Annotated in this window: 58 protein-coding genes (1 of these 58 running past the window's edge); 49 read left to right on the top strand and 9 right to left on the bottom strand. The window is 34.4% G+C overall.

From position 1 onward, the window contains the following. From Q1K37_RS05180 to Q1K37_RS05160, 5 genes are all read left to right on the top strand, one after another. Positions 1–751 carry the 3' portion of an ABC transporter ATP-binding protein gene (locus Q1K37_RS05180; protein WP_300410142.1) on the top strand. Its footprint begins 125 nt before the window's first position, so 751 of the gene's 876 nt are visible here — the last part of the coding sequence; the start codon falls outside the window, past its left edge; its stop codon occupies positions 749–751. Next, on the top strand, positions 738–1,526 hold the full coding sequence (locus tag Q1K37_RS05175) for a hypothetical protein (protein ID WP_300410139.1): 789 nt from the start codon (positions 738–740) through the stop codon (positions 1,524–1,526). Before Q1K37_RS05180 ends, Q1K37_RS05175 begins: the two co-directional genes overlap by 14 nt. An 88-nt stretch (positions 1,527–1,614) precedes the next feature. Continuing rightward, positions 1,615–4,158: a YfhO family protein gene (locus tag Q1K37_RS05170; protein ID WP_300410137.1), complete on the top strand. Its 2,544-nt coding sequence runs from the start codon at positions 1,615–1,617 to the stop codon at positions 4,156–4,158. A 40-nt stretch (positions 4,159–4,198) separates the two neighbouring features. Continuing rightward, positions 4,199–5,263: a GNAT family N-acetyltransferase gene (locus Q1K37_RS05165; RefSeq protein ID WP_300410134.1), complete on the top strand. Its 1,065-nt coding sequence runs from the start codon at positions 4,199–4,201 to the stop codon at positions 5,261–5,263. Between the two features lie 3 nt (positions 5,264–5,266). After that, positions 5,267–6,118 (top strand): PIG-L family deacetylase, encoded by an 852-nt coding sequence (locus tag Q1K37_RS05160; protein WP_300410131.1) that lies wholly within the window; start codon positions 5,267–5,269, stop codon positions 6,116–6,118. Positions 6,119–6,162: 44 nt separating this feature from the next. Here the strand turns inward: Q1K37_RS05160 and Q1K37_RS05155 are convergent, their stop codons facing one another. Next, complete coding sequence (locus tag Q1K37_RS05155) at positions 6,163–7,803, bottom strand: heparinase II/III family protein (RefSeq protein ID WP_300410128.1); 1,641 nt, start codon at positions 7,801–7,803, stop codon at positions 6,163–6,165. 276 nt (positions 7,804–8,079) lie between these two features. On the opposite strand from Q1K37_RS05155, the gene Q1K37_RS05150 reads away from it, so the two are divergent. The 21 genes from Q1K37_RS05150 (at position 8,080) to Q1K37_RS05050 (ending at position 31,031) form a co-directional block, all read left to right on the top strand. After that, positions 8,080–8,634 (top strand): hypothetical protein, encoded by a 555-nt coding sequence (locus Q1K37_RS05150; RefSeq protein WP_300410125.1) that lies wholly within the window; start codon positions 8,080–8,082, stop codon positions 8,632–8,634. Between the two features lie 606 nt (positions 8,635–9,240). After that, positions 9,241–10,074, top strand: coding sequence for a purine-nucleoside phosphorylase (locus tag Q1K37_RS05145; protein ID WP_300410122.1), 834 nt, complete (start codon positions 9,241–9,243; stop codon positions 10,072–10,074). 2 nt (positions 10,075–10,076) lie between these two features. After that, positions 10,077–11,003, top strand: coding sequence for an alcohol dehydrogenase catalytic domain-containing protein (locus Q1K37_RS05140; RefSeq protein WP_300410121.1), 927 nt, complete (start codon positions 10,077–10,079; stop codon positions 11,001–11,003). Between the two features lie 8 nt (positions 11,004–11,011). Then, a complete protein-coding gene (gene mtnA / locus Q1K37_RS05135) occupies positions 11,012–12,058 on the top strand; it encodes an S-methyl-5-thioribose-1-phosphate isomerase (protein ID WP_300410119.1) in 1,047 nt (348 codons plus the stop codon). A 13-nt stretch (positions 12,059–12,071) separates the two neighbouring features. Continuing rightward, positions 12,072–13,217 (top strand): BMP family ABC transporter substrate-binding protein, encoded by a 1,146-nt coding sequence (locus Q1K37_RS05130; RefSeq protein ID WP_300410116.1) that lies wholly within the window; start codon positions 12,072–12,074, stop codon positions 13,215–13,217. Between the two features lie 52 nt (positions 13,218–13,269). Continuing rightward, positions 13,270–14,811 (top strand): ABC transporter ATP-binding protein, encoded by a 1,542-nt coding sequence (locus tag Q1K37_RS05125; protein WP_300410113.1) that lies wholly within the window; start codon positions 13,270–13,272, stop codon positions 14,809–14,811. Next, the gene (locus tag Q1K37_RS05120) at positions 14,795–15,940 is read left to right on the top strand and encodes an ABC transporter permease (RefSeq protein WP_300410111.1); all 1,146 of its coding nucleotides are present in this window, start codon (positions 14,795–14,797) and stop codon (positions 15,938–15,940) included. The genes Q1K37_RS05125 and Q1K37_RS05120 overlap by 17 nt, the downstream gene beginning before the upstream one ends. Continuing rightward, a complete protein-coding gene (locus Q1K37_RS05115) occupies positions 15,933–16,895 on the top strand; it encodes an ABC transporter permease (RefSeq protein ID WP_300410109.1) in 963 nt (320 codons plus the stop codon). The genes Q1K37_RS05120 and Q1K37_RS05115 overlap by 8 nt, the downstream gene beginning before the upstream one ends. A 2-nt stretch (positions 16,896–16,897) precedes the next feature. Then, positions 16,898–18,172 (top strand): amidohydrolase, encoded by a 1,275-nt coding sequence (locus Q1K37_RS05110; RefSeq protein ID WP_300410106.1) that lies wholly within the window; start codon positions 16,898–16,900, stop codon positions 18,170–18,172. A gap of 829 nt (positions 18,173–19,001) precedes the next feature. Continuing rightward, the gene (locus Q1K37_RS05105) at positions 19,002–19,574 is read left to right on the top strand and encodes a TetR-like C-terminal domain-containing protein (protein ID WP_300410103.1); all 573 of its coding nucleotides are present in this window, start codon (positions 19,002–19,004) and stop codon (positions 19,572–19,574) included. A 183-nt stretch (positions 19,575–19,757) separates the two neighbouring features. Beyond that, positions 19,758–21,554, top strand: coding sequence for an oleate hydratase (locus tag Q1K37_RS05100; protein WP_300410101.1), 1,797 nt, complete (start codon positions 19,758–19,760; stop codon positions 21,552–21,554). Positions 21,555–21,676: 122 nt separating this feature from the next. After that, entirely contained in the window at positions 21,677–22,999 is a 1,323-nt protein-coding gene (locus tag Q1K37_RS05095) for a folylpolyglutamate synthase/dihydrofolate synthase family protein (protein ID WP_300410099.1), read from the top strand. 148 nt (positions 23,000–23,147) lie between these two features. Beyond that, a complete protein-coding gene (sufC, locus tag Q1K37_RS05090; protein WP_300410096.1) occupies positions 23,148–23,894 on the top strand; it encodes a Fe-S cluster assembly ATPase SufC in 747 nt (248 codons plus the stop codon). Continuing rightward, positions 23,894–25,303 (top strand): Fe-S cluster assembly protein SufB, encoded by a 1,410-nt coding sequence (gene sufB / locus Q1K37_RS05085; protein ID WP_300410094.1) that lies wholly within the window; start codon positions 23,894–23,896, stop codon positions 25,301–25,303. The genes sufC and sufB overlap by 1 nt, the downstream gene beginning before the upstream one ends. 9 nt (positions 25,304–25,312) lie before the next feature. Continuing rightward, entirely contained in the window at positions 25,313–26,371 is a 1,059-nt protein-coding gene (locus Q1K37_RS05080) for a SufD family Fe-S cluster assembly protein (RefSeq protein ID WP_300410092.1), read from the top strand. Next, positions 26,371–27,594: a SufS family cysteine desulfurase gene (locus Q1K37_RS05075; protein ID WP_300410089.1), complete on the top strand. Its 1,224-nt coding sequence runs from the start codon at positions 26,371–26,373 to the stop codon at positions 27,592–27,594. Before Q1K37_RS05080 ends, Q1K37_RS05075 begins: the two co-directional genes overlap by 1 nt. Then, entirely contained in the window at positions 27,584–28,036 is a 453-nt protein-coding gene (gene sufU / locus Q1K37_RS05070) for a Fe-S cluster assembly sulfur transfer protein SufU (protein WP_300410087.1), read from the top strand. Before Q1K37_RS05075 ends, sufU begins: the two co-directional genes overlap by 11 nt. 154 nt (positions 28,037–28,190) lie before the next feature. Continuing rightward, on the top strand, positions 28,191–28,979 hold the full coding sequence (locus Q1K37_RS05065) for a hypothetical protein (protein WP_300410085.1): 789 nt from the start codon (positions 28,191–28,193) through the stop codon (positions 28,977–28,979). A gap of 75 nt (positions 28,980–29,054) precedes the next feature. Beyond that, positions 29,055–29,681 (top strand): hypothetical protein, encoded by a 627-nt coding sequence (locus Q1K37_RS05060; protein WP_300410082.1) that lies wholly within the window; start codon positions 29,055–29,057, stop codon positions 29,679–29,681. 100 nt (positions 29,682–29,781) lie between these two features. Continuing rightward, positions 29,782–30,339, top strand: coding sequence for a thioredoxin family protein (locus Q1K37_RS05055; protein ID WP_300410080.1), 558 nt, complete (start codon positions 29,782–29,784; stop codon positions 30,337–30,339). Next, a complete protein-coding gene (locus Q1K37_RS05050; RefSeq protein WP_300410078.1) occupies positions 30,339–31,031 on the top strand; it encodes a cytochrome c biogenesis CcdA family protein in 693 nt (230 codons plus the stop codon). The genes Q1K37_RS05055 and Q1K37_RS05050 overlap by 1 nt, the downstream gene beginning before the upstream one ends. Before the next feature lie 51 nt (positions 31,032–31,082). Here the strand turns inward: Q1K37_RS05050 and Q1K37_RS05045 are convergent, their stop codons facing one another. From Q1K37_RS05045 to Q1K37_RS05035, 3 genes are all read right to left on the bottom strand, one after another. Then, complete coding sequence (locus Q1K37_RS05045) at positions 31,083–31,520, bottom strand: Hsp20/alpha crystallin family protein (RefSeq protein WP_300410075.1); 438 nt, start codon at positions 31,518–31,520, stop codon at positions 31,083–31,085. A 160-nt stretch (positions 31,521–31,680) separates the two neighbouring features. Beyond that, positions 31,681–32,181: a hypothetical protein gene (locus Q1K37_RS05040; RefSeq protein ID WP_300410072.1), complete on the bottom strand. Its 501-nt coding sequence runs from the start codon at positions 32,179–32,181 to the stop codon at positions 31,681–31,683. After that, positions 32,174–32,569, bottom strand: a complete 396-nt coding sequence (locus Q1K37_RS05035; RefSeq protein ID WP_300410069.1) for a DUF4430 domain-containing protein — start codon at positions 32,567–32,569, stop codon at positions 32,174–32,176. Before Q1K37_RS05035 ends, Q1K37_RS05040 begins: the two co-directional genes overlap by 8 nt. Positions 32,570–32,755: 186 nt before the next feature. On the opposite strand from Q1K37_RS05035, the gene brnQ reads away from it, so the two are divergent. From brnQ to Q1K37_RS05005, 6 genes are all read left to right on the top strand, one after another. Next, the gene (gene brnQ, locus Q1K37_RS05030) at positions 32,756–34,477 is read left to right on the top strand and encodes a branched-chain amino acid transport system II carrier protein (RefSeq protein ID WP_300410065.1); all 1,722 of its coding nucleotides are present in this window, start codon (positions 32,756–32,758) and stop codon (positions 34,475–34,477) included. Positions 34,478–34,577: 100 nt separating this feature from the next. Further along, positions 34,578–35,036, top strand: a complete 459-nt coding sequence (locus Q1K37_RS05025) for an NUDIX domain-containing protein (RefSeq protein ID WP_300410063.1) — start codon at positions 34,578–34,580, stop codon at positions 35,034–35,036. A gap of 12 nt (positions 35,037–35,048) precedes the next feature. Then, positions 35,049–35,792, top strand: coding sequence for an NAD-dependent protein deacylase (locus Q1K37_RS05020; RefSeq protein ID WP_300410061.1), 744 nt, complete (start codon positions 35,049–35,051; stop codon positions 35,790–35,792). A 105-nt stretch (positions 35,793–35,897) separates the two neighbouring features. Further along, positions 35,898–36,902, top strand: coding sequence for an ATP-binding cassette domain-containing protein (locus tag Q1K37_RS05015; RefSeq protein ID WP_300410059.1), 1,005 nt, complete (start codon positions 35,898–35,900; stop codon positions 36,900–36,902). Next, the gene (locus Q1K37_RS05010; RefSeq protein ID WP_300410056.1) at positions 36,902–37,558 is read left to right on the top strand and encodes a methionine ABC transporter permease; all 657 of its coding nucleotides are present in this window, start codon (positions 36,902–36,904) and stop codon (positions 37,556–37,558) included. The genes Q1K37_RS05015 and Q1K37_RS05010 overlap by 1 nt, the downstream gene beginning before the upstream one ends. Positions 37,559–37,570: 12 nt before the next feature. Beyond that, positions 37,571–38,392, top strand: a complete 822-nt coding sequence (locus Q1K37_RS05005; protein ID WP_300410054.1) for a MetQ/NlpA family ABC transporter substrate-binding protein — start codon at positions 37,571–37,573, stop codon at positions 38,390–38,392. Positions 38,393–38,440: 48 nt separating this feature from the next. On the opposite strand, the gene Q1K37_RS05000 is transcribed toward Q1K37_RS05005, so the two are convergent. Then, complete coding sequence (locus Q1K37_RS05000; protein ID WP_300410052.1) at positions 38,441–39,829, bottom strand: PLP-dependent aminotransferase family protein; 1,389 nt, start codon at positions 39,827–39,829, stop codon at positions 38,441–38,443. Positions 39,830–39,935: 106 nt separating this feature from the next. Between Q1K37_RS05000 and Q1K37_RS04995 the strand changes: the two genes are divergently transcribed. From Q1K37_RS04995 to Q1K37_RS04970, 6 genes are all read left to right on the top strand, one after another. After that, positions 39,936–40,442: an ECF transporter S component gene (locus tag Q1K37_RS04995; protein WP_300410049.1), complete on the top strand. Its 507-nt coding sequence runs from the start codon at positions 39,936–39,938 to the stop codon at positions 40,440–40,442. Positions 40,443–40,817: 375 nt separating this feature from the next. Further along, positions 40,818–42,755: a methionine--tRNA ligase gene (gene metG, locus Q1K37_RS04990; RefSeq protein ID WP_300410047.1), complete on the top strand. Its 1,938-nt coding sequence runs from the start codon at positions 40,818–40,820 to the stop codon at positions 42,753–42,755. Further along, on the top strand, positions 42,755–43,543 hold the full coding sequence (locus Q1K37_RS04985; protein ID WP_300410044.1) for a TatD family hydrolase: 789 nt from the start codon (positions 42,755–42,757) through the stop codon (positions 43,541–43,543). Before metG ends, Q1K37_RS04985 begins: the two co-directional genes overlap by 1 nt. After that, positions 43,536–44,072: a ribonuclease M5 gene (gene rnmV, locus Q1K37_RS04980; protein WP_300410041.1), complete on the top strand. Its 537-nt coding sequence runs from the start codon at positions 43,536–43,538 to the stop codon at positions 44,070–44,072. Before Q1K37_RS04985 ends, rnmV begins: the two co-directional genes overlap by 8 nt. Continuing rightward, positions 44,062–44,925, top strand: a complete 864-nt coding sequence (gene rsmA / locus Q1K37_RS04975; protein ID WP_300410038.1) for a 16S rRNA (adenine(1518)-N(6)/adenine(1519)-N(6))-dimethyltransferase RsmA — start codon at positions 44,062–44,064, stop codon at positions 44,923–44,925. The genes rnmV and rsmA overlap by 11 nt, the downstream gene beginning before the upstream one ends. Before the next feature lie 44 nt (positions 44,926–44,969). Beyond that, positions 44,970–45,203 carry a glutaredoxin family protein gene (locus Q1K37_RS04970; RefSeq protein WP_300410036.1) on the top strand — a complete coding sequence of 78 codons (234 nt, stop codon included), beginning with the start codon at positions 44,970–44,972 and terminating at the stop codon, positions 45,201–45,203. Between the two features lie 138 nt (positions 45,204–45,341). Here Q1K37_RS04970 and Q1K37_RS04965 read toward each other — a convergent pair whose 3' ends face one another. Beyond that, positions 45,342–45,524, bottom strand: coding sequence for a DUF1858 domain-containing protein (locus Q1K37_RS04965; protein WP_300410032.1), 183 nt, complete (start codon positions 45,522–45,524; stop codon positions 45,342–45,344). Positions 45,525–45,630: 106 nt separating this feature from the next. On the opposite strand from Q1K37_RS04965, the gene Q1K37_RS04960 reads away from it, so the two are divergent. From Q1K37_RS04960 to Q1K37_RS04930, 7 genes are all read left to right on the top strand, one after another. Continuing rightward, a complete protein-coding gene (locus tag Q1K37_RS04960; RefSeq protein ID WP_300410029.1) occupies positions 45,631–45,906 on the top strand; it encodes an iron-sulfur cluster biosynthesis family protein in 276 nt (91 codons plus the stop codon). Between the two features lie 156 nt (positions 45,907–46,062). Next, positions 46,063–46,290, top strand: coding sequence for a Veg family protein (locus tag Q1K37_RS04955; protein ID WP_300410179.1), 228 nt, complete (start codon positions 46,063–46,065; stop codon positions 46,288–46,290). A 64-nt stretch (positions 46,291–46,354) separates the two neighbouring features. After that, positions 46,355–47,203, top strand: a complete 849-nt coding sequence (ispE, locus tag Q1K37_RS04950) for a 4-(cytidine 5'-diphospho)-2-C-methyl-D-erythritol kinase (protein ID WP_300410026.1) — start codon at positions 46,355–46,357, stop codon at positions 47,201–47,203. Further along, positions 47,193–47,987, top strand: coding sequence for a glutamate racemase (gene murI / locus Q1K37_RS04945; RefSeq protein ID WP_300410024.1), 795 nt, complete (start codon positions 47,193–47,195; stop codon positions 47,985–47,987). Before ispE ends, murI begins: the two co-directional genes overlap by 11 nt. An 11-nt stretch (positions 47,988–47,998) precedes the next feature. After that, the gene (locus Q1K37_RS04940; protein ID WP_300410021.1) at positions 47,999–48,988 is read left to right on the top strand and encodes a zinc ABC transporter substrate-binding protein; all 990 of its coding nucleotides are present in this window, start codon (positions 47,999–48,001) and stop codon (positions 48,986–48,988) included. Further along, entirely contained in the window at positions 48,988–49,644 is a 657-nt protein-coding gene (locus tag Q1K37_RS04935; RefSeq protein WP_300410018.1) for an ATP-binding cassette domain-containing protein, read from the top strand. The genes Q1K37_RS04940 and Q1K37_RS04935 overlap by 1 nt, the downstream gene beginning before the upstream one ends. Then, the gene (locus Q1K37_RS04930) at positions 49,641–50,438 is read left to right on the top strand and encodes a metal ABC transporter permease (protein WP_300410016.1); all 798 of its coding nucleotides are present in this window, start codon (positions 49,641–49,643) and stop codon (positions 50,436–50,438) included. Before Q1K37_RS04935 ends, Q1K37_RS04930 begins: the two co-directional genes overlap by 4 nt. Positions 50,439–50,527: 89 nt before the next feature. Here the strand turns inward: Q1K37_RS04930 and Q1K37_RS04925 are convergent, their stop codons facing one another. Beyond that, positions 50,528–51,712 (bottom strand): coenzyme F420-0:L-glutamate ligase, encoded by a 1,185-nt coding sequence (locus tag Q1K37_RS04925; RefSeq protein ID WP_300410013.1) that lies wholly within the window; start codon positions 51,710–51,712, stop codon positions 50,528–50,530. 11 nt (positions 51,713–51,723) lie between these two features. Beyond that, a complete protein-coding gene (locus Q1K37_RS04920; RefSeq protein ID WP_300410010.1) occupies positions 51,724–52,290 on the bottom strand; it encodes a 5-formyltetrahydrofolate cyclo-ligase in 567 nt (188 codons plus the stop codon). Between the two features lie 170 nt (positions 52,291–52,460). Between Q1K37_RS04920 and ftsE the strand changes: the two genes are divergently transcribed. The 3 genes from ftsE to Q1K37_RS04905 are packed head-to-tail and all read left to right on the top strand — an operon-like array spanning position 52,461 to position 55,370. Next, a complete protein-coding gene (gene ftsE, locus Q1K37_RS04915; protein WP_300410008.1) occupies positions 52,461–53,144 on the top strand; it encodes a cell division ATP-binding protein FtsE in 684 nt (227 codons plus the stop codon). Next, positions 53,131–54,030 carry a permease-like cell division protein FtsX gene (ftsX, locus tag Q1K37_RS04910; protein ID WP_300410006.1) on the top strand — a complete coding sequence of 300 codons (900 nt, stop codon included), beginning with the start codon at positions 53,131–53,133 and terminating at the stop codon, positions 54,028–54,030. Before ftsE ends, ftsX begins: the two co-directional genes overlap by 14 nt. Positions 54,031–54,041: 11 nt before the next feature. Then, the gene (locus tag Q1K37_RS04905) at positions 54,042–55,370 is read left to right on the top strand and encodes a M23 family metallopeptidase (protein ID WP_300410003.1); all 1,329 of its coding nucleotides are present in this window, start codon (positions 54,042–54,044) and stop codon (positions 55,368–55,370) included. A 78-nt stretch (positions 55,371–55,448) separates the two neighbouring features. Here the strand turns inward: Q1K37_RS04905 and Q1K37_RS04900 are convergent, their stop codons facing one another. Continuing rightward, positions 55,449–55,958: an ECF transporter S component gene (locus Q1K37_RS04900; protein WP_300410000.1), complete on the bottom strand. Its 510-nt coding sequence runs from the start codon at positions 55,956–55,958 to the stop codon at positions 55,449–55,451. A gap of 95 nt (positions 55,959–56,053) precedes the next feature. On the opposite strand from Q1K37_RS04900, the gene murJ reads away from it, so the two are divergent. Then, complete coding sequence (gene murJ / locus Q1K37_RS04895; protein ID WP_300409997.1) at positions 56,054–57,601, top strand: murein biosynthesis integral membrane protein MurJ; 1,548 nt, start codon at positions 56,054–56,056, stop codon at positions 57,599–57,601. Positions 57,602–57,671 lie beyond the last annotated feature (70 nt).

The raw sequence follows: 57,671 nt of genomic DNA, 5'->3' as shown, positions 1-57,671 counted from the left end.
AACCTTGATAAATGCAATTATGGAACTGGTACCCTATGAGGGAAGCATTAAAAAAAGCCTTCCTAAGGAAGAGATTGCCGTTCATATGCAAAACAACTACTATCCAGACAATATTGCCATTAGATCTGTTATGGAGGCTGTGATAGGTACTAAACTTGAAAAAAGTGAAAAGATAATGGAGTTGATAAAGTTCTTTAACTTTGAATCGGCTTTAAAGAAGAACTTTAAAGAATTGTCTGGAGGACAAAAACAGAGACTGACGGTGATCTTGGTCTTGTCGCAGGAAAGTCCTATTACGATTTTTGACGAAGTTACGTCTGGACTGGACTTTCAAACTAGAACCGGTTTAATGGACCTTTTAGAAAAGTGGTATAGTGACAGGGAGGACACTTTAATCCTAGTTTCTCATTACTATGATGAACTGGAAAGGTTAGTGGATGACGTTTTGATCTTAGAAAGGGGAAAGTTGATAGACTATGGCAATAAGCTTAGTCTTTTTAATAAGTACTGTGGCAAGAGGGTAATTTCCTTTGATGAAAAAGACTATGTAGAAGACTTGATGAAGGATTTTAAGAAGATTGCAGGTCCGGAGGGAAAAGTTGTAATATCCATTAATGAAAACGAGGAAGAGGAAAGACTTCAAAGGATAATGATCGCTGAAAACATCGACTTTGAACGCTCTTCAAAGGATATGGAAACCATGTATATAAATGCTTTGAGAAAGGAAGGAATTAGATATGAAGCGAAATAACTTTAAGTACCTTGTAATAATGGAATTAAAGATAATGTTAAAAAATGTGCTGTTTTTAATCTTTGGTCTATTTCTTCCACTATTCTTGCTTTTAATAGTTGGAAAAAATGGGTTAAAGGGTGTACCTTCAGAGATGCTTCCAGAAATTAATACCAGTTTGTTCATTGGGTTTGCAATAGTAATTCCCTTTTCTGCCATGCATATAGGATATGCTGCTATCTACGCCGAGTCACTGGAAAAGGACATTCCTTTGAGGATGGAACTCTTTGGAAATAGTCCAAAGAAATTATTCTTAGCAAAGCTTGTGGCAAATCTAATATATATAACCGTTGCGATAGTTATATATTCAACGGTGGCTCTACTAAATCTAGAAATTGTAGCGCCTTCCTTAAAGGGACTTATAGGGTCGTTAATACTATTCTATATCCTATCTGCATTATTTTTATTGCTAGCCCATGGGATAGCCTATGCTACTAGAAAGTTTGGAACAACCTATGCCTTTACCATGACATTCTATTTCTTCTGTATGGTGGTTTCAGGTTTTATGGGGATTCCAAAGGAATCACTTCCAAAAATTCTCAATAAGATTGGCGAGCTCTTCCTTCCTATGTATCATATTCAAGATGAAAATTTTGTGAACTTTTTTATAGGAAAGTCTTCAAACTTAGCACCTCTTATCCAATCTACAATAACTTTTGGAGCCTTGGTCCTATTGATATTCATAGGGGCACATAAGTTTAGAGAGAGAGTTGGACAATTTAAAAAAATAGGATAAATTACTAGCGTTCCCTTTTTTTGGGGACGCTTTTTAATATTTTAGCAACCTTCAGCATTTTAAAGTATAATACTACTTAGGAGGGGCTATGAAAGAATTTTATGAAAGATTAAAGAATAAAAGATATTTTTATTTTACACTGGCTTTTTTAGTGCCATTCTTGACTTTTATATTCATATATATCTTTAGTGATTACTATCCCATAGGAAGAAAACAGATACTTATAGTAGATGCATATCATCAATACTATCAGTTTTTTTTAATTCTTAGAGATAAATTATTAAACGGGGGAGGCTTTTTTTATACCTTTGTCCTAGGGCTTGGTTCTGACTTCTTAGGACTATCGGCCTATTATCTTCTCTCACCGATCAATATATTTTTAATTGCCATTCCAAAGAGTATGGTCATAGTCTTTTATGAATTGGCGATTGCTTTAAAGATTGGCCTAATGGGACTTACCTTTAGTATCTACCTATACTGGATCTATCAAAAAAAGGACTACTCACTGGTTGCTTTTTCTTTGATATATTCCCTAAGTGGTTTTGTTGCAGGATACTATTGGAATATTATGTGGCTAGATGTACTAATACTTTTTCCTTTAGTAATCTTAGGGGTTAAAAATATAGTTGTAGGAGACTCCTATAGGCTGTACTTTTTTAGCCTTTTAGGATGCTTTTTACTAAATTACTATATATCTGTCTTTGTTAGTCTAGCAGTAGTATTATTTTATTTTGGTTTTAACTTTATATTGGGCAAGGACTTAAAAAGTTTAGTATTAAAGGGGTTAAAGACCCTTTACTATTCTATTTGCTGTGCTTTAATTGGTGCTTTTATACTACTTCCAACTGCCATAGGTCTAAGTAGAGTATATAAATCAGCCAGCCCTTTTTCAGGAGAGGTAAAACTAATTAAGAATTTCCATGACTTAATGGCAAATTCACTGGCCTTTAACTACTCCACAGTAAGGGATGGTCTTCCCAATATTTACAGTGGGCTTATTATTATATTCTTTATATTTATCTATCTTTTCACCAAGGGTATTTTAAGAAGAGAAAAGTTTGCAACATCATTTTTCATAATCTTCTTGTATCTAAGCACCAATGTAAATGTTCTTGACTATATATGGCATGGCTTTAGATACTCCAATATGCTACCCTCAAGGTTTACGTTTATACTTGCATTTGTTGTGGGAGTAGTATGTTACAAAACCTTTAAAAACTTAGAATATGATAATATAAAATTGGTCCTACCCTTTGGAATATTGGCTCTTTTAATAATTTATTTCTTAGGAACAAAGAGACAGTGGCAGATAAATGTGGCAAATATACTTCTAATGACAGGATATATAACCCTAAGCTATTTTGTCATTAGGAAAAAAAAGATTGCAAAAGTGTTACTCTGTGGACTTTTAAGCCTTGAACTAATTATAAATATATGTGTCGGAGTGTTCTCTGGCGGGACTACGGATTACTACGACTTTATCAAGTACCAAGAGGAGATAGATGCGCTAAAGTCGGGGATTAAGGACAAGGACTTCTATAGGTCCGAAGTGATGGACAGGTTTACCTTTAATGACCCAGCTCTTTATTCCTACAATGGACTTTCCATGTTTTCATCTACACTAGACAAGAGGATATCAATATTTTTAGAAAATATGGGGCATAGTTCGAGTCCCTTGGGAAATAGGATTTACTATAATTACACGACTCCTATTTTAAACTCCTTTTTAAATATTAAATATCTGTATCAAAAGGAGACGGATGTAGAGGTTTTTGGATTTGATAGGATTAGACAGGTAGGAGCTGTAACCCTATTGGAAAATAGGTTTTCTCTTCCTCTAGCCTTTGAACCTAGAGGCGATATAAATAGGGTTAATTATAAATATGATAATATTGAAAATCAAGAAGAATTATTGACGCTTCTCTCTGGAAGAGAAGATAAGATCTTCACTCCTGTAGAAAGGATTGGACAACAGGGAAAAGATCTGGAAATAACCGAGAGTTTAGAGGATAAAGTTTTTTACACCATACCAGATGAAGATGAAAAAACTTTAATTTTAGAATATGAAGCGCCAGAGGATGGTTACTATTATTTTGATTCAGATAGTATTGAAGACAATAAGTTCACTGTGGACATTTATGGTGAGTTGACGGAATTTGATATTAGAAACAAAAATATAACCGGCGGTATCTTCATGGAAAAGGGAACTTATTTTAAAATCAAATTAAATATCATTAAGGACGACGATGGCCAGTTTGGGTTTAGAGTGTTTAAACTTAATGAAGAGGCCTTTATCAGAAGTTATGAAGAGATATTGAAAAATCTTGGTGAAAATATAAAGATAGAAAAAGAAATTGTCACTTTTGATATAAATACGGACAATGGCAAGATTTTGACCTCAATACCATATAATGAAGGCTGGAGAGCTTTTGTTAATGGAGAAGAGGTTGAGACGGAAGAATTCTATGAGGCGTTTTTGATGATCGAAGGGGAAAAGGGAAAAAATCATGTAAAGTTAAAGTATAGTCCATCAGGTTTTAACCTTGGCATGGGCCTTAGTATTTCAACTATAATAATGCTTATGATTTTAAAAAAGAAAACTTTAGCAAAACTCATAGGATTTAGTCGTTAATCATAGGTTAAAAGTGAAGAGATAATTAGAAAGGATATCAATGGAAGTTAGGGAAATTAAGACTTTTAAAGATTTTGAAAATTCTTTTAAGGATATAGAAAGGCTTTGGGAAAACTGTAATGAAAAGAGGATTTTTTATTCACCTATTTTTTTAAGACAGTATTTAAAGTCCTATAGAGATGAAAATTTACATTATCTATTAATGTACCATAATAACAGACCTTCGTTACTTGCTCCCCTTGAAGTTATAGAACGAAAGAAGGGTTTTATAAGGTGGAGGGAGCTTAGATTTGCCATAGAAGGGGATTTTAAGAACTTTATCTTGGATAATACTTTAGACAATGAGGATACTCTATTGAAGAATATCTTTAAATATATGGATAAATTGGAAATCGATAGAATTTCGCTGGACAATATTTTACCAAGAACCAATCTTTGTAGCTATCTACTTAAAAACCAAAGATATAATCCCCATATCCACCATCAAAATATGGTTCCAATACTTGACTTTAGCTCTTTTGAAAGCTTTGAGTCCTTTGAAAAGACTTTTCCAGCTAATACAAGAAAATACAAAAACAAGTTGCTTAGAGAAAAAAATGTGGAATTTGAGATAATAGATGATATGAATGAAAAAGTTTACGAAGAAATAAAAAATCTTCATATCTTGGAGAAGGATTTTTTGAAAAAATCTGGCCGCAAAGAGAGATATTCCCTATATGAGGAGGAAAATAGAGAGGATTTTATAAAAAATATACAACTGAAATCAAAATCCGTCAGATTATTCATACTTAGGGACAAGGACAATGGAAATATTATCGCCTATAGAAATTGTTACATTGACAAAAATGAACTTGTATCATGGAATACTGCCTATAATCCAGATTTTAGAGACTACAGTTTGAGTAATGCGATATTTTATTTTATCTTCAAAAGTTTTTTCAATCAAGATAATTTTACAAAATTCAACTTTGGAGTAGGGGGATACCCTTGGAAATTTGGCTATGCCAACGACTTTACAAATGTCTACAGACTGGACTATTTTAAAACGGAAAAGGGTCAGAGAGTAAAGAAGATGATTGGATTTAAAAGTGCATTGGAGGGATAGGGGATGTGGAAAGACAATTTAGCTAAATTACTATACTATCCCATCAAATGGTATAACCTTATTAATATTAAAAAAATTTATAGGGCTAAGAAACTAAAGGGAAAGACTAGAAAACTTCAAGTACCTTTAGGGGACACATTGGTGATTTCACCCCATGTGGATGATGAAAGTATTGGTCTTGGCGGGCTTTTATTAAACAATTATGACTTCAATAAAAAAGTGGATTTAATATACCTAACTGACTCATCTGGGTCAAAGTCTAAGGGGAAGGAAGATATAAAATCCATTAGAGAAAGAGAAGCAAGAAGTCTTGTAAAGAAATTAAATTTGAGATCTCTCAAAATTTTTTCTGCAAAAAATAACCATGTTGATAGATATACAAAGGAAACATGTGAGGAGCTTAGAGGTTTTTTACAAGGGAGAACCTATGAAAAAATCTTTATAGTTTCTCCCTTCGACTCTCATTATGAACATAGATGGACTAATTATATATTTAGTAATGTGGCAAAAACGTTAAATATATCATCTAGAATCTACCTATATGAAGTCAGTAATTTTTTGCCTGATAATTTAATAAACTGCCACAGTGTTTTTAATGGAAGAGAAAAAGAAGGGCTCTTTAAAATTTTTGAAAGTCAAACAGTGGCCATGGACTTCGATATTTTCCTACAGTTAAATAAGTACAAGTCCATTAGTATAGGTGAAAATGGATTTGTGGAATACTTTAGTGAACTCGATATTTCAGATTATATCATTTTAGTCGATGAAATCGACGACAAAAAGATTCAGGAAAAACTACCTAGAAGAATCGCCAATCATAGAACCTTTTATAAGGTTTTACGGGATAATAAATAAACAAGCACTTTTTTCAAAGTGCTTGTTTTTAAAATCAAAAGAACTTATGGAAGTCTAATTTCCACATCTACCCTCTTGTCAATTCCCCTTGTGTTTATATATAGCACAAGGGTTTTTTCTCCTTTAGCATAGGAGTAGGGGTAGTACATATCCTGTTTAAATTCAATTTCTTCTGTGGCTTTAAAACTTCCGATTTCTACATCATCCCTATACAAAAAGACCTTATCCATACCCTCGACGGAATATCCTGCGGTTATTCCAGGGGCCAAATGAAAGTATAATTCATATTCATGTTCTTTTTCATCCTTTGCAGTTATAGAAGTTTGTATATTTATCTTATTTAAATTATCATCAAAATCTATGTCTCTTTTTACATCTGCTTTAGAAGACCTTCTAGTGATAGCGGACATTTTATTTTCTCCAAGATCAAACATCTCTCCATCTTGAACACTTGGGTCTATGGACTCCTCTTTGTCTATTACCACAGTGTTGTGGGCAGGGTAAGTACGAACATACTTTGTCAAAGGGTTGTCCCAATCGTATCCGATTTTCCCAGCTTCTGTTATAATATCTCCGTTTTTATATAGCCAAAAGGACAAGTCATCATCGTGATGATGGTAGGTAAGATAAGAATTTCCCCTAAGTAGCAAGTAAGAATCTCTATTTTTATAAATATCATATCCTGACTTTAAAAATTTCTGTCTTTTTTCATCTAAAGCCTTCCTCAGCTCCTTATTGGAATAGAAGTCATTTAAGTCTGGCTTATATTTCTTAGTATCTCCAATATTTGGAACATATCCATTTGGAAGCAGTATAGCCTTTGAATAATTAACGGAATTTCTATACACATTTCTTAATTCGTCATATTTTGAAAAGTCGCTTTCTTGACTTGAGCGAAAAAAATCCTTCAATATATATAACATTTCAAAGTGATATTCCGGGGAGTTTTCCAGATGAACCCCCTCATCGGAGAAGGATCCTAAAAAATACTCTTCTAGCCTGCTCGAAGAAAGCGTAACATACTCTTCTTTACTAAAGGCCTTTCCATAGGAATATAGTGAAAGGTCTTGGAACATACCGTGATTGTTAAAACCGGTGTACATTTCAGTAGACAATTTATCCGTTGTAAACTCAAGATGGTCTCTGAGCTTTTTTAACTTAGAGTCTTCAAGGTGGGTCTTTGCTACCTTGTAAAATCTAACTATATTCAATACCCTTTGAGCTGTAGCCTCGTCATGCCAAGGCATATTGTATATGGGATCAAAATCATAGGGGCATTGGTTCATAAAATCCTCAAGATATTCATAGCCCTTATCTAAATAAATGGTTTTATTTGTTTGTTCATATGCATTTATCAAATCATTTAGCATAAAGAAAGAATACAGATATCTTTGATCGGATCTGTTTTCTTCTTTAAATTTATTCATATCTCCATTATAGGTCCAATAATTATCTTCTTTCGATGGAATTATTATCTTATTGTTTAAAAGGTTTTCTGACTCCTTTAAGTAATTCTTAGAAAAAGTTTCCCTTCTCAGTCCCGATTTTTTAACATATAGATTTCTTGCTTGATAATCCCTTTGGAAGAACAAGTCCACTATCAAGGGGACTGTTACAATGGATAGTAGTAGAAGACCTAACGTTAGGATATATGAATAAAAATCAATCTTAATTTTCTTCTTCAATCTTAACTCCTAATATTATCCTATCAACCATTATAGCATATATTATAAAATAAAGAAAGGGTATAAAGTTATTTTTTTGGTTTAAGGGCAATTAACCCAGAATTACTAGGATGCTTTTGAATTACGCCTATTTAGAGCTATAAATAGGACATACGTACAAGAAAATAAAATAATGACTTATAGACATTGACAGGAACAATTTAACCAGATACACTTATAATAAAATAAAATAAAAACAGACGGAAAATTATAAGTGAATTTTATTGAGGAGGAAATATGATTAAAAATAAAAGGATAGTTTCTATTTGTTTAGCAACTATTTTATTAAGCTCTATAGCTTTTTCATCAATCTCTTTTGCAAATTCTTCAAATAAGGTTGAAGAACTTAAAAATAATATAGCTAATAATATATCACAAGATACATTTGCAAATCTTTCAGAAGAATCAATGTATAAAATATTAAATGCAGTAAATGACATACCTCAAGAAATGTTAAATAGAGGTAATTTTGATGAAATAAGTAAATATTTGAAATCTAAAGGTATAAACTTTGTACTTAAGGATGAAGAGCTACTTCAAATTCAAAGTTTCTGGGGCTGTGTTGGGGCGATAACTTGGGCAGTCGGAACTACTGCTTTGGGAGTTGGATTATTAGCAAAATTAAAAAAATTTATTGCTATTTCAGGAGGAGTTAAAGCTGCTGCAACCGCATTAATCGCAATAGCACGACAAGGTGCTACCATAGAAAACATTAATAGATTTGGTTCAACATTAGTAAGTATTGGAGGTACAATCTTAGGAATAAAGGAAATCAAAGAAGAATGCTTCTAAATAAAAATAGGAAATTCCTATACATTCAAATATTATTATTAATAATATATCTGATTTTAGGCCATTTCTTTGATGTCAATATGATGGGCATAGTAGCAATAATTATGGCTATTATTGCAAATTTAATTCCAGAAAAAAATAGGTGGATAAGGTTAGGAGTAATCTTGTTGACTATATCATCTATATTTCTGTTATTATCCTAATGTGTTTTAAAATACTGAATAATTCAATACAAATACTTATTCATACAACTTAAGACTCACTGAAAATAAAAAGTACAATCATAACAATAATTTTCTGTCTATGTTTAGAACTCCTAATTTTTCAAATAGAAAAATTAGGAGTTCTTTTAATAGAGACATTAATGTGATAAATCAAAATAGTATCTAATGCTTAAATAAAAACATCAATATAGAAAGACAAGAAGGAAACGTGGTCAAAACATATAAGATATCATATTCTAGATACGTGAAACCTAACCTATTTTGATATTAGTGACATACTACTTTGCATTTATCTAAAGTCCTAGTATATGGCGGTGTTTATGTATTTTATAACACCGTTAGTATATAATGGAGTTAAGACTATAGTTGTTGAGGAGGAAAAATGACAAAAGCATATGATAGAGTTAAAACTTGTTATGAAAGTCTAAAGGACAAAATTCCATTCGAACCGAAAGTGGCTTTGGTGCTAGGTTCAGGTCTAGGAGATTTTGCCCAGGAGTTAACGATAGAGGCAACTATCGATTATGTGGATATTGACGATTTTCCAAAGTCCACAGTTATGGGACATGTTGGAAGATTTGTGTTTGCAAAGGTTGATGGAGTTCCAACTGTAATTATGCAAGGGCGTGTCCACTATTATGAAGGATATAGAATGGAAGATGTTGTACTTCCTGTTAGACTGATGAAAGAGATGGGAGCTAAGGCGCTCTTTTTAACAAATGCGGCAGGTGGTTGCAATAAAGCCTTTAAACCTGCTGATTTAATGGTTATAACGGATCATATTAGCTGTTTTGTTCCATCACCTTTAATTGGAGAAAATGAAGAGAGATGGGGCACTAGATTTCCAGATATGTCTAAAGTCTATGATAGAGAATTCATTGGCCTAATCGAAGACAGTGCTAAAGAGATAGATTTTAAACTTCAAAAAGGAGTCTATTTACAAACTTCCGGCCCAAACTTTGAAACTCCTGCTGAGGTTAAGATGGCAGGAATATTAGGTGCCGATGCAGTTGGAATGTCCACTACGGTTGAAGCCATGGTAGCAGTTCATATGGGGATGAAGGTTTGTGGCATATCCTTTATAAGTAACTTGGCTTCAGGATTGTCTGATAATCCACTAACCCATGAGGAGGTCAATGAAAATGCCAAGATTGTAGCTCCTAAGTTTAAGGAATTGGTAAAGGTATCGATAGGTAAGATTGGAAAAAGTATTTAACTATGAAGGCGCTGTATTTTAATAAGGGGACATTGGAATTTAAATCGGACTACCCAAATCCTAGGAGAAATGATGATGAGGCCTTGATCAAGGTTTTATATGTTGGTATTTGTAATACAGACAGGGAGATATTAAAGGGATATAGGCCGGATTTTAAAGGGGTCCTAGGACACGAATTCGTTGGAGAAGTTGTAGAGTCAGGGGACAGTGAGCTTTTAGGAAAAACAGTTGTTGGTGAAATAAACCAAGGTTGTGGCTGGTGTAAATATTGTACTAAGGGCATGGAAAAACACTGTATAAATAGAAAAGTTCTTGGAATTTCTGGTCATGATGGAACCTTTGGCGAGTATTTGACTTGGCCCAATAGGCTTTTACATGAGGTAGACAAAAGCTTAGATAAGCGTGAGGCGCTATTTACAGAACCTTTGGCGGCGGCTTTGGAAATTTGTGAACGGGAAAATATTAAACCAAGTTCTAAGGTGCTTCTTATAGGAGATGGAAGGCTTTCCTTTATGATCGGTCAGGTTATTTCCTTGACTGGTGCTGATTTAACTGTTCTAGGTAGACATGAGGATAAACTTCGTTCCTTTAAACCCTTTGCAAATGTTATAATGGAAACAGATAGTACTTTTCCAATTGTAATTGATGCAACTGGAAATCCTTCTGGGATAAAAAGGGCTATGGAGTTGGTGGAAAACGCTGGAAAGATTGTAGTAAAGTCCACATATACTGAAAATATAGAACTTGACCTTTCTGAAATTGTAGTAAGGGAAATAAGTATTTCTGGTTCCAGATGTGGTCCCTTTAGACCGGCACTTAACTTGCTAAAAAAGGGCTATGTATCCTTTCCAGAAATAGAATTTTATCCTTTGGAAGAGTATAAAAGGGCTTTTGAGTCCAGGAGCTTTAAAGTGGGTTTTGAATTTTAGGAGGACCAATGAAACCTAGTAATATTTTTTTAAGCGAAGAAGACAATCTGATAATTCTGGATCAGACTAAGCTTCCCAATGAGGAAGTCTATATCCAATTGGATGATGTTGATCAGATGTATGATGCAATCTTTCATTTAAAGGTTAGGGGAGCGCCAGCCATTGGAATATGTGCAGGTTACTCCATGTATATCCTAGGAAAGAATTATAATTTTGAGAATATGGATGAATTTAAAGAGCAGTTTTTAAAGGATTCCGACTATTTAAACTCTTCTCGTCCAACTGCAGTAAACTTGTCCTGGGCATTGAATAGGATGAATGAACTGGTTGAAAATTTTGATAAGGATAATATAAAAGAACTTGTAGAAAGATTGAGAGATGAAGCGATAAAGATACAAGAGGAAGACATTTTAATGTGTAAATCCATTTCGGAACATGGCTTGTCTCTACTGGAAGACGGGATGGGGCTTTTGACCCATTGTAATGCAGGACCAATGGCAACATCTCTTTATGGAACTGCCCTTGGACCGATGATTTTAGGAAGGCAAAGGGGCTATAACTTCCATGTTTTTGTAGATGAGACAAGACCTCTTCTTCAAGGGGCTAGGCTAACATCCTACGAGCTAGACAAGGAAGGGATTGACACTACACTAATCTGCGATAATATGGCAAGTATTGTAATGAAGTCAGGGAAAGTTCAGGCTGTCCTTGTAGGCTGTGATAGAATTGCTGCAAATGGGGATGTGGCCAATAAAATAGGAACAAGTGGGGTTGCTGTTTTGGCAAAATATTATGGCATTCCATTTTATGTTCTTGGACCGACTTCTACTTTGGACTTAGATTGTAAGTCTGGAGAAGAGATCACAATTGAACTTAGGCCTGAAGATGAAATCAGATCTAAGTGGTATGAAAAACCTATGGCACCTAAGGGTGTTAAGGCATATAATCCAGCCTTTGATGTAACAGATCATAGCTTGATAACGGCAATAATTACAGAAAAAGGTATTTGTAGACCTCCATATGAGGAGAGTTTACAGGAAATAATGAAAAAATAATAGGGGGAAAGAGATGAAGAGAAAGAGTATAGTTTTAATTGCTCTATTACTTGTACTATCCTTTGGCTTAACTTCATGTAAGCCTGCAGGAAGTGATGGAACAGATGGTACTGGAAATGGAGCTAAGAAGGAAGGACTTAATATAGCAATAGTTTCAAGTCCTTCAGGTGTGGACGATGGTAGTTTTAACCAAGACAATTACAATGGGGTTTTGGCCTTTATAGAAAATCATCCAGAATCCAAGGTTACTCCTGTTAAGGAACCTACAGGAGACCCAGCTGCAGGGGTGAAACAGGTTGCAGACATTGTAGCGGACTATGATGTTATAGTTGCTTGTGGATTCCAGTTTGCTGGAATTGGGGATGTTGCTGAAGAAAATCCTGACACCCAATTTATTTTGGTGGACTCCTACCCAACTGTTGGTGGAGAAGAAAAGGTTGTTGAAAATGTATATGCAATGCAATTTGCTGAGCAAGAATCTGGATTTTTTGCTGGAGTAAGTGCTGCCTTGGAGACAAAAACTGGTAAGGTTGCCGTTGTAAATGGAATAGCATTTCCATCAAATGTCAACTATCAATACGGTTTTGAAGCAGGAGTAAACTACGCTGTTAAGCACCTAGATGCAAAGGCTGAATTGGTAGAGCTTCCTTCCTATGCTGGAGAGGACGTTACTGGTAAGAATGTCGGAGGTAATTACATTGGAAACTTCAACGATGAAGCTAAAGGTAAAGTTGTTGGAGAAGCTTTGATAAAAGAAGGCGTAGACATTATGCTAGTTGCAGCCGGTGGTTCTGGTAATGGTGTGTTCACAGCTGCAAAAGAAGCTAAAGATGTTAAAGTAATCGGTTGTGACGTCGATCAGTTTGACGATGGTAAAACTGGTTCTGGAAATGTAATATTAACTTCTGTATTAAAGGTAATGCATATGAATGTTGAAAAACAACTAAATGCTATTGCTGATGGAAGTTTTAAAGGAGAAAATGCTCTTTTACATGCTGATAGTGACTCTACAGGATATGTAAAAGAAGAGGGAAGACATCAGTTGTCAAAGGAGACTTTGGATAGTCTTGAAAAAGTTTATGGAGAAGTAAAATCTGGAAATATTGTACCTCCTTCAAACTTTAGCGATGAAACTCCTGAAGAATTTAAAGGACTTTAAATAAAAAGGTTGCCTTAGGGCAACCTATTACATATATGTGCAGGAGGTAAAAATGTCAGAGTATATTGTTGAAATGCAAAATATAACCAAGAGATTTCCTGGTATTGTTGCAAATGACAATGTGACGATAAAGGTAAAAAAAGGTGAAATCTTTGCCTTATTAGGGGAGAACGGAGCAGGAAAATCCACGTTGATGAGTATGCTTTTTGGAATGTACGAGCCGGATGAAGGGCGTATATTGATAAATGGGAAAGAAGAGCGTATAACATCCCCGAATATTGCAACGGATTTAAATATTGGAATGGTGCACCAACACTTTAAATTGGTTCCAAACTATACGGTTGCTGAAAATATTATTATGGGAATTGAACCGCAGAAAAAGGCCCTTGGTATTTTTCCCTATGTGGATATGAAATTGGCAAATAAGAAAGTTCAGGAGATTTCTACTAAATTTGGATTGGAAGTGGATCCTAAATCTAAAGTTGAAGATTTAAATGTTTCAGTTCAGCAGAGGGTTGAGATATTAAAAATGCTTTATCGAGAGTCTGAAATATTGATTTTTGATGAGCCTACAGCGGTTTTAACTCCTCAAGAAATAGAGTTTTTGCTTGATATTATCATTGCCTTAAAAGAGTCGGGAAAGACGATTTTACTTATTACCCATAAGTTGGATGAGATAAAAAAAGTTGCTGACCGATGTGGGATTTTAAGAAGGGGTAAGTTGATAGATGTTGTAAATACCAAGGATGTAACTAAAAAAGAGCTTTCATCTTTAATGGTTGGAAAGGACATTGAGCTTACTTTAAAAAAGGAAGTAGGAAATTACGGTAAAGAAGTACTAGAAGTAAAAAATCTCACTGTGGAAAATAAGGACAAGGTAGAAGTTGTAAAAGACGTTTCCTTCAATGTTAGGGAAGGAGAGATAATGGCGATTGCAGGGGTGTCCGGGAATGGACAAATCGAACTTGCAGATGCCATCGCCGGAATGATGGAAGTGAAATCTGGACAAATCTTTTTATTGGGAGAAGATATTACAAATGCTCCTATAAGGGATAGGAATAAGAGGGGAATATCATATATCCCTGAAGATAGACAGGATGTAGGACTTATTATGGACTTTGATTTAGAGTCTAATCTTTCATCAAAAAACTACTATAAAGAAAATTTTTCTAAATCTGGTATTCTAAATTACAAAAAGATAAGTTCATACGGAAATGACCTAATAGACAAATACGATATAAGATCTGGACAAAGAGGTTCCACAATTGTAAGGTCTATGAGTGGAGGAAACCAACAAAAGGCAATTATCGGAAGGGAGATAGAACAGGATACTCCGCTACAGATATATGTACAGCCTACAAGGGGGCTGGATATTGGTGCTGTAACCAATATTCATAGATATATTCTTGAAGAGAGGAAGAAGGGTAAGGCTATTTTATTGATTTCCTTAGAACTGGAAGAAGTAATGAACCTAGCCGACACCATAGGTGTAATTTACAATGGCGAAATTTTAAAAATCGAGGAAGCTTCAAAACTTTCTAGTACTGAAGTGGGAGCCTATATGATGGGAGTAAAAGATGATGAGAGAGAATAAAAAAAGTTTATTTAATGATCCAAAAAAACAAAATATTCTTATACCAATACTTGCAATACTATTATCCCTTGTAGCAGCTGCAGTAATTTTACTTATCTTGGGCAAGAATCCACTTTCTGCTTTTTACAATCTATTACAGGGTTCCGGACTGGCACCAAAAGCAAGATATGCTACAGGAAAATCCATGGTTACCGACTTTACGGATTTTCTAAATTCCCTTACACCTATGATATTTGCATCTTTAGCTGTAATGGTGGCTTTGAAGGGAGGCTTATTTAATATAGGTGTTTCTGGACAGATGCTTGTGGCAGGATTTGTAACGACGATTTTAATAGGTTATTCGGATTTAAATGCCTTTATTGCAAAGCCTCTTGTCATCATTATAGGTTTTGTAATCGGTGCATTAGTAGGTGGACTTATTGGGTTTTTAAAATATAAATTCAATATAAATGAAGTTGTCTCTTCGATTATGATAAATTATATTGCTCAATATGTAATTTCCTTTTTTATCAACACCAAGTATGTGGACCCGGTAAGTAGGCAGTCGAAAAATATTGGACCAAGTGCAAGACTTACTCTAATGAATATGAAGCTTGGAGGATTTAAGATAAATATTCCCCTTGCCATAGTATTGGCTCTAATCACAGTATTTGTAATTAGATTTATCATAAATAAAACCGTAATGGGTTTTGAAATAAAATCCGTGGGAAGTGGGATTCTTTCATCAAAGTATATCGGAATAGATGTCAATAGAAAAATCCTTCAGACAATGCTGATATCTGGAGGTTTAGCAGGTTTGGCCGGGGTTACTTACTATCTAGGATTTTACAGTTCAATCAGACCAAATGTGTTGCCTTCAGTTGGTTTTGATGCCATAGCGGTGTGTTTGCTTGGTAACTCTTCATCTATAGGAATAGTATTTGCCTCCTTTATCATAAATCTAATCAGTGAAGGTGGAAACTATATGAGCTCCCAGGCTGGAGTGGACAGGGAGATTTCAGCTGTAATTACAGGACTCATACTTTTATTTAGTGCCTGTGGGGCTTATATTAAATATAAACTGAATGATGTTAATAAAGAAAAACAAAACAGAAAAATCCTTGAAGAGAAGGAGGGAGAAAATGCTTAAGACTATTATTATTGACGGTATGTCCTTTGCCCTACCTCTTTTCATAATGGCAATAGGTGGAATATATAGTGAAAAGTCAGGAATTATAAATTTGGCACTGGAGGGATTGCAGGGGTTTGGCGCCTTTGGTGGAGCATTATTTGCCGTTTTGGCTATACAGTTCTTAGGTCTTGACGGAAGGACAACTTACTACTTGGCCCTTGTGGTAGCCATGTTATCAGGAATGTTATATTCAATGCTTCATGGACTCCTATGTATAAAATTTAAGGCGGATCAAGTTATTTCCGGGGTTGTAATAAATATATTGGCATTAGCCCTTACAACTTTTTTAACAAAACAGATAAATAAAGGAGTTTTTAATAATCCTTCCGATAAATTTGTACTGGATGTTTCCGATAGAATTACAATACCATTTTTATCTCAGATACCTATAATAGGTGGATTTTTTTCAAAGATCTATCCCTTTGAGATAATTATAGTGGTAATTTCTATAATCGCTTGGTACATCCTCTATAGGACAAGATATGGTTTACATTTAAGAGCCTGTGGAGAAAATCCAAACTCAGCTGATGCTGCGGGGATTGACGTGGCAAAGACGAGGTTTATTGCGGTGTTGTTCTCTGGAGCTCTTTCTGGACTGGCCGGAATTAGCTTTGCCTATTCTATTTCTACAAACTTTTCAGCAGGACTATTTGTAGGCTATGGTTATCTATCGATTGCAGCGCTGATTTTTGGAAATTGGACTATAATACCGACTTTGGGAGCTTGTCTATTATTTGGCTTTGCAAAGTCAACAGGATTTCAAGTGATACAGATTTTAAAACTTCCTAGTAGCTATTCCAATTTAATTATGGTCTTACCATATCTATTAACTCTACTATTGTTGGTGTTCTTCAGTAAAAGCAATAGGGCACCGAAAGCACTAGGGGAAATATATGATAAAGGAAAGAGGTAATAATGAATATTAGATTTTACAATGGTAAGGTTCTTACCATGGCAGATGGATATGATATTTTAGAGAAGGAACTTTGGGTTCAGGGAAATAAGATAACCTATATAGGTGAAAAGGTGGACTCTGACATAACCTGGGACGAGGAGATAGACCTAGGTGGAAATCTTTTAATGCCTGGATTTAAAAACGCCCATACCCATACGGCAATGACCTTTTTAAGATCAAACGCCGATGACTATCCACTACACCAGTGGCTGACAGAGCATATTTTCCCTAGAGAAGCTCAACTCAATGGAGATGACGTATATTGGCTTTCTATTTTAGGAATTATGGAGTACTTGACTTCAGGTATTACAGCAAACTTTGATATGTACTTTCCAGAGGATAAAATTGTAAAGGCTTCAGTTGATACAGGTTTTAGAACCGTACTATGCGGTGCTTTAAATAACTTTGTATCATCTATTGAAAACATGGAATACTCCTATTTGAAATACAACGATGAAAAATATAAGGGACTTATATCCTATATGCTTGGATTTCATGCGGAATATACCACCTCAGAAGAATTGCTTAAAAATATTGCAGAGTTGGCAAAAAAATATAAAGCACCGGTGTGGACCCATAACTCTGAAACAAGAAGTGAAGTAGAGGATTGTATCGAGCGATATGGTAAAAGTCCTACAAAATTATTTGATGAACTTGGAATTTATGACTTTGGAGGCGGTGGATACCACTGTGTCTATTTGAATGAAGAGGACATGGAGATATTCAAAGAAAAAAATCTTTATGTAGTAACGAATCCTTCATCAAATATAAAGCTTGCTTCAGGAATTGCACCGATTGAAAAATTTGTAGAAAAGGGAATACCTGTGGGAATTGGAACGGATGGACCTGCAAGTAACAATGCATTGGATATGTTTAGAGAGATGTTTTTAGTTTCTGGACTTACAAAAGTGAACAATATGAATGCGGCCATTTTAGACGGAAACGAAGTGTTAAAGATGGCAACGGTAAATTCCGCCCATGCAATGGGACTTAAGAACTGTGATGTACTTTCCGAAGGAAAGCTTGCAGACTTGATTGTAATAGATTTAAATAGACCTAATATGAGACCGATTAACAATATCTCAAAGAATATAGTCTATAGCGGAAGTAAAGAAAATATAAAGCTTACCATGGTAGATGGAAAGATTCTTTATCGTGATGGAAAGTTTAATATTGGCTTTGATGAGAATGAAATTTATGATAAAGCTCAAGAAATAGCGGAAAGAATTAAATAGTTACATTTTTGTAACAAACTGGTAAAATAATATAGGATTTTTAGAGGAAAATGTTTGAGAATCTGTAGGTGGGTATAAATACAATAACAAGAAGTTGAAACAAAGTACGAAATTGAAAGTCGATTTCAGTATTGTTAATTAAAGCAAATGCTTCGAATTATAAGTTTATAACAATTTATGGAAAAGTGTTTGTAATAATTAAAAGTTCGACATCTTGTTAAGGATGAAGGACCCGAACCTACGATTTAATCTAACAAAAAATTGTTGGACGGGAAAAGAGAAAGCAGTAGATCTTAGAACCATATCATAAAGAGATTTATTAGTGATAAAGGCTAAGGATAGCTTCAAAAATTAAAACCTAAGAACACAACTGAATATGTATTTTGAACCAAACAGAGTTGTACCCTATAAGTTAAGATTTATAGGAACATGAAGAAGATATTGAATAATGACAGTATCTAATCTTAGATGATTGAAAGAATCTAAGAAAAAAATTTATCTTTTGAGTAGCTTTAGAAATGATTTTCTAAAGGTATGAACAGAAGATAAGTAACTATTATTAAAGAAACCCTACGAAAGGATTTGATAATAGGTGATAGAACCTAAAAGTTCATGTAGGTTCGGGTTTGGATTCCATTAAAAGGGATAAGACAGAAAAAAGAAACTGTACTTATCCCTTTTATAATGAAATTTTAAATTGAATTACTGGGACTATCTGGGAGATAGGCTGGTTCTGATCTTTAGGGTATAATAAAAAGGATTAGAAAATTCAAGTGCTAATAGAGATAAGATTTTTAAAAAATTATTAGTAGATAGAAAGGGTGAAAATATGGCGAAGCAGTACACAAAGGAATTGATAAAAAAAGAATTTATAAAACTTGTTTCAAAGAGACCTTTAAAAAATATTACAATAGATGAACTTTCTCAGAACTGTGAAATAAATAGGAATACTTTTTACTATCACTATGAGGATATCTACATGCTAGTTCGAGAGATTTTAAATGATGAGCTTATTAAGTTAGATGAAGAATTTAATAATACTCTATCCTGGGAGGAAAGTTTTATTCTTGCAATCTCCTTTATATTGGAGAATAAAAAAGCCACTTTAAACATCTTTAGATCCATTGACCAACAGTATATCGATAATTATCTATATGAAACCTGTGGAAGGGTTATGGACAAGTTTATAGAAAATGAATGTAAAATAAAAAATATAAAACCAAAGGAAGAAGACATTAAACTAATCAGAAGCTTCTATCAATTTGCATTAATCGGTTTTTTAAATCACTGGATAGAAGAGGGTTTAAAGGACGACCCTCAGGAATATATAAATCGTCTTGGAAAGCTTTTTGAAGGAAATATCGAAAGATCCTTACGCATTAGTGAGGGGGATAGTTTTTAGTTAAATATTTTTGAATGTTTAATACTTTGGCCTTTTTAAAATAATACCTGAAATTCAAACATTTTATTTTGATGATTTAATCATTTAACAAGAGGGAAACGATATCCATTTAAACGAAATTACCTCCATGTTACTATCTAATTAAGATATCAGATGATATCAAATATACAAGGAGGTAATATTATGGATTTCAAAACTTATGATAGTAGACTTAGACTTTGTAATGGAGATTATAACAGACTAGTAAACTCTAGAAAGCCTAGTGGAATTGAAGATAAGAAGGCATATATTATAGGTGCTGATCTTGGAGGGCTGTGTGCGGCTGGATTTCTTATCAAAGATGCAAAGATGGACCCTTCAAAGATTATTTTCTTGGAAAAGGATGAAGTTCCTGGAGGCGCTTTAGATGGTAAGGTCTTAGACAACTTTGGATATGTTGCAAGGGGCGGAAGAGAAATGGGTCATCACTTTGAAGTTCTATGGGACTTGTTAAGTGTAATTCCTTCAAGGGAAGATCCTAATATGAGTATTCTTGATAATCTATACTATACAAATCTTGATGACCCTAACTATAGTAATTGTAGAATTACAGAAAAGCAAGGTCATAGGTATGATAATGCTAAGTTTAATCTTTCTCAAGAGGTGATTCAAGAGATTGCTCATCTTCAACTAACTCCTGATGAAAAGCTGCAAGGCATTTCGGTTGAAGAGATTATGTCAGAAGAATTTCTAGAAAGTGATTTTTGGACATATTATAGATCTATGTTCGCATTTGAAAACTGGCATAGTGTATTGGAGCTTAAATTATATATTAATAGGTTTATACACCATGTAGGAGGTTTACCTGATTTATCTGCTTTACAATTTACAAGATATGATCAATACGAGTCAATAGTAATCCCTATGATGAATTGGTTGAAGGAGAAGGGTGTTAAAACAGAATATTCTACCGATGTTTATGACATTGAATTTGATTTAAGTGACAATAAAAAAGTTGCGACCAAGATAGTTGCAAAGGATGCTAATACTGGTGAGGATAAATCAATTAAATTGACAGAAGATGATTTGATTTTTGTAACTACGGCGTCAATTGTAGAATCTTCAGCTTATGGTACTAATGATAAACCGGTAGATGTAAATGAAAACTTAGAGGGGAATTTTAGATTATGGAGAAATATTTCTAAAAAATCTGAAGAATTTGGTAGACCAGAAGTGTTTTGTGATAATGTTGAAAAGACAAATTGGGAGTCCGCTACAATTACAGTGAAGAGCAAGGAAATTGCTGAATATATTCAAAAAATTACTAGAAGAACACCTTATGGTGGAAAGGTGGTAACTGGAGGTATTGTAACTGTCAAGGACTCTAATTGGTTGTTGAGTTGGACCATAAATAGACAAGGGCAATATATTGAACAACCTGAAGATGAAATTGAAGTTTGGGTATATTCTTTATTTACAGATAAACCAGGAAACTACGTGAAAAAGAACATGGTGGATTGTACTGGAGAAGAAATAGCCAAGGAATGGTTATATCATATTGGAGTACCTGAGACCAAGATAGTGGAGTTGGTAAAAGATACTAGCACGATTCCTGTGTTCATGCCTTTTATTACTTCACAATTTATGCCAAGGAGTTTTGGGGATAGACCATATGTTGTTCCTAAGGATGCAGTTAACTTTTCATTCCTAGGTCAATTTGTAGAAACTTTAGATAAACCAGGAAGAGATACCGTCTTTACTACAGAGTTCTCCGCAAGGACTGCCATGGAAGCGGTTTATGTTTTAACTGGAGTGCAAAAGGCTGTTCCAGAGGTATTTGCTTCAAGATATGATATTAGATATCTTTTAGCTGGATTAAGTGCATTAAATGATGGACAAAGGCCAAAGATAAATCTTTCCCTTGCAAAAAAGGCCATTATTGCAAAGAAGATAAGTGATACAGAAATTGAAGAAATGCTAGATGAATATAATATAATTTAGCTAAAGAAAACAAGTGCTCGCGTTTTATAAGCACTTGTTTTTTATGTTATAATTTATTTCGTTAGTAATAGTAAAGAATTGGATTTATAAGACTTTATATCAGAGCAAAAGAGAGAGCGGAAATGAAAGATATTTTTGAAATGACATTGGATAATTTGGATTCCTGGGAAGAAAAATTTTTAGAAATCAAAAAAAACTGGCCAAGGCAAAATATGGACCTATCCTTAGACAGGGTGAAGGCTTACTTGGATTTTAAAGGCAATCCTCAAGATGATTTAAAGGTGATTCATATAGGTGGTACCAACGGGAAAGGGTCTACTGGAACTTTTCTTAAGTCCATTTTGGAAGAAGCGGGAATAAATGTTGGCTTTTTTTCAAGTCCTTCTATTATTTCTGACAATGACGCCATTAAGATTGGAGATAAATTTATATCCTATGAGGAATTTACAAAAAGACTATTGGAGATTTTAAATAGTTGGAGGAGATTTTTTGACGTAGACAATTTTCTATCGTTTTTTGAAGCTTCTACAATAATTGCCATAGAGTATTTCAAAGATGAAGATATTGATATTGCAATTTTTGAAGTAGGTCTTGGTGGGAGATTGGATAGTACAAATGTGTTTTCTAAAAAGCTACTCAATATCATAACCCATATAGGGTTGGATCATTTGGGTATTCTTGGAAATAGCATAAGTGAAATAGCTCTGGAGAAGTCTGGGATAATCCAAAAAGGGGATTTGGTACTGGAATACCCTATACCAAGGGAAGCCACAAAGGTCATTGAGTCAAAGGTTAAAGAGAAGAATGGTAAAGTTTTTAAACCGGATTTTACTTTTATCGAGGATAAAAAAATAGGTATTGATGGATCTAACTATTCCTACAAGAATTTAGAGGATATCACTATTAAATTAATCGGCGAAAATCAAATATATAATTCGGTTATGGCAATAGAGGCATCAAAAATTCTAAAAGAGGAATATAAGATAAATATAGATAATGAGGATATAAAAAGAGGCCTTCGTAAAGCCTTTATTCCCGGCAGGCTGGAATGGATAGATTATATGGGTAAGAAGATACTCTTAGATGGTGCCCATAATCAAGATGGGATGGACGGCTTTATTAAATTTGTAAAGAATAATATATCACCAGGGTTTAATTTGGTGGTGGGAATTCTCAAAGATAAAGAATATGAACCGATTTTTAAAAAATTATCAACATTAGATTGTTCTATATATTTAACACAAGTGCCTTTTGCTGAAAGACAACTTAAAGTGGAAGAGGCCTTTCAAAGTTTAAGTAAATATAAAGATGATAGGATACATTGCGTTTCCAACCCTATAAAGGCTTTACAAAAAGCTATAGAGGAAAGTGATGATGACAATTATGTTCTTGTCACTGGGTCATTGTATCTTATTTCCAAGATAAGAGGGTATTTATTGTCATAAAGGCATATAGGATTTGAAAAATAGGCAAAAATACCCTTTATGCCTTTTTAAATTTGTTAAAATGTACTATAATATTAAATTGAGGAAACTTATAGATAGTTTTGATTTTATAACCTACTAAAGAGGTAGGATACAATAGGGGGTAAAGATGAAAGAGCTACTAAAAGTAGAAAATTTACATGCTAAGGTAGAAGACAATCAAATTCTTAAGGGAATTGATTTAACTATAAATGCTGGAGAGATTCATGTCTTTATGGGACCTAATGGTGCTGGAAAGACAACTTTTGCAAATTGTATAATGGGAAATCAAAAATTCGAAATCAACGAAGGAAGTATCTTCTATAATGGAGAATTGATAAATGATGTTCCCGTAGATGAAAGGGCTAGAAAGGGTATCTTTATGTCCTTCCAAGCTCCTATTGAAGTTCCTGGAATTTCTGTGGAAAACTTTTTAAAGACTGCAAAGACCCAGATTACTGGGGAAAAACAAAAGATATTTGCTTTTAATAAGGAATTGAAATCCCATATGGAAAGCTTGGAAATAAATCCAGCTTATGCTCAAAGATATTTAAATGTAGGCTTTTCTGGAGGAGAGAGAAAGAAAAATGAAATACTTCAGTTGAAGGTTCTAAACCCGACTTTAGCTTTTCTTGATGAAACTGATTCAGGACTAGATGTGGATGCCATTAGAATAGTGTCTAAGGGTGTAAATGACTTTCACAATGAAAATAACGCTATAGTTATCATAACTCATCAAATTAGACTATTGGAGAAGATTTCGCCAGATTATGTTCATGTTTTTGTAGATGGACAAATAGTCAAGAGTGGTGATATGTCAATTGCCCACGACATCGACAAAAATGGATTTGATGCCTATAAGAAGGACGTGATTTAATGTCACAGAGAGAAAGAACTCAGATAGACAATATAGATAGAGGTCTATTTGATAAGAAAAATGAATTTAAATTTAAATATAAGACCAGGGCGGGCCTCAATGAAGACATTATTAGGGAAATTTCAGCTCAGAAAAATGAACCTCAGTGGATGTTGGATTTTAGACTAAAATCCTTGGAAATTTATAAAAAGTTAGAAAATCCAACATGGGGTGCGGATATTTCCGATTTAAATGTGGATGATATCGTGACCTATGTACGACCTGATTCTGACTTAAACTATAGCTGGGAAGATGTTCCAGAGGATATCAAAAATACCTTTGACGAATTGGGACTAGTAGAGGCGGATCAAAAGTCCCTTGCTGGAGTGGGTGCTCAATATGACTCTGAAGTCGTATATCATAGTATTCAGGAAAATTTAACCAAACAAGGTGTAATATATACGGATTTTGACACTGCAGTAAGAGAGTATCCTGAAATAGTGAAAGAGTATTTTATGAAGTTGATCCCACCATCAGATCATAGATTTGCAGCCTTACATGGAGCAGTATGGTCAGGAGGATCCTTTGTATATGTACCAGAAGGTGTTCATGTTGACATTCCTATACAGTCCTATTTCAGACAAAACGCACCAGGGACTGGTCAGTTTGAACATACTTTGATAATTGTAGAAAAAGGCGGTTGGTGTCACTTTATTGAAGGATGTTCCGCTCCAAAATACAATGTAAACAATCTACACGCTGGAGCTGTTGAGCTTCATGTTAAAGAAGGAGCATACCTAAGGTATTCCACCATTGAAAACTGGTCTAAGAATATGTATAACTTAAATACAAAACGTGCTGTTGTGGACAAGGATGCAACTATAGAGTGGGTTAGTGGATCCTTTGGATCTAGAGTTTCATATCTATATCCGATGAGTATTTTAAGAGGAGAAAATGCCCACAGTGAATTTACTGGTGTTACCTTTGCAACTGGAGAGCAGGAGCTTGATACGGGAACAAAGGTGGTTCATGCTGCGCCTAATACCACTTCAAATGTAAATACAAAATCCATCTCAAAGGGTGGAGGAAACGCAATCTATAGAGGACTACTCCATATAGGAAAAAATGCCTATGGTTCTAAAGCTACTACAAATTGTGAGTCCTTGATGCTTGACAATGACTCAAGGGCGGACACAATACCTGCAATTATCATTGAAAATGATGATGTGGACATCGGACATGAGGCAAAGATTGGACGTATTTCCGACGAGACCATATTCTATTTAATGAGTAGGGGAATTTCAGAAGATGAGGCAAAATCCATGGTTGTACGAGGATTTGTGGAGCCTGTTTCCAAAGCGTTACCTCTTGAATATTCCGTTGAGATGAACAATTTAATCAACTTAGAACTTAAGGGAACCATAGGTTAGGAGGGAAAAATGACAGTATATAACGAACTTCCAGTCTTAACTTTTAGATGGACAAAAGCCAATTCTGTAAGTCTTGAAGACGTCAATACAGAATTTAAAGAATATAGATTAAATCCCATTAAAAGGGGTGAGGAGTTTTTTAAGGACAGTTGGGAAAAAGAAATTACCCTTTCTGAAGACTTTGTTGGAGCAAGTAAAGAGTCTCTAAAAGAAGTAATGGAGGGGGCAAATTTTAAAAAATTCCTAATTGCAAAAGAAAATTCCAATGTTGATGTTTACTTGGATTTTTCTCTAGACGATGCCAATAAAACCCTTTTAGGCGACCTTTCCGTATACGCTTTCGAAGGAAGTACTATAAATTTAACTTTGGACTTTAATGGAGAGGAAGAAGAGGGCTATACCAACTTTTTGACCAGGGTATACGGAGAAAAGAATTCAACTATTAACATCACAAAAGTACAAAGACAAAGCAATAAAAGACATATTGAACATAGATATACTAAACTTGAAGAAAATAGTCAGTTAAACTACTTGATTGTTGACCTAGATGGACAGGAGTCCCTATATCATTATGTATCTGATCTAAAGGGAGATGACTCAAAAGCTGAGATTAACTGTATCTATATAGGGGAGGGTAAATCCCTTACTGATCTTTATAATAATATTAGATTCTTTGGTAAGAGAGCTATTGGTAATTACCAAGTTAGGGGAGCTTTAAAGGATAATGCAAAGAAGTATTTTAGAGGAACCTTAGACTTTGTAAAGGGTTGTTCTGGATCTGAAGGAGACGAAGAAGAAAATGTTATTCTCTTAAATGATAAGGTCAAATCCTTTGCTATCCCAATACTATTGGCAGGGGAAGATGATGTAGCAGGAAATCATGCTGCATCAGCAGGACAGGTTGACCCTTCTATCTTGTTTTATATCATGAGTAGAGGATTTTCTGAAAAAGAAGCTAAGAAGATGATAGTTCAAGGTTCCTTCAGCAGCATTATCGACATGATAGCAAATGAAGAATTAAGAGATTTTATCATAAAATCCCTAGATGAAAAATTGGAGATGATTTAATGAATAAGTTTAGAAAGGATTTTCCAATTTTAAATAGACAGGTAAAAGGCAGATCAATAGTCTACTTTGACAACGCGGCAACTGCACAAAGACCGGTTCAAGTTATGAAGGCTGTGGAGGAATATAATTCTAACTATAACGGCAATCCCCATAGAGCTGCTCATATATTATCCATTGATGCCACAAGGGAGTATGACGAATCAAAGGAAGCGGTAAAAAAATTTATCAATGCTGACAGTGTGGACAGTATCATATATTGTAAGAATGGTTCTGAAGCGTTAAATTTAATTGCCAGGTCCTACGGCGAAAAATTTCTAAAACCAGGGGATAAGATAGTTGTAACCATTGCGGAACATCACTCTAATATAGTTCCTTGGCAAAGGGTTTGTAGAGTTACAGGAGCGACTTTAGAATATATCTATATAGATAAAGAAACTGGAGAATATATCAAAGAGGACTTTGACAAGATCGATGAAAATACAAAGATTGTCGCATTTAATCATGTATCAAATGTTTTAGGAACTGTTTCCCCCGTAGAGGAGTTTATCTCTAGGGCAAAAAATGTAGGAGCCATTACAGTTATGGATGGTGCTCAAGGAGTGCCTCACCTACCAGTGGATGTAAGTAAGATGGACTGTGATTTTTATACATTCTCAGGCCACAAGATGCTTTCTTCCATGGGAATTGGTGTACTGTATGGAAAAAGAGAATTATTGGATAAAATGGATCCCTTTATTTTAGGGGGAGATATGATAGAGTATGTGGAGGAGCAAAGTACGACATTTGCCTCAGGAGCTACAAAATTTGAAGCGGGAACTCAAAATGTAGAAGGTGCCGTTTCTCTAAAAGCTGCCATCGACTATATGAATAAAGTTGGGTATGAATTTATAGCAAAGGTAAATGAAGAAATGATGAGATATCTAGTTACAGAAATGGATAAAATAGATCATGTGAATATAATTGGTACAAAGGACTTCTCCAAAAGAGAAGGGGTAATATCCTTTACCATAGATGATGTTCACCCCCATGATGTTGCAACAATACTCGATTCATATGGAATATCCATAAGAAGTGGACACCACTGTGCACAGCCACTAGGAAAATATCTTGGAATACCTGCCTCCAACAGGGTCAGTCCCTACTTTTATAACGACTTGGAAGAGGCAGAATACTTTATAGAAAAACTAAAAACCGTAAGGGGGGTAATGGGCTTTGGATCTTAATGAACTTTATTCAGAGGTAATTCTGGAACATAGTCAGGACAAGAGCAATAAGAGAGAGCTAGATCCCTATACATTAGAAGAGAGAGGCCATAACCCGAGTTGTGGGGACGATATAACTCTTAGACTCGATATTGAAGATGGTATCATAAAAGATGCTGCCTACACCGGCATTGGTTGTGCCATTAGTCAGGCTTCAACATCCATAATGTGTGACCAGATTAGGGGGCTTACAGTAGAAGAAGCTTATAAAAAACTTGATCTCTTTATCAATATGATTAGAGGAGAAGAAAAAGACGACGAAAAATTGGAAGAAGAGCTTGAAGAGGGATATGTCTTTAAAAATATATCCACCATGCCTGCCAGAGTGAAATGTGCAGTTTTGGCTTGGCATACGTTAAAAAATGCAATAGACGAAGGCAAGTCGCTTAAAGAGAATGAATAATATTAGAGAGATACCAGTTGGTGTCTCTTTTTTTGACTAGAAGTATGGTGTATATAATTATAGATTATTACAAAATTCTTAAGATTGTTTTAAGTACTATCTTTTTATATTTTAATTTTGTAAAATAAAAGAGAGGGTGGTAGAAAGGATTGAATTGAAAAAAGTTATTACAATCTTGCTAACCTTAAGTTTACTCATTCCCTTTGGAAATCTAGTATCAGCACAAGAAAATCAAAAGGAATTTAAGGCCAAAGAAAGTGAAGTTTTAGATTTTGCAAAGGATTTCGTAGATAAGACCTATAAATCTTTAAGGCCTATGGGTTTTAATGAACTTTCAGAAAAGTATTTAAAACCAGACAATGAGCTTTTCAATACAGAAATGGAAGTTAGAAATGCAGTTGATCATTCCACTGTTAGAGACTTTAAGGAAGATGGACTTGAAATAACACTTTTTGAACATGAATTTCAAAAAGTGGAATTAAAAGAAAAACTGGGAAATATCTATAGAGTTGAATTGGCCTTTGATGAGTCTTGGGATACTTCAGAATATAAGAATGATTCTAAAGACCCAGAAAGAACGCCTCAGGGGATGGCTCGACAAGTTATGGTAACCGTTGAAGATGAGAGTGGAAGGTTATATATAACTGACTTATTCGGCCTGAATGACGGGATTTCTTCAAGGTTAAATAAGGGTTTAGAAGAAGCTAAGCCTCTAAAGGAAGAAGCTTTTAAAAGTTTCAAGAAGGCAAGCTCTAAGACAGAGTACTATCTAAATGCTTTAGAGCCTAATGGTATAAGTCCAAAGAGAAGCAGTGATGAAACTGAGGGAGAGGTAAAAGAAAAAACATATACTTCAATTGAAGAATTGAAAAATACACAGTTAGAAAACCTTGCTAATATAAGGGAGGAATTAGTAGCTCCACCAGCTATGAATTTAAATTAAGATAATACCTTTTAAGAAGAAAAAATTAGTTAAGTATTAAAATCCACCCTCTTATTTACTTTTAAAGGAGAAAAAATGATAAAGCTATTAAAAATATTGGCAATATCCTCACTACTAATTTTGGTAGTGGGATGTGATAATGGAAAAACAAAAATTTCGGATGAAGAAGCTAAGACCTTTGGACATGACTTTGTGTCTAAATACATACTCGGCGATGGTGGATATGATTACAAAGAATTGTATGATAAGTATTTGATTGAGGATAATGAAATGTTTAATAAGGAGATGTATATTAGGCAAAAGTCATCTGAAATTTATTCTAAATTGAATTTAAGTGATTTAGTTCAAGACCCTAAAGTTTTTGACGAAAAGATAAGTAAAGGTAGTAACGAGTTTATATATGATGCTTCTGTAAAACTATATAAAAATTTAGATGAGATAAATAAGATTAGACTTGTATTTAAGGAAACTGATGAAGGGATTAAAGTAATAAACTATTATGGTTTTGATCAGTTAAGTAACTTTTTAGGTAAAGCCACTATGGTAAAAGAATATAACAAAGGTCCTGAATATTACAGCGATTCAACATCTGCAACAGGAGAAGAGTTGAAGAAGCTTCAGAGAAAAAACTTACTTGATTTATTAGGAGATGAGACGAGACAAGAAGTACAAGAATTTCCTGAATATTTAGAAAGAGACTAGAGGCTGATTGGCCTCTTTTTCTATTGCTCCCTATTGATAATAGATTTCAAATATGTTGATTTATGCTATAATATGGGTATTATGATTTTAGGAGGCTTATATGAAAAACAATAAGACGTTAAAGATAATTTTACCTATTGTAATTGTAGCGGTGCTTGTAGGTATGTATTTTATAAAGAATAGTGATAGTAAGGATACAATTTCAAACAGTAAGGTTGAAAGTACAAATATAGCAGGGGAATCTGGAAGTAAATCGGAACTTTTGGAAACGGAAGTTCCAAACTTTGAAGAATATGCCAAAAAGAAACTTCCTGTAATTGTGGACTATGGATCTGATACCTGTGAACCGTGTAGAATGATGGAACCACATTATAAAGCCTTTCATGAAAAGATGGAAGGTAAAGCAATAGTTAAATATGTGGATATTGATTTAAATAGGGATGCTGCTAAGGAAGTACCTATTCAAGTAATTCCTACTCAAGTTTTATTCAATGCAGATGGCACACCTTATGTTCCAAGTGATGAAATTAAGGAAAAAATTCCCTTTGAAATGTATAATCACAAGGTTACAAAGAAACATATCTACACAATTCATCAAGGTTTCTTAAATGAGGAACAACTTCTTGAAATCGCCAAGGATATGGGAGTAAAAGAATAATGATAAACTCTTGGCTTAGTCAACTTGCTTTAATCATTGGCGATAACCCTTGGATAGCTCCTGTACTATCTTTGATAGCAGGGGCTTTAACTTCACTGACGCCCTGCAGTCTGTCCACCATACCTCTAATTATTTCCTATGTCAGTGGGTTGGAGGAAAGAGATAGCAAGAGGGCTTTTAAATACTCTGTAATCTTTGCTATAGGCATGGCTATAACCTTTGTAGGTTTGTCTATTATTGCGGTTTTTGCAGGAATGTTAATAGGAACGACTTCAAGGCTTTGGTATATCATACTAGGGGTACTAATGATCTTAATGGCTCTACAGACATGGGGAATATATGAGATAATTCCCTCAAGAAGGCTTATGTTGAAGGATCATAAACGGGGATCTATAGGTGCCTTTATTGCAGGAGTGGTGGGTGGATTTTTCTCTTCTCCCTGTTCAACGCCTGTATTAGTTGCCCTTCTAGGAATTTTATCTAGAACTGGAAATATCCTATGGGGGATTTTTCTTATGCTTATGTATTCAATTGGTCATAGTTTTTTGGTGATACTCTCAGGGACTTCAGTGGGATATGTTAAAAGAATGAAAAATAGCAGGACCTATTCTAGAGTTGGAAAAGTTCTTAATACGTTCCTTGGATTTCTAGTTTTACTCATAGGATTTTATATGTTTTGGAACGCTTTTTAGTTGGAGAAATAAAAATAGGGAGGCCGAAATGGTCTCCCTAAACTGTTAGTATTATTCAATATCTATATATTCGTCGTTGTCTTTTTTGCTGGTCTTAGGTAGATTGATTGACAATATACCATCATTTAATTTAGCTGTTAAATTTTCTCTAGTCACATTTTCAAAGTTTAAAGTACGAGACATGGAACTGTACTTCATTTCCTTGTGTACATACTTCTTGTCCTTAGAAGAGTCATCTATCTCTTCTTTCTTTTCAGCAGTAATAGTCAACTCACCATTTTTCAACTGAACTTTAATTTCGTCCTTTGTAAATCCAGGTAATTCTGCTTCAACTAAATATGAATCTTCTAAATCTGATACATCCACTTTAAAGTTTGTGTTTACTGATAAGTTAACATTCTCAGTGAAAAAATCATCCATAAAATTATAGAAATCGTTAAATTGACCCTTCAAAGGATTTCCTCTTCTTGGTGAAATTTTTTTAAACATTAAATCAACTCCTTGTATAACTTTTCTTGTAATCAAAATTAGACCTGTACCTGTTTCTAATAAAAAATTATACTTTTTCTCGGTTCTAATTCTGTTTAGCCTTAGGTAGAAGCAAACTTACCCTAAAATTATTATAGAACAAAAGTCAAAGAAAGTCAAATCAACTAAAATATCTATCCAAACCTTTTTTTAGTGGTGGAACTAATAAAAAGTATAGAACACCATTGCCTAGTCCGTGAAGTAAATCAAAGTACAACCCATTTAGATAGTAGATAAAAAAATTATCTGCCTTTGAAAAACTTGCTGCGGTAAATAGGGAAATTATAAAACCATAGATAAAACCTGAAACAATTGAAAAGATACTTTGTAGAAGATGGGACTGTCTAAACTCTTTAAAAACTTTTAGTAGAAAGGCTATTAGTATTATTGTTGCAAAGCTAAGAATTTGGTATATTGTCCAAGGTCCAAAGCCAAGGTAAAGATTGGAGATAAAGATTACAAGGAAGTTTAAAATAAGCGCTTCTACAAATCCAATGTAAATTGTTGCAAATATTAGAATTGTAGTCACTGGTTGGATATTGGGGAAGGGAGCCATCAAGATTCTTCCGGCAATGGTGGCTCCTGCAATCACACCCAAAAAAGTAATTTTTTTATTACTCATTTTTCAATTCTTCTAATCTAAATAAGACCTTGTCGCCGTCTTTAAGCTTGTACTCATTTGCACCCACTTGTGCCATCTCTCCATTTACCTCATAGAGCCAGTACTTGTTCTTATCGGGATCTTGGGATTTTTTTTCGATGGATTCAATGAATCCGTCTTTTTCGACGATATCTAAATTTCTTTTCATAATGTCCAAAAGCTTTTCGTCTTCGTTAAATTCTAGAGTTTCTTCTTTAAACTTTTCTCCATCTTCTACTAGTTCGATGGTAGCTTTAGATTCATAATCGCCAGTTGTTGAACTTGAATCTACATTGTTTTTTTCACTACAACTGGATACTCCTAAAACTAGTACAATCATCGTAAATAATAATAAAATCTTCTTTTTCAAAACAATTCCCCCTTTTTTTGAATGATGATAAATATATTTTAGCATATTTTAATAAAAGATTGTAAAGGTTGATAAAATATTGAAATTTATTTGTAAAAATCCAAAGAATTTTAGTATAAGTATTGGAAAATTCAGCGGTTTGTAGTATAATTAATTTCAAAATTTTGAAAGAAGGAGGAATGTAAATTGAAAAAATCAAGTAAAAATTACTTGGTAATAGGCTCCATGCTATTTGGACTCTTTTTTGGCGCAGGCAATTTGATATTTCCTGTATTTATGGGTCAATTGGCAGGAGGTAACTATGTACCATCTCTAATTGGTTTTTTAATCACTGCTGTAGGCATGCCCTTTTTAGGTGTACTTGCCGTAGGTTACAGTAAATCTGAAGACTTATTAGATATGACAAAGAAAATAAGTAAGGGTTTTGGGTATTTCTTTACAATTGCACTTTATTTGACAATTGGTCCGTTCTTTGCCCTCCCTAGACTAAGTACCACATCATTTGAAGTAGGGTTAAGTAGCAATATTTCAGGGGATAATCATGGTATTATACTTTTGGCGTTTACTTTTGTTTTTTATTTAGTTGCCTTATTGTTGGCCCTTAAGCCCAATAAGATTATGACTTATATAGGAAAGGTATTAAATCCGATTTTCTTGGTGGTCCTATCTATTCTATTGATCTTCGCATTTTTTAGACCTATGGGAAATCCAAGTGTTCAAGCGGTGACCGATTTATATAGTATTGCTCCTTTTTCAAAGGGCTTTGTGGAAGGTTATAATACTATGGATGTTCTGGCAGCCCTCGCCTTTTCGGTAATAGTAATAAACGCTATAAGAAGTTTAGGGATAGATCAGCCTAAAGAGATTGTAAAATACACCATTAAATCGGGGGTTGTGACAATAGTATTGATGTCCATCATCTACTCTGCCCTTATATTTATGGGGGCCTCAAGTCTTGGGGTCATGGCACCATCGGAGAATGGGGGACTTGCACTTGCTGAAATTGCAAAGTATTTCATGGGCACATCCGGTCAACTGCTATTGGCAGTAATCGTTACAGTTGCATGTTTAAAAACCGCTACGGGACTTATAACTGCTTGTTCAGAAGTGTTTAATAAGATATTTCCTAAAGTAAGTTATTTGGCCTTTGCAATAATAATAGCTCTAATATCCTTTATCATATCCAATGTGGGTTTGACTCAGATAATAAATTTATCCTTGCCGGTGTTGGTGTTCCTTTATCCCCTTGCCATAGTTATTATAATTTTGGTGTTGATTTCGCCACTATTTGATTGGGACATGTCCGTCTATAGGATAACTTTGTTGTTTACAGGAGTTACAGCTGTTTTTGACGCTTTTTCAGTATTACCAGAGGCCTTGAAGAATACAAGATTTATTGAAGATGCATTAAGCTTTGCCTTAAGATATATCCCGCTTTTTAGCATTTCCTTTGGATGGATAGTTCCTACTGCTATAGGGCTGGTATTTGCTTTATTCGTTAGGTTTTTAAAGAAAAAGAATCTTCATCTTTTAAGAAGGTTTGCCCTATTTTTACAAATTGTTGCAACTATATTTCTATTCCAAGGCATTTATAAGTATTTTAAGAAGGAGGCATTTTCATTTTTCCCTGTATTTGGATTTATTGTGTTTATCCTTAGTATCTTATTTAGGTATTTGATTTTAAAGGACAACTTCTATGTACAGCAAAGACAAAAGAGTAGACCTGCTCAAATATTGAGTAGATTTGGTACGGTCCTAGGCTTTGCAGCTCTTTATTTCTTACCTAATGATGGATTTGTGAATTCAATTGTAGGGGGAATATTATTTAATCTTGGAGTCTTATTAAATGACAGGTATTTGAAATACTACACCCAAGTGGAATATAATAGATATATGAAGAATAGATGATTGAAAGATGGTAGACTACCATCTTTTTTTCGAATTCGATAAGAGGAATGGTTCTTTTAGGGTTAAAAGTTCCTATGAACTAAATCAATATGGAGATAATATGGAAATTGTTTTACTTAATATGTGTATGATATATGATCCAAAGACTGAAAAGGTCTTGGTTTTAGATAAACCTATTAAAGAGGGCTGGGAGGGACTGACCTTTCCAGGAGGTCATGTGGAAAAGGTGGAATCCCTTTATGATTCATGTGTAAGGGAAATAAAGGAAGAGACTAATTTAGATGTTTTTGATTTGAAGCTAAAGGGCATTGTTCAGTGGTATGAAAAGAGTACGGACATAAGGCTATTGTCCCATTTGTACTATACTGAAAACTTTTGTGGAGAGTTGATAGACTCTTGTAATGAGGGTAGGCTTTTTTGGATGGACTTAAAAGAGTTCATAGATGTAAAGGAAAAGTCTGCCTCCATGGACGAAATGTTACAGGTGTACCTTGGAAAGAGTCAAGAGGTTGTCTTTTATTTTACAGACAATAATAGTGAAGGCGTTAAATTTTTCTAGGAGGTCGATATTATGTCTTCAAATAATCTGTTGGAATTAAAGGATAGGATAAAGAGGTCAAATAATATTGTGTTTTTTGGTGGAGCTGGTGTTTCCACAGCTTCGGGCATACCAGACTTTAGATCCGCTACAGGACTTTACAACCAGGAGAACAACAAAGGATATAGTCCAGAGTATATGTTAAGTCATGAGTTTTTCGCCCAGCATCCAGATGAATTTATGGACTATGTAAAGAACAATCTGATCTACGATGAAGCAAAACCCAATAAGTGCCATATTGCTCTGGAGAAACTTGAAAAAATGGGGAAACTAAAGGGTGTTATTACGCAAAATATCGACTCTTTACATCAAATGGCAGGAAGTAAAGAGGTTGTAGAGATCCATGGAAATTTAAGGGATTATTATTGTACAAAATGTGGGAAGCTCTTTGACATAGACCAGATGAGAGATAGTGATTTTAAAGTAGAGTGTCCCGACTGTAAGGGAGTGGTTCGACCGGATGTTGTACTCTATGGTGAACCCTTGGATTATAATAATATCTCTAAAGCGATTAATTTAATTCAAAATGCAGAAATATTAATAGTAGGGGGGTCTTCTTTGATGGTCTATCCTGCTGCAGGATTTATAGATTACTTCTCTGGCGACACCTTAGTTTTAATTAATAAGACTAAGACAAATTACGATAGTAGAGCGGATTATGTGTTCTACGAAGATATTGGAACTGTGATGGAAAAATTGGCTGATATCCAGCTATAAATAATAGGTATACCCAAAAGACCGGCATTTCGTTGACTTTGCTGGTCTTTTTTTCTATACTCATATTATTAATTTCAAAAAGGGTTTTGAAAGGAGGAAAGGACTTTGATAGAAGTAAAAAACCTGACTAAAGAATTTTCTATAGGGGACAAAAAGTTCAAAGCTGTAGATGATGTTTCATTTAGGGTTTCACCTGGGGAAATCTACGGGATAATCGGTCTTAGTGGAGCGGGAAAGTCTACGCTTATAAGATGCTTAAATAGGCTTGAAGAACCAAGCTCAGGCACTATAATAATCGACGACAAGGATATTACGTCTATGGATAGTAAAAGGCTTTTGGAAGAAAGAAAGGAAATTGGGATGATCTTTCAGTCCTTTAACCTATTTAACCAGAAGACGGTCTATGAGAATATAGCATATCCTTTGGAAATCAGTAATATTTCTAAGACTGAGATTAAAAATAGGGTTGAAAAGCTTCTGGAATTCGTAGACTTATTGGAAAAGAAAAATGCTTATCCTTCTGAAATATCCGGTGGGCAAAAGCAAAGGGTGGCCATTGCGAGAGCCATAGCTATGAGGCCGAAGGTCTTATTAAGCGATGAGGGAACTTCAGCTTTGGATCCAGCTAATACTAAGCAAATTCTCGAGCTATTTAGAAAGATTGTAAAGGAGCTAAACACCACGATAATCATGATTACTCATCAGATGGAAGTTGCTAAGGATATTTGCGATAGGGTTGCTGTAATGGAGAATGGAAAGATAATAGAGGAAAATACGGTGAAGGGGATCTTCACTAATCCAAAAAACAAGAGGACCATATCCTTTATTGAAAATCTTATTGAACCAGATGAATCCCTATCATGGAAAAAGACACAGACTGAGGGAAAGCTACTAAGATTGTCCTATGATGAAAAAACTTCTAAGGAACCAATTATATCGGATTTGATTAGAAGCTTTGACTCCCAAATCAACTTGATCCAAGGGAAGATAAATTCTGTAACGGGAGAATCCATGGGTTATATGATAGTTGAAGTGCTAGGTGACAATGAGGAGTTAGGCAGGATTTTGGATTATTTAGAAGAAAAGAGCGTTAAGGCGGAGGTGTTATAATGAATTTTTCAGAATTGTTCAATTTGGTTGCACCAGAAACCCTAACTACCATATATATGGTGCTTTTAACAGGAATTATTTCTATTGGCATCGGTATTCCCCTTGGTATACTTCTTACTGTAAGTAGACCCGATGGAATAAGGGAGATGCCAACTTTATACAAAATACTTGATACCATAATCAATATATTTAGATCTATTCCCTTTGTCATCTTAATCCTATTGGTCATACCTTTGGCAAGGCTTCTTATTGGTCGTTCTACAGGGACTGAGGCTTCGATTCTTTCTTTATCCATCGCAACCATACCCTTTGTTGCAAGGTTGATGGAGGGCTATTTTTTAAGTGTGGAGAAGGGGCTTATAGAAGCTGCAAAATCCATGGGTTCAACCAATGGGCAAATAATAAGCAAGGTAATTATTCCAGAATCCATGCCGGCAATAGTTTCAGGTATTACTATGACTATTATCAATGTGATTGGATATTCTGCCATGGTAGGTATTTTAGGTGGTGGAGGTCTTGGGCAATTGGCCTATAGATATGGCTATCAAAGAAGGATGTATGATGTACTTATAATATCTGTAGTGGTAATCATAATAATAGTTCAAATAGTCCAGCTACTTGGGACTTATATAAGCAAAAAAATAAATAAAAAATAAAAGGAGAGATCTATGAAGAAGAAAATTTTATATATTATACTGGCAATAACGATAATTGCATTAGTTGGATGTAAGGGAAGTGGAAATAAGGAAGCTTCCAATAAGGATGGTCTTGAAGTGGTCAAAGTTGGAGCTTCTGCAGTTCCCCACGGCGAGATTCTAGAAGGGTTAAAGGATGAATTTGAAAAAGGGGGTATCTCAGTGGAGGTTGTACCCTTTGATGACTATATTATGCCAAATACCGCTTTAGAAGAAAAGACTATCGACGCAAACTTCTATCAACATAAACAGTATTTAGCTCAACAAATCGAAGAGTTCGGATACGATTTTGTAGTGGCAGGGGAAATTCACTCTGAACCAATGGGAATCTATTCTACAAAATACAAATCTCTTGATGAAGTGCCGGAAGGGGCAGAGGTGATAATTCCAGATGATGTTTCCAATGGAGCAAGGGCTTTACAGCTTTTAGAAAAAGAGGGTTTGATCAAATTAGATGACAACACAAACATCAAGGCAACTGAGAAGAATATAGTAGAAAATCCAAAGAACTTGAAGTTTACCATAGTTGAAGCTGCAAATATAAATAACACCTATCAGGACGTGGATTTAGGAGTGATAAACTCCAATTATGCATTGCAGGTGGATTTAAATCCTGTAAAGGATTCACTGGCAATAGAAGGTAACGACACTCCTTTTGTAAATTGTATAGTAGTTAGAAAGGGAGATGAAAATTCAGAAAAAATTCAAAAATTGGTAAAGGTATTGCGTTCAAAGGAATCTGCAGACTTTATAAATGAAAAGTATAAGGGTGCTGTAGTACCGGCATTTAATTAATAGAATACTAAAAAATCGAGTCTTTCGTATTGAAAAACTCGATTTTTTCTATTCTAAGGATTTCTTTATACAGTTTAATAGTACTTTTATAGCTTCTTCTATCTCATCCATTGGAAGTGTGGAAAATCCTAACAATAGCCTTGGGAAAAATTCTTTTACACCATAGTAATAGTCCCTTAGCATATCGATTTTAATTCGATCTTTTTTTAAATTTTCCTTTAATCTATCCCTACTTATATTTTCGTTTATTTCAAGAACCATGTGAAGACCGCAGTCAGTTCCATGAAGTTGTAGATTTAGATTTGACTTTTCAATACAGGAAACAATTTTTTTGTGTTTTTGTCTATAGTAGGTTCTAGTCTTATTGAGATGTTTATAGAAAAAACCCCGTTCCATCCACTCTCCAAAGGTCTCCTGAGTAAAATAAGAGACAGGACATGGGTAAATGTCTTTTATTTTATTGTACTTATCCATAAGTCTATAGGGCAAAATCATATAGGATATCCTTAGTGCAGGAGAAAATGATTTGGAGAAAGATCCCATATAAATAACCTTGTCTCGATTGTCCAAGGACTTTAATGCAGGGATTGGTTTTCCGCTATATCTAAACTCCGAGTCGTAGTCGTCCTCTATAATATAGGAATTGTAATCATAGGCCCAGGACAGTAGATCCAGTCTTTTTTTCATAGGATATATTATTCCGCTGGGAAATTGATGGGAAGGGGTGATAGTCACAAGATCTATTTCCTTTTCAATCAACTCCTCAATCTTAATACCATCATCATCTAATTCTATAGGATGATATTCGAATTTTGTCCTATTGAGATATCTTTCTATCCTTTGGTACCCAGGGTTTTCTAGGCCAAAGACCCTATCCTCCTCCATAAGCTGTAATAGTATTTGATATAAGGCTTCGGTTCCAGATGAGATTATCATCTGTTCAATGGAATATGAAAAACCTCGGGAAGAAAAGAGATAGTCCTTGATGGATTCTCTTAAGTTAATTGACCCTTGGGAAGGTCCTCTGCTGGAAAACAAGGTGGGGTCTTTGGAAACTTCCTTAAAGGCCTGTTTATAACTGGTGGCATCAAATATATCTGGGTCTATTCCCGCATATGAAAAATCATATTCATATTCAATCTTTTCTTCGGTATCTTCTCTGTTTTTCCTAAGGGGAGTAGAGCGAATTGGAAGTTGTAATTTTTCAACATAGTGTCCACTTCTCTCCAAAGAGTAGATGTAACCTTCGACCAATAGTTGAGAATATGCCTTATCAACGGTGTTTTCAGAAATGTGAAGGTATTTCGCGAGTTTCTTTTTAGAAGGCAATTTATCTCCAGGCTTTAATGACTTATCGTGTATTCTCTCTACAATATATTCATAAAGCTGCTCATAGAGATAATCCTCCTTGTTAAAATGTATGGTAAATAGATTCATAAAAACCTCCTAATAATATTGTAATGTATCTGACCCCCTTTTAAAAGGAATAACTGCTACTACAAATGGGTACAAAAAACTGTTATTATTATCTCGAGGTGATTATATGAATAAGTCTAGGACTTTAGTTTATACTGGTTTAATGATTGCCCTTGTTGCTATAGGAACAATCTTAATCCGTATTCCTTCTCCTAAGTCCGGTGGTTATCTGAATCTAGGTGACGGAATTATCAATTTGAGTTCTTTCTTATTCGGACCATACGTTGGAATGATATCCGGGGGAATAGGCTCGGCTCTAGCGGACATAATTGGAGGTTACTCCCACTATGCGCTATTTAGTCTGGTGATTAAAGGGGCAATGGGATTTTGTGTTGGCTATAGTCAAAGGATAGCAAAGGGTTTAAACAAAACTACTATTTTAGCACTGGTAATAAGTGAGTTAATAATGGTATTTGGATACTATTTAGCCAATATGTTCTTTTCGGGAACTGTGATGGTTGGACTTGCTTCCATACCTGCAGATGCTATTCAAGGGGTTTTTGGGATGGCGTTGTTTTTAGTAGTAACAAAGACCTTGAACCTAGAGTCATTGCAACAAAAGTTGGAAAGATAATTACATTCACAATCACACTTCATAAATTTCCTTAAAACATCGTTACAGTATTACTGTAGCGATGTTTTTTACCGTTGATTTTGTTGAGTTTTGAATATAAGGTTGAAAAAGCTAGGGTTTTATTGTAGAATAGAAGCAATTGAATAGAAACTGTGATTAGGAGAAACCTTTGATTCGAGCTCAGAGAGCTGTCGGTTGGTGAAAGACAGAGGAGATAGAAGGGGAAATGGCCTATGAGTTTTAAACTATTGAGGACTATTTATAGTCGAATTAGAGTGGTACCACGAATGACTTCGTCTCTATGTATGAGACGGAGATTTTTTTATTGTATTAGAAAATACTGAAGTCTTTCATGGCTTGATTTTTGGAGGGAATATGAAAAAGAAAAGTTACTATTTAACTACGCCAATCTATTATCCCAGTGATAATTTGCATGTTGGTCATACCTACACTACCATAATTGCAGATACTTTAAAAAAGATTAAAAAGATGCAGGGATATGATGTACATTTTACTACTGGAACCGATGAACATGGTCAAAAGCTACTGGAAAAGGCAAATGAATCGGGTATAACACCCCTTGAATACATCGATCCGATTGTGGAATCGGCAAAGGAATTGTGGAGGAAACTGGATATTGATTATGATGCTTTTGTTAGGTCTAGTTCTAAGGAACACGAAAAAAATGTACAAAAGGTATTTCAAGAGCTTTATGACAAGGGCGAAATTTATAAATCTGTATATAAGGGAAATTATTGTGTGCCATGTGAAGCTTTCTGGACTGAAGCCCAGCTGGTGGAGGGAAAATGTCCTGACTGTGGTAGACCGGTTGAATACCATGAAGAAGAGACCTATTTCTTTAGGTTATCAAAGTATACTGATAAGATAATTCAATTATATGAAGATAATCCAGAGTTTCTAAAACCAGATTCCAGAAGAAATGAAATGCTTAACAATTTCTTGAAGGAGGGACTTGAAGATTTATCTGTAACTAGAACTTCCTTTGATTGGGGTGTACCAGTTCCCTTTGATGATAAGCATGTAATTTATGTTTGGATTGACGCATTAACCTGTTATTTAACTGGTATTGGATATGGACAAGATGAGGAGAAATTTAATAGGTATTGGCCAGCTGATGTACACTTGGTGGGAAAGGAAATTGTTAGATTCCATGCTATAATATGGCCAGCTTTACTGATGGCTTTAGGTTTAGAACTTCCAAAGTCCATTATGGCCCATGGCTGGATACTCTTTGATGATGATAAGATGAGTAAATCCAAGGGAAATATTGTGTATCCAGAGCCGATTATCGACCTTTATGGTAAGGATGCTTTGAAATATTTCATATTGAGGGAGTTTGTTTTTGGAAATGATGGAAATTATACAAATGAAAAATTCCTACAACGTATAAATTCGGATTTGACCAATGATTTGGGAAATTTAGTATCTAGAACTGTCACCATGGTAGAAAAGTATTTTGGTGGTGAAATTCCACAACCAATCGAAAAGGAAGAAATCGATAATGATCTTATTCAAATTGCAGTTAGCACCGTAGCTGATGTAGATAGATATGTTGAAAAGATGGCCTTTAGTTCTGCTTTGGAAGCCATATGGAAGTTGATTAGACGAACCAATAAGTATATTGACGAGACAGAACCTTGGGTATTGGGTAAAAATGAAGACAAGGATAGATTATCCACAGTTCTTTATAATTTAATGGACTGTTTGAGAATTGTTAACATTTTAATTCATCCTTTCTTAACGGATACTTCATATAAGATAAAAGAACAGATTGGACAAGAAGAGATAAGTTGGGAAGAAGCCTCCCAATTTGGTCTTACAAAGGTAGGAACAAAGGTTAAAAAGACAGAAAATCTATTCCCACGATTGGATATTCAAAAGGAAATTAAGAGGCTTACTGAAGAGAACCAAAAGCTTATTGATACAAGAAAAAAGGAAAAGAAAGCAGCTCAAAAGACAAGTGGTAAGCCTGAAATAGAGATAGATGATTTTGATAAGGTGGAATTGAAGGTCGGCAAGATAATAGAGGCAAAGCCTCATCCAAATGCCGATAAACTATTGGTTTTCAAGGTTAAAATAGGTTCTGAGGAAAGACAGATAGTATCGGGAATCAAAAAATGGTATAAGCCAGATTCTCTTATAGGTAAAAAAGTGGTTGTTTGCACAAATTTAAAGCCAGTTAAGTTAAGGGGCGTTGAATCGAAAGGGATGCTTCTTGCTGCCGACTTTAAAGATGATTTAACTTTACTTTCTACCTTGGATGATATTGAAGATGGAGCGGAAATATCCTAATGAAATCTATAATTGACAGTCATGCCCATTTAGATGACGAGAAATTTAATGAAGATAGAGATGAATTGTTAGAGGAGCTTAAGAAAAAGAACATAGCCTATGTTATAAACCCTAGTTCTGATATGGCAAGTAGTGAAAGGGTTGTAAAACTTTCACAAAAATATCCCAATATCTTTGCTGCTATTGGAATTCATCCCCATGACGCTGAGACCTACAAAGAAGGGGACTTAGATAAACTAAAAGAGCTTTCAAAGTCTGAAAAAGTAGTGGCAATTGGTGAAATAGGATTGGATTATTATTACGATAATAGTCCTAGGGAAATTCAAAAAAAGATTTTTAAAAAACAGTTGATGCTTGCATCAGAACTGGATTTGCCAGTAATAATTCATACAAGGGAGGCTATGGGCGACACCTTTGAGATTTTAAATGAATTTAAGGATAAGGTAAAGGGGGTTATGCACTGCTATACTGGATCCATTGAGATGGCAGAAAGATTTATGGACCTAGGATTTTATATTTCCATTGCAGGGCCTGTAACTTTTAAAAATGCTGTAAATGTCAGACAGATGGCAAAGGAAATCCCTCTTGATAGGCTTTTAATAGAAACGGACTCACCTTACTTGTCTCCAGAGCCAAAGAGGGGAAAAAGGAACGATCCTACAAATGTAATCCATGTTGCGGAAAAATTGGCTGTTTTAAAGGGCGTCTTTTTGGACGATATCATAGAAAATAGTAGAAAGAACACCATGGAGCTATTCTCTTTAAAGGGTTTGGTGTTTAATGATTAGAGAGGTTATCGTAGTTGAGGGAAAGGATGATATCGCTGCAGTTAAAAGAGCGGTTGACTGTGAGATAATCGCTACTGGCGGATACCACTTTCCCAAGGACCTTTTTAGAAGAATTAAAAAGGCTTATGAAAAAAAGGGCGTTATTGTGTTAACTGATCCAGACTATGCTGGTGAAAGGATAAGAAAGATTATAAACAAAAGAATCCCCGGAGTTAAAAATGCCTACCTACCTCAGAGGAGAGCTATTAAAAAAGATGATATTGGAATAGAGAATGCTTCCCCTAAGGATATTTTATATGCTTTAAAAACTGCAAAGGCAAGCTATGAAAAACCAAGGGATGAATTTTCCTATCAAGACCTTATAGACTATGGTCTGACTGGTTTTGGGTCGAAGGAATTACGGGTGTATATTGGTGAGTACTTCTCCATAGGATATGCAAATGGCAAGCAATTTTTAAAAAGATTAAACAATTACAATATAGATAGAAAACTATTGGAGGAGGCTATTTTAAAGTATCATGGAAAATAGATTATATAGGAGTTCATACTTAGCTCAAGTGTTAAAAAAGTTTGACTTTTCCTTCTCTAAGAGTCTAGGTCAAAATTTTTTGGTAGATGGAAATATTGTTAGAAATATTGTATCGAAATCCAATATTGATAAGGAAGATATCGTCCTTGAAATTGGTCCAGGCTTTGGAACTTTGACTGAGGAATTGGCATTAAATGCAAAAAAGGTTATTTCCATTGAAAAAGACCATCGCTTAATGGAGGTTTTGGACTATACCCTAAGGGATTTTAATAATGTTAAAATTTTGAATGAGGATTTTTTAAAAACCAACTTGCATAGCCTTTGGGAAAATGAGGCAATGGGTAAAAAGTTTAAAGTAGTTGCCAATTTGCCATACTATATAACCACTCCAATACTTGAAAGAATAATTGAGTATAAAGATTACTTTTCTACAATAACCGTTATGGTTCAAGAGGAGGTAGCAGACAGGGCAACTGCCAATAAGGACAATAAGGACTATGGGTCACTTACTTTGTTTTTAAAATATAATGCTAGATCTGAAATTTTGATGAAGGTTCCACGAAGTGTCTTTATGCCAAGTCCAAATGTAGATTCTGCCATTTTATATTTGGAATTGACAAAAGCAGATAGAGATATTGATGAGGACTTGTTATTTAAATTTATTAAATCTGGATTTACAAAAAGAAGAAAAAACATTATGAATTCACTTAGTTCAGGTTTTGTCAACATAGACAAGAAAGACCTTAGGAACATATTGGAAGAACTAAATCTTTCCACAAATTTAAGGGCTGAAAATCTGGATTTGGAAGATTTTATCAATATTACAAAAAAATATGAAAATATGATTAAATAAAAATTCTCTGGGTATATTTATGTAAGAGTAGAAAGGAGATAGATATGGAAAACGTAGTTGTTTATTCAAGTAACACTTGTCCTTATTGTGTTGCAGCAAAGGACTTTTTAAAGAGTAATGACATTGAATTTACTGAAAAAAATATATCAACTGATACAGATGCTAGAATGGAGCTTATGAAAATGGGCCATATGGGGGTACCTGTTATCATAGTTGGCGAAGAAGAAGTAGTGGGTTTTGATGAACCTAAGTTGAAAAAATTATTGGAGCTAGAATAAAACAAAGTATTTAAAAATTTGAGTTTAAGTTTTATATCACAGTTAAATCTTAAATATCGGTTATTAGATAAAAGTAAAGTACAAAAAAAGGAGGTTTATATAAATCTCCTTTTAGTATCTTATATGTAAAGGGAACGCCTAAGCGTTTAATTCCCTTATTAACTTGTCAATATCCAAGCCATGAACCAGTGCGGCTTCCTCAAGGGACTCCATTTGACTGGAAGGACATCCAATACATGGCATTCCATTATCTATGAGGATGTCTACTGCGTCAGGATAGGATTTTATTATATTGTTGATTAACATATCTTTAGTTATCATGGCAATAACCTCCTGTCTATATAATAGTACAATTGGGAAGGAAATTCAAAGCTAATTACATAGTATGTTCTATACTTGTTAAATCTATTATAAGAGGAGAGAAAAAATGAAAGTTACAGTTAAAGATGCTGCAGTTAATGAATTGAAGAGGTTATTAGAAAGTACTGGTAAAGAATATTTAAGATTTGAAATAGGAGCAAAAACCTGCTGTGATTATATATTTACTTTGATACCAAGTGAAAAAACCGATAGAGATGCGGAAATGGAAGACTCTGGTATTAAATTTTTAATCTACGAAGATATAAAGGATACCTATGAAGAGGCTATAGTCGATTATGTTGCAGAGGGTTTTGCAAGAGGGTTAAAAATAGAATTGAAATAGCTTAAGGCTTTAGCCTTTTGCTATTCAAAAAGTGTTGACTTTTTTTAAATATTATCGTACAATGGCAAAGCATAGTTGACTTTAATGATCATATATGTTAAAATAGACTAGAATATATAGGATTTATGCCTAGGAGGGATAATATTGTCTAAGTATATGAGTTTGGAAGTCTTGAAGAATCAAGTTGAAGAGAATATCGGAAAGAGGGTAGTTGTAAAAGCCGATAAGGGACGGAACAAGATTATAACCAAGACAGGGGTTATAGAAAATGTGTTTCCTAGTTTATTCACAATCAAAATAACTAACGATTTTGAGCAAGAGAGGACAATTTCATTTACTTATTCAGATTTGCTCACATCAACTGTTAAGTTGCAATTATGTTAAGATATATTAAAAAACGACTTTAAGTCGTTTTTTTTTACCGGATTTGCAATAATGGAGAAATATAATGAAATTTAAATCATATGGAAAGATTAATCTCTCTTTGGAAGTTTTAAACAAAAGGGAAGATGGATATCATAATATAGATACTATTATGCAATTTGTTGATATATATGATGAATTGGATATAGAAAAAACCTTTGGAAAGGAATTGGAAATCCAATGTGATCTGGTGGATTTTCCAAAGGGGGAAGATAATTTAATCTATAAAGCTTGGGAAAAACTAAAGGGTCTTTATAGTGGTAATCCAGGTATAGCGGTCAAGGTCAAGAAGAACTTGCCTATAGCTGCGGGTATGGGAGGAGGAAGTTCCAACTGTGCATCGATGATGGAGGGACTTAACAGGCTTTGGAAACTAGGATTATCTAAGGAACAGCTACAACGATTAGGTGGGGAAATTGGTTCAGATATACCGTTTTTCTTTGAAGAGGACACCCTAAGAGCTAGGGGCAGAGGTTTTGACTTTGAGAAGATGACTTCTCTACAGGGTTTACCTATAGTGATAGTTAACAGTGGTTGCAGGATTTCTACTCCATTTGTATATTCTAAGGTGGCTTTTGCAAAAAATAGAAAAATGGATATCCTATTGGAATCCCTTGAGAGTGGGGAAATTGACAAGGACTTGTTTTTTAATTCCATGACAGAGGTCTCTTCCACGGTATGCCCAGAAATTAAAAAGATTATCGAAAAGCTGTATAGTTTAAATAGTAAGGTTGCACTTATGTCTGGTTCGGGAGCGACTGTGTTTGGAATTTTTGATGATGAGAAAATGTCGAAAAAGGCATTTGAAATATTAAAAGATAGGTATAAGTATGTTTATAACACGAGAACTATTAGGAGAAGTAATGAAGGATAGATCCATAGGAATATTTGACTCAGGGTATGGTGGTTTGACGGTTTTGCGGGAACTTCTTAAAATTGCACCGAAGGGCCACTATATATATTTCGGAGATAATAAAAGGGTTCCCTATGGAGATAAGAGTAAAGAAAAAATTGTGGAATTGTCTAAAAAGGCAGTTTCTTTTTTAGAAGGCCTTGATACAAAGGCTATTGTCATTGCCTGTAATACGGTATCTACAAGGGCGCTAGAGGAATTAAGGGAAGTTTCCGTTCTACCTATAATAGGTATTGGTGAGTCTGGGGCCAAGGGAGCAATTGAAAAGACCGAGAATAAAAAGGTTTTGGTTTTAGCAACAAAAAGTACCGTCGAGGGAAAATTATACGAGCATCGTATCGGCGATATAGACCCAAGTGTTGAAGTTAGAGGAGTTGCATGCCCTAAATTAGTACCGATTATTGAATCGGATTTGAAACCAGAAGAAAAGAATGTTTTAATATTAGAGGCTTTAAGGGAATACAGATCAAAAGCAATTGGATTTGATTATGATACCATTATTTTAGGGTGCACCCACTATCCCTACATCCTGGATGAAATAAGGGAAGTTTTTGGTAAGGACAAGGAAATTGTCAACCCGTCCTATGAACAGGCAAAAAAAGTGTTGGAGTCGTTTCCAGAGGAACTCGATAGAAAAGAAGGATCTTTAGAAATTTACACTTCAGGAAATAGGGGTGATTTTGAAAAATTTGCTAAGGATTACCTAAGTCTAAACGTCCTAAGAGTACATAACTTTAATTTTTAGGAGGGAAAAGAATGAAAAAATTTATTTCGTTATTATTAGTTATGTTGTTGATAACTTCCTGTGCAAATAAGGCTGGAAATAACCAAAGTACCGAAAACAAAGAGGGAAAAAAAGTTGTCTATACTTCCTTTTATCCTATTGAATTTGCTACTAAGGAAATTGTTAAGGATAAGATGGATGTAAAATCTGTTATTCCCGCTGGGGTAGAAGTTCACGACTGGGAGCCTTCTCTTAAAGATATAACAAAGATTAAGGAATCAGATCTAGTATTAATCAATGGTCTTGAACTTGAAGATTGGCTAGATGATGCAAAGAAAGTTGTGGATGAAAAAAAGATTGTTGAAGTTTCTAAGGATATAGAACTTATCAAACCACAAGAAGAGGACCATGATCATGACCATGATGAACATGACCATGACCATGAGGAAGAAAACCATGAGGAAGAAAATCATGAAGGACATCACCACCATAATCATGGTGAATACGATCCACATATATGGCTTTCTATTAGAAATTATGAGGTAATTGCTAAAAATATTTTTGAAGAGGTTTCAAAGATAGATCCAGAGAATAGGGGTTTTTATGAAGAAAACTATAATTCATTAAAGAAATCTCTCGAGGAATTGGATAAAAAATACACTGATGGTTTTAAGGAAAATAAGGGTAAACATATTATAGTGCCTCATGAAGCCTTTGGTTATATGGCTAAAGACTATAATCTGGTTCAAGTGCCTATAGAAAATATAACATCAGATTCTGAGCCGGATTTAAAGACGATTGCAAATATTGTGGATTTGGCTAAGAAGGAAGGAATTAAGACGGTATTCTATGAAGGAGAGGACTCTGGAAAGGTACCTAAGACGATTGCTAAGGAAATTGGAGGAGAGGCAAAGCCAATCCATACTTTAGAATTTATTACAGATGAACAAGAAAAGAATGGCGACAACTATTTAACTTTGATGGAGGAGAACTTCAATAATATCATGGAGTCATTTAAATAATGGAAAATATTGTGGAACTAAAAGATCTTTCTTTCGGCTATAAGAAAGATCTTTTAAAAAATGTAAATCTAAAAATAAAAAGTGGAGAATTTGTAGGGATAACTGGAGATAATGGTGAAGGTAAGACCACTCTTTTAAAGCTTATTCTAGGACAGTTAAAACCGGATAGCGGACAGGTAATATTGGGGGAAAACTCCGACAAAAATGTATCTATTGGTTATCTGGAACAAAGGCTTGCTGAAAAGAATATGTCTTTTTCCATTACTCCCGAGGAGATTATCTCTTTAAATCTATATGATGAGATGGGATTTTTTAAAATTCCATCAAAGAAAATCAATTCCAAGGTGAACAATGCACTATCTATGGTAAAGATGTGTGAAAAAAAGGACTATGATTTCAATAATATGTCCGGTGGTGAAAAACAACGAATTCTTATTGCAAAGGAATTAGTTGACAACCCGCAGGTTTTGATTTTTGATGAGCCAACGGCTGGGATAGATAGCGACAGTAAGAAAATATTATTTGGAATTTTAGAGCATTTAAATAAATTTCACGGGATTACAATTTTAGTGGTAACTCATGAGATGGAGTTTTGTAAGCCTTATTTTTCAAGGGTTTTGAGAGTTAAAGATCAAAGGGTGGTGGATGTGCTATGAGTATATTTGATTATGATTTTATTTTAAAATCTTTTTTAGCTGGACTACTTATTGCACTATCGATACCTCTAATAGGAACGATTATGGTATGTAGGAAATCCTCTAATTTGGGAGATGCCCTTTCCCATAGCTCACTGGCAGGAGTTGCCTTTGGTCTTATTATAGGTATTAACCCTGTAATAGGCTCGATAATATCTTGTCTGATCGCGTCTTTATTCATAGACTTTTTAAGAAAAAAGTTTCCGAAAAATGCCGATATGGCCATTGCGATTGTAATGAGCCTAGGAGTTGGATTGGCTGCTGTAGCATCCGATTTTATTCCTGGTTCTAAGAGTTTAAACTCCTTTCTTTTTGGTTCTATTGCAGCTATTAGTAATCTTGAACTTCTTATAATAGCGCTTATTACCTCTTTTGTTATTTTCTTTTACATTAGATACTATACTGGTATAGTCTATATAATCTTTGACGAGAAGGTAGCGTCTTTAACTGGGTTGCCTGTAAGGCGGTTGGACTTTATGATTACTCTTTTGACGGCGCTTTCTGTAGGTATGGGATCTAGAATTGTAGGAGTGTTGACCATATCATCTTTAATGGTACTCCCGGTTGCAGGAGCTATTAAAATTTCAGCATCCTTTAGAAAAACTGTAATCAACTCAGTTATGCTTGGAGTACTATATGTGATTTTAGGACTTTTATCATCTTTTTATCTAAGCTTAAAACCTGGAGGTAGTATTGTGATAATTGGAGTGGTCACTTTAATAGCTATACTTATGGTAAAAGGGGACAAAAATTAGAGTGGGAATTTTTTGTATAAGCTTATACTTATTTTTAGGTTAAAAAAACAGGCCTCAAATCGAGGCCTAAGAATTGTTTTTACTATTAATTAATTTGAAGCTAAGTTATCAAAATAACCTTGTATAAGAACAGCAGGTGTACCTTTATCTCCTGATCCACTTACTAAGTCCGATAATGACCCTAAAAGATCTGTGATCTGTCTAGGAGTGGTACCTAGTGAAGCGTTCTGTCCAACTAGATTTTTATCTTTCTTAGAGATTTTGTCCTTTAATGTTACAAGGGCTTCATCGGCGTTTAAATCTTTCAAATCCGTATCTGCAATGTATTTGATCTTCAATTCATTTGGTGTTCCCTGTAGGTCCTTTGTAAAGCCTGGTGATACGACTGGATCCGCTAATTCCCAAATCTTTCCAACGGGGTCTTTAAAAGCTCCATCTCCATAGATCATTACCTGAAAGTTTACATTATATTTCTTTATCAATTCATCTTGTAATTTTTCAACGAATTCTTGAGAATCTCTAGGGAATAATTTAATTGAGTCCTCACTTGACAAATTGGAACCGTAAAGTCCATAAAGTTCGTTATATCCACTTCCATCAACGGATTCATTTAACATATCGTCAAGACTTAGCACAGTTTCTAATCCTAATTCTCTGAATATATTCTTATAGTAAAGTCTATCGTGGATATTACAGATTAGAATTTCTTTAGACAACTTTGCAATCTGTTCGGGATTATTTGTAAAGTAAACTTCAATATCTTTATTTTCTCTAAATCCCTTATAAAGGTCGACATAATCTATTCCGGTGAAAATATGATAATTTTTTTCTCCGACTAAATTTCTAAATTCCTCTTCATTTAGTATATCGTTATAAATATTTATATCCTTACCAATTAACAAGGACTTATCAAAAAGAGCATTACCTACTTCGTCAGAAGGAAAATTAAAAAAGATTTTAATTTTTTTATCGGTCTCTGCTATAGCCTTCATGATTATAGAAAATCTATTTCTACTTGTAATAGGGAATACCACACCAATTTCTTCCTTGAATTTTCTGTTGAAATCACTTTTAATTTGGTCGATGGTTGCATAATTTCCTTGAGCGCGTGCTAGTATGGATTCTGTTATTGCAATGACATCCATATCTCGAAACTCGATATTATCTTCTCTATGAACCCTATCCAAAGTATCCACCATAATTTCCAGTAGATTGTCTCCCTTTTTTATGATTGGAGTTCTTAACCCTCTTGCTACAACACCTAAATTTCTCATATTTCCTCCTATTATCGAATAATCTGCTTTTCTGTTATAATCATATCAACAGGTATATCGTATGAATCTATTGGAAGTTCTGGCAATACTTGGAAATCATAAGCCAAAGCCACCACCAATGGACTGGAGTTTAGCGACGCAAAAAAACGGTCGTAATACCCTCCGCCATATCCAATACGATACTTTTCCTTTGTAAAAGCTACACCTGGCGAAATGACCAAGTCTATAATATCATTATTTATAGGAATTCGTAAATTTTTTTTTGGCTCTCGAATTCCATAGTATCCTCTTTCTAAATCTTTACTTAGATCTTCGATCTTACAAAGATACATCTTTTTATCTTCCTTATCTATATAGGGAACATAAAGATTTTTCTTTTGTTTCAGAATTTCTGAAAGGATGTCACCTACATTTATTTCAGAACCAAAACTCACATAGGAAAAAATATTTTCATGCTCTTCAATAAATTTAAGATCTTTAAACCTTTTGACTATCTGTTCATCCATTTTTTCTTTTTTATCAAAAGGCAATTCATCTCGCTTTGAGATGATTTTCTTTCTTATGGTTTTCTTATCCATACTACCACCTCTAAGCTTATTATACCTAAAAAACCAATTATTTAACAAAATATTAAAAAAATGTAAGAATTAGGAAGAAAAAGTAAAAAAATTGGCGTTTTTTGTAACCGTTTTGTAACTAATTGTAAATCCTGTGATATAATTATTGAAGTGAGATAAGAGGTGATGCTTTGATAAAATTTAAAAATGTTAGCAAAGTTTATAAAAACAATATTGTCGCACTGGATCATATTGATTTAGAAATAGAGCAAGGAGAGTTTGTCTTTATCATAGGTGAAAGTGGAGCAGGAAAGTCTACTTTGTTAAAACTTATGTTAAAGGAAGAAAATCCAACAAAGGGATACATCTTCATGTTTGGAGAAGATGTTACCAAATTAAGAGCTAGACGAATTCCTATGTTAAGGAAAGAAGTAGGTGTAGTCTTCCAAGATTTTAGACTTTTGGAAAACAAGACGGTCTATGGAAATTTACAATATGCAATGGAGATTTTGGGATTTTCCAGAAAGAGTATCAAACAGAGAATACCGGAACTTCTACAAATTGTTAATTTAGAAGGAAGGGAAAGAGCCTTTCCGAATGAGTTATCAGGTGGAGAGCAACAGAGGGTTTCAATAGCAAGAGCCTTGATTGTGGATCCTAAATTGCTAATTGCAGATGAGCCTACTGGAAATCTTGATCCCATTACTTCATGGGAAATAGTAGAAGCTCTTGAGGAAATAAATAAAAAGGGAACTACCGTTATTATGATCACCCATGAAAAATCAGTGGTGGATAAGCTAAAGAAACGTGTTATTCACTTGAGTAAGGGTAATATAATAAGGGATGAAATAGGTGGCAGTTATGAAGGGAATTAGAATATTTTTTGCCACTCTTAAAGAAGGTATAAAGAGTCTATGGAGCCATAGGGCCATGGGGTTTGCTTCTGTTGTATCCATTATGTTAGCGTTAATGATACTTGGAGCGATGCTGATATCAGCCTTAACCCTTAATCAGTACGTTGTTGACTTAAAGGGAAAAGTTGATCAAGTTATTTTATATCTAAACCCTGATGTGGAACAAAGTAAAATAGACGACATTAGAGATAGATTGGACAAAAGTCAATACATTAAAAATGTTAGATACAAATCCAGTAAAGATGCTTTGGAAGAATATAAAAAAACTATAGGAGAATCTGATAGTTACATACTAGAAGGTTTGGAAAAAGCATTACCACCATCCTTTGTAGTATCATTAAATAAATTGGACCAAGCCAATGAGTTTGCCAAAGAAGCCAACACATTGGATGGAATCGTAAAAGTAGAGTACTACAAGGACACTGTAGAACGAGTTATGAAAATATCAAATTACGTTCACATCGGTGGAGCGATAGGCGTAGGAGCTTTAGTGATAATCTCTATATTTATTATCTCCAATACTATAAAACTTACGGTTTATGCAAGAAAGAAAGAAATTGAAATCAAGAAGTATATTGGAGCTACAAATAGAGTTATAACTGGACCTTTCATAGTAGAAGGTATGGTCTTTGGACTAATAGGAGCGCTACTTGCCTATGGAGTGATTTACTTTGGTTATGGATTCATTTTTGAAAGATTTGCCGAATCTGTTAAACGGACATTGGCAGGGTATTTAATACCTTTAGAATTTTTAAAAATGGATATTTTAATTATATTTTTGACTTTAGGAGTTGGAATTGGTACAATAGGTTCGTTATTGTCCATTAGAAGATACTTAAGAGTATAGGGAGGATGAAATTGGAGAACGGTTACTGTAAGAAAAAGTTATTGACAATCGCATTGGCAACATCTTTGACTATATCATCATGTTTTGCTATTAGCCATAAGGGCTTAGCAGCGTCAATAACTGAAATGGAAAGCGAAAAAAACAAAGCTATTCAGTCAGTAGATGATTTAAGAAATAATATTAACAATCTAGAATCTGAAAAGAATCAACTTTCTGATGAAGTTTCAGAACTAGACAATAATATTGCTGCATTGGAAGCTCAAATAAGGGAACTGGAAGCTCAAATTTCTCAGTTGGAAAGTGACATTGAAAAGACATTAGAAGAGATCAAGGCACTTGAAGAAAAGATTTCTACAAATCAAAAAGAATTTGAAGAAAGAGTTTCGGTTATGTATATGAATAGTCAAGTTGGTTACTTAGACATCATATTCTCATCTGAAGATGTTGATGACCTTTTATCAAAGGCTTCAACTATGAAATTTATTACACAATATGATAAGGACTTAATCAATAGTCTTAAAGATAATAAATTATTGATAGATGCAAAAAAAGATGAGCTTAAAGGTAAAAAGACAGCCCTTGAAGTTACAAAGGCGTCATTAGACGATAAAAATGCACAACTTTATCAATCAAAGGCTGACAAATTGGCTTTAATAACTCAAAAATCTGGAGAACAGGAAGCTAATCAAGTAGAAATAAATAAATTGGAATCTGAAATTCAAGCTTTAGAACAAAATATTTCAAAAGAAAGACAAGCTGAAGCAGAAAGACAAAGACGTGCAAGGGAAGCTGCTTTGAGAAGAGAAAGAGAAGAAGCTGCTAGAAGGGCGAGCCAAGCAAGGGCAAGTCAAGCAAAGTATTCAAGCAGAAATAAAGTTTCTTCTTATAATTCAAACACTTCTTACGCTGCAAAACCAAGCAATGTTCAAAATTCATATACAGGAAATCTTGGAAGTGGCATGTTAGGCTGGCCAGTACCAAGCTCTAGAAGAATTTCCAGTGGTTATGGATTTAGAACTATATCTATCCATACCGGATTCCATACAGGAATTGATATTCCATCACCAATGGGAACACCTGTTGTTGCTGCAGAATCAGGTACTGTAATTTTTGCTGGATATAGCGGAAGTTATGGAAATCTTATGAAAGTTCAACATTCAGATGGTATAGTTACATACTATGCCCATCTATCAGGATTTGTGGCATCCGTTGGTAGTACAGTTTCCAAGGGACAAACCATAGCGTTAATGGGTTCAACAGGAAATTCTACAGGTCCACATCTACACTTTGAAGTGAGAATAAACGGTGCTCATACTAATCCGTTAAATTATGTGAGATAATAAACAATAAAATTGATTTAAAAATACAAAAAAGAGAACTCAAATTCGAGTTCTCTTTTTTGTATTTAAAACTTTAAATTAAAATTTTTCTTTAATGCTCTTTTGAGTTCTTGAAACTATAATTGGAACTAGGAATAGTTGAAGAAGTATTCCTGGCAATGCAGTTACAAAGGAACCCTTAAACCAAATTAATGGATTTGCGTCGAATCCCGCTAATAACTTAGTAAGTGCTAAAACTACTATTGCAGCTACAATTCTTCCAATGATCATTGAAATGATTAATGATAAGAACAACTTGTTGGTTTTTTTATAGATTAATCCAGAAACTAGTCCATATGCCATAAGTTCAAATACCATGATATATAAAATTGGAATTGGTGGCATTGTAAATATAAAAAAGTTGATTATAGGAGCTAAGACTCCTAGCAACATCCCGTACAATGGTCCCAATAGCATGCCGCCGATAAAAATTGGCAAGTGCATTGGTAAAAAGATATTTCCTGGAATGCCAGTACTATGAAATATTCCTGGCAAGGCAATAGCGATTGCTAAAATTATTGCGCCATAAACAGTTTTTCTTGTATTCATAATTACCTCCTTGATAACCATTATACATTAACTTTAAATTTTTGTATAATACATAAGTGTGTGGTACAATCTCATTGATTATGCAAGGAGGAAATATGAAACCGAATTTTTTTAAATCCTCAATTTTAATATTTTTGATAGGATTAGCCTCGAAAATAATGGGGATATTCAGACAGTCCCTAATAGGATATTTTTATGGACAGTCGGTTTATACCGATGCCTTTAATTACGCAAATGAGATAGCGTTGATATTGACAGTGGTGGTAAATACCACGATTCATCTTGTAATCATTCCCATTATGTCAAAAGCAAAAGAAACCTATAACCTAGAAGAAAGGGATGCTTATTTTAGTAAGATTGTAAATGCGGTCACCTTGATAAATGTTTTTTTAGTGATCTTTGTAATTTTATTTGCGGGTAACCTAGTGGAACTTATCATTCCAAATTTTCCAAAAGAACATTTTGATATAACTGTGAAAATGGTTAGAATAATTGCTCCATCTATTTTGTTCCTAGGACTTGTATCCTGTTTTGGAGCCTATTTAAACTCCTTAAATATTTTTGCTCCCTTTGCCGCCGTTGGAATAATTGTGAATTTGACCTTTTATATAGGATTATTATTAGTAGGAAGGTATACAAATATTATCAACTTATCCTACATTACCACATTGGGAGCAATAGCCCAGAGTGTGTTCTTATATTTATTCTTAAAAAGACAAAAATACAAGCATGTTTGGAAGATTGATAATAAAAATGGATATTTAAAAGAGACCATGTACCTTATGGTTCCACTGACTTCAAAAGAAATAATATCCCAAGGAGCAAATGCCGTTATAAATGGAATTATTTCTGGGCTGACAGAGGGAAGTAAAACCGTTCTAAGAACTTCCTACAATTTATTTGGAGCTGTCCTATCTATGTCCATTACTTCCGTATCCACCGTACTTTATCCATCCTTAGCTAAGGCCTTTAACTCAGGAGATAAAGAATTTATAAGAAAAGTAATAGACAAGGGGATAGTCATAACAACTATGATCTTGATTCCATTCACCTGTGGAGTAATACTGTTGGCAAGACCTTTAATCTCCCTAATATATGAAGGAGGAAAGTTTACCCAGGAAAATACGATTTTAACATCTACAGCACTACAATTATATGCTGTTGGGTTCACAGCGGCTGGACTAAGGATATACTTGAATCGTGTGTACTTTGGACTACAAGATACAAAAGTTCCTTTCTTCAACCAGATAATAACAAGTGGATTATATATCGTTGGTAGTTTCATATTGACAAAATACCTTGATTATAAAGGAGTAGCTTTGGCTTTTAGCATATCCTGTATAATAGAAACCCTTATATTGATAGTGCTATTAAAGAAAAAAATCGATGAATTGGATATAAAATACTACTTTATTAGCCTTATTAAAATATTATTTTCTACCTTGATAATGGGTCTAGTCGTCTATTATAGCAATAATATACTGGATAAGATAACAGGTGCGGGAAATTTAATTTTACTTTTAAGATTGATAGGGGTTACAATAATAGGAATTGTAACATATGGATTTGTTCTGTATTTAATTAAATTCGATGAATTCAACAATATTCTAGAGGTTGTAAAAAGCAAGTTAACAAAAAAATAAATTCTTTTAAAAATTCCTTGACAAGGTTAAATAAAATTGATATTATAATTAGGCACTCAGGAAGTGCCTT

Origin of the sequence: Lagierella sp. (genome assembly GCF_029983815.1) — a bacterium.
Lineage (GTDB): Bacteria > Bacillota > Clostridia > Tissierellales > Peptoniphilaceae > Mediannikoviicoccus.
Note: the sequence above shows the minus strand (reverse complement) of the source record. Positions and strands in the feature narration are given on the sequence as shown.

What these genes read in the sequence shown, in the direction of transcription:
- Q1K37_RS05175 (WP_300410139.1), top strand. Translation starts at nt 738, where the DNA reads ATGAAGCGAAATAACTTTAAGTACCTTGTAATAATGGAATTAAAGATA.
- Q1K37_RS05170 (WP_300410137.1), top strand. Translation starts at nt 1,615, where the DNA reads ATGAAAGAATTTTATGAAAGATTAAAGAATAAAAGATATTTTTATTTT.
- Q1K37_RS05165 (WP_300410134.1), top strand. Translation starts at nt 4,199, where the DNA reads ATGGAAGTTAGGGAAATTAAGACTTTTAAAGATTTTGAAAATTCTTTT.
- Q1K37_RS05160 (WP_300410131.1), top strand. Translation starts at nt 5,267, where the DNA reads ATGTGGAAAGACAATTTAGCTAAATTACTATACTATCCCATCAAATGG.
- Q1K37_RS05150 (WP_300410125.1), top strand. Translation starts at nt 8,080, where the DNA reads ATGATTAAAAATAAAAGGATAGTTTCTATTTGTTTAGCAACTATTTTA.
- Q1K37_RS05145 (WP_300410122.1), top strand. Translation starts at nt 9,241, where the DNA reads ATGACAAAAGCATATGATAGAGTTAAAACTTGTTATGAAAGTCTAAAG.
- Q1K37_RS05140 (WP_300410121.1), top strand. Translation starts at nt 10,077, where the DNA reads ATGAAGGCGCTGTATTTTAATAAGGGGACATTGGAATTTAAATCGGAC.
- mtnA (WP_300410119.1), top strand. Translation starts at nt 11,012, where the DNA reads ATGAAACCTAGTAATATTTTTTTAAGCGAAGAAGACAATCTGATAATT.
- Q1K37_RS05130 (WP_300410116.1), top strand. Translation starts at nt 12,072, where the DNA reads ATGAAGAGAAAGAGTATAGTTTTAATTGCTCTATTACTTGTACTATCC.
- Q1K37_RS05125 (WP_300410113.1), top strand. Translation starts at nt 13,270, where the DNA reads ATGTCAGAGTATATTGTTGAAATGCAAAATATAACCAAGAGATTTCCT.
- Q1K37_RS05120 (WP_300410111.1), top strand. Translation starts at nt 14,795, where the DNA reads ATGATGAGAGAGAATAAAAAAAGTTTATTTAATGATCCAAAAAAACAA.
- Q1K37_RS05115 (WP_300410109.1), top strand. Translation starts at nt 15,933, where the DNA reads ATGCTTAAGACTATTATTATTGACGGTATGTCCTTTGCCCTACCTCTT.
- Q1K37_RS05110 (WP_300410106.1), top strand. Translation starts at nt 16,898, where the DNA reads ATGAATATTAGATTTTACAATGGTAAGGTTCTTACCATGGCAGATGGA.
- Q1K37_RS05105 (WP_300410103.1), top strand. Translation starts at nt 19,002, where the DNA reads ATGGCGAAGCAGTACACAAAGGAATTGATAAAAAAAGAATTTATAAAA.
- Q1K37_RS05100 (WP_300410101.1), top strand. Translation starts at nt 19,758, where the DNA reads ATGGATTTCAAAACTTATGATAGTAGACTTAGACTTTGTAATGGAGAT.
- Q1K37_RS05095 (WP_300410099.1), top strand. Translation starts at nt 21,677, where the DNA reads ATGAAAGATATTTTTGAAATGACATTGGATAATTTGGATTCCTGGGAA.
- sufC (WP_300410096.1), top strand. Translation starts at nt 23,148, where the DNA reads ATGAAAGAGCTACTAAAAGTAGAAAATTTACATGCTAAGGTAGAAGAC.
- sufB (WP_300410094.1), top strand. Translation starts at nt 23,894, where the DNA reads ATGTCACAGAGAGAAAGAACTCAGATAGACAATATAGATAGAGGTCTA.
- Q1K37_RS05080 (WP_300410092.1), top strand. Translation starts at nt 25,313, where the DNA reads ATGACAGTATATAACGAACTTCCAGTCTTAACTTTTAGATGGACAAAA.
- Q1K37_RS05075 (WP_300410089.1), top strand. Translation starts at nt 26,371, where the DNA reads ATGAATAAGTTTAGAAAGGATTTTCCAATTTTAAATAGACAGGTAAAA.
- Q1K37_RS05060 (WP_300410082.1), top strand. Translation starts at nt 29,055, where the DNA reads ATGATAAAGCTATTAAAAATATTGGCAATATCCTCACTACTAATTTTG.
- Q1K37_RS05055 (WP_300410080.1), top strand. Translation starts at nt 29,782, where the DNA reads ATGAAAAACAATAAGACGTTAAAGATAATTTTACCTATTGTAATTGTA.
- Q1K37_RS05050 (WP_300410078.1), top strand. Translation starts at nt 30,339, where the DNA reads ATGATAAACTCTTGGCTTAGTCAACTTGCTTTAATCATTGGCGATAAC.
- Q1K37_RS05045 (WP_300410075.1), bottom strand. Translation starts at nt 31,520, where the DNA reads ATGTTTAAAAAAATTTCACCAAGAAGAGGAAATCCTTTGAAGGGTCAA.
- Q1K37_RS05040 (WP_300410072.1), bottom strand. Translation starts at nt 32,181, where the DNA reads ATGAGTAATAAAAAAATTACTTTTTTGGGTGTGATTGCAGGAGCCACC.
- Q1K37_RS05025 (WP_300410063.1), top strand. Translation starts at nt 34,578, where the DNA reads ATGGAAATTGTTTTACTTAATATGTGTATGATATATGATCCAAAGACT.
- Q1K37_RS05020 (WP_300410061.1), top strand. Translation starts at nt 35,049, where the DNA reads ATGTCTTCAAATAATCTGTTGGAATTAAAGGATAGGATAAAGAGGTCA.
- Q1K37_RS05010 (WP_300410056.1), top strand. Translation starts at nt 36,902, where the DNA reads ATGAATTTTTCAGAATTGTTCAATTTGGTTGCACCAGAAACCCTAACT.
- Q1K37_RS05005 (WP_300410054.1), top strand. Translation starts at nt 37,571, where the DNA reads ATGAAGAAGAAAATTTTATATATTATACTGGCAATAACGATAATTGCA.
- Q1K37_RS05000 (WP_300410052.1), bottom strand. Translation starts at nt 39,829, where the DNA reads ATGAATCTATTTACCATACATTTTAACAAGGAGGATTATCTCTATGAG.
- Q1K37_RS04995 (WP_300410049.1), top strand. Translation starts at nt 39,936, where the DNA reads ATGAATAAGTCTAGGACTTTAGTTTATACTGGTTTAATGATTGCCCTT.
- metG (WP_300410047.1), top strand. Translation starts at nt 40,818, where the DNA reads ATGAAAAAGAAAAGTTACTATTTAACTACGCCAATCTATTATCCCAGT.
- Q1K37_RS04985 (WP_300410044.1), top strand. Translation starts at nt 42,755, where the DNA reads ATGAAATCTATAATTGACAGTCATGCCCATTTAGATGACGAGAAATTT.
- rnmV (WP_300410041.1), top strand. Translation starts at nt 43,536, where the DNA reads ATGATTAGAGAGGTTATCGTAGTTGAGGGAAAGGATGATATCGCTGCA.
- rsmA (WP_300410038.1), top strand. Translation starts at nt 44,062, where the DNA reads ATGGAAAATAGATTATATAGGAGTTCATACTTAGCTCAAGTGTTAAAA.
- Q1K37_RS04970 (WP_300410036.1), top strand. Translation starts at nt 44,970, where the DNA reads ATGGAAAACGTAGTTGTTTATTCAAGTAACACTTGTCCTTATTGTGTT.
- Q1K37_RS04965 (WP_300410032.1), bottom strand. Translation starts at nt 45,524, where the DNA reads ATGATAACTAAAGATATGTTAATCAACAATATAATAAAATCCTATCCT.
- Q1K37_RS04960 (WP_300410029.1), top strand. Translation starts at nt 45,631, where the DNA reads ATGAAAGTTACAGTTAAAGATGCTGCAGTTAATGAATTGAAGAGGTTA.
- Q1K37_RS04955 (WP_300410179.1), top strand. Translation starts at nt 46,063, where the DNA reads ATGAGTTTGGAAGTCTTGAAGAATCAAGTTGAAGAGAATATCGGAAAG.
- ispE (WP_300410026.1), top strand. Translation starts at nt 46,355, where the DNA reads ATGAAATTTAAATCATATGGAAAGATTAATCTCTCTTTGGAAGTTTTA.
- murI (WP_300410024.1), top strand. Translation starts at nt 47,193, where the DNA reads ATGAAGGATAGATCCATAGGAATATTTGACTCAGGGTATGGTGGTTTG.
- Q1K37_RS04940 (WP_300410021.1), top strand. Translation starts at nt 47,999, where the DNA reads ATGAAAAAATTTATTTCGTTATTATTAGTTATGTTGTTGATAACTTCC.
- Q1K37_RS04935 (WP_300410018.1), top strand. Translation starts at nt 48,988, where the DNA reads ATGGAAAATATTGTGGAACTAAAAGATCTTTCTTTCGGCTATAAGAAA.
- Q1K37_RS04930 (WP_300410016.1), top strand. Translation starts at nt 49,641, where the DNA reads ATGAGTATATTTGATTATGATTTTATTTTAAAATCTTTTTTAGCTGGA.
- Q1K37_RS04925 (WP_300410013.1), bottom strand. Translation starts at nt 51,712, where the DNA reads ATGAGAAATTTAGGTGTTGTAGCAAGAGGGTTAAGAACTCCAATCATA.
- Q1K37_RS04920 (WP_300410010.1), bottom strand. Translation starts at nt 52,290, where the DNA reads ATGGATAAGAAAACCATAAGAAAGAAAATCATCTCAAAGCGAGATGAA.
- ftsX (WP_300410006.1), top strand. Translation starts at nt 53,131, where the DNA reads ATGAAGGGAATTAGAATATTTTTTGCCACTCTTAAAGAAGGTATAAAG.
- Q1K37_RS04900 (WP_300410000.1), bottom strand. Translation starts at nt 55,958, where the DNA reads ATGAATACAAGAAAAACTGTTTATGGCGCAATAATTTTAGCAATCGCT.
- murJ (WP_300409997.1), top strand. Translation starts at nt 56,054, where the DNA reads ATGAAACCGAATTTTTTTAAATCCTCAATTTTAATATTTTTGATAGGA.